This window comes from Chromobacterium fluminis (genome assembly GCF_011602385.1).
GTDB classification, from domain to species: Bacteria; Pseudomonadota; Gammaproteobacteria; order Burkholderiales; family Chromobacteriaceae; genus Chromobacterium; species Chromobacterium fluminis.
The window spans coordinates 1-56,652 of sequence record NZ_JAAOMA010000029.1; the positions used below are offsets into that span (position 1 = coordinate 1).

The 56,652-nt window shown below is 66.5% G+C and carries 49 protein-coding genes and 2 riboswitches (1 of these 51 only partly in view); of the genes, 32 read left to right on the plus strand and 17 right to left on the minus strand.

Annotated features, from left to right (window positions below; translation table 11 throughout):
• The coding region (locus HA052_RS18190; protein ID WP_166452978.1) for an APC family permease at positions 1–1,160 on the minus strand (1,160 nt) is incomplete at its 3' end.
• A 44-nt stretch (positions 1,161–1,204) separates the two neighbouring features.
• Positions 1,205–2,704, minus strand: a complete 1,500-nt coding sequence (locus HA052_RS18195) for an aldehyde dehydrogenase (RefSeq protein ID WP_346774574.1) — start codon at positions 2,702–2,704, stop codon at positions 1,205–1,207.
• 164 nt (positions 2,705–2,868) lie between these two features.
• On the opposite strand from HA052_RS18195, the gene HA052_RS18200 reads away from it, so the two are divergent.
• Complete coding sequence (locus HA052_RS18200; protein WP_166452979.1) at positions 2,869–3,654, plus strand: LuxR C-terminal-related transcriptional regulator; 786 nt, start codon at positions 2,869–2,871, stop codon at positions 3,652–3,654.
• 34 nt (positions 3,655–3,688) lie between these two features.
• On the opposite strand, the gene HA052_RS18205 is transcribed toward HA052_RS18200, so the two are convergent.
• The 3 genes from HA052_RS18205 to purU form a co-directional block, all read right to left on the minus strand.
• Positions 3,689–4,423: a trimeric intracellular cation channel family protein gene (locus HA052_RS18205; protein ID WP_254894567.1), complete on the minus strand. Its 735-nt coding sequence runs from the start codon at positions 4,421–4,423 to the stop codon at positions 3,689–3,691.
• Positions 4,424–4,622: 199 nt separating this feature from the next.
• Positions 4,623–4,805: riboswitch (glycine riboswitch) on the minus strand.
• A 1-nt stretch (position 4,806) separates the two neighbouring features.
• A riboswitch (glycine riboswitch) is annotated at positions 4,807–4,893 on the minus strand.
• A 136-nt stretch (positions 4,894–5,029) separates the two neighbouring features.
• The gene (locus HA052_RS18210; RefSeq protein ID WP_166452980.1) at positions 5,030–7,507 is read right to left on the minus strand and encodes a DUF3141 domain-containing protein; all 2,478 of its coding nucleotides are present in this window, start codon (positions 7,505–7,507) and stop codon (positions 5,030–5,032) included.
• Positions 7,508–7,747: 240 nt separating this feature from the next.
• Positions 7,748–8,614, minus strand: a complete 867-nt coding sequence (gene purU, locus HA052_RS18215) for a formyltetrahydrofolate deformylase (protein WP_166452981.1) — start codon at positions 8,612–8,614, stop codon at positions 7,748–7,750.
• Between the two features lie 234 nt (positions 8,615–8,848).
• Between purU and HA052_RS18220 the strand changes: the two genes are divergently transcribed.
• From HA052_RS18220 to HA052_RS18345, 26 genes are all read left to right on the plus strand, one after another.
• Positions 8,849–10,102: a sarcosine oxidase subunit beta family protein gene (locus HA052_RS18220; protein ID WP_166452982.1), complete on the plus strand. Its 1,254-nt coding sequence runs from the start codon at positions 8,849–8,851 to the stop codon at positions 10,100–10,102.
• A gap of 11 nt (positions 10,103–10,113) precedes the next feature.
• A complete protein-coding gene (locus HA052_RS18225) occupies positions 10,114–10,410 on the plus strand; it encodes a sarcosine oxidase subunit delta (RefSeq protein ID WP_081548018.1) in 297 nt (98 codons plus the stop codon).
• On the plus strand, positions 10,407–13,415 hold the full coding sequence (locus HA052_RS18230) for a sarcosine oxidase subunit alpha family protein (protein ID WP_166452983.1): 3,009 nt from the start codon (positions 10,407–10,409) through the stop codon (positions 13,413–13,415). Before HA052_RS18225 ends, HA052_RS18230 begins: the two co-directional genes overlap by 4 nt.
• Complete coding sequence (locus tag HA052_RS18235) at positions 13,408–14,100, plus strand: sarcosine oxidase subunit gamma (protein ID WP_166452984.1); 693 nt, start codon at positions 13,408–13,410, stop codon at positions 14,098–14,100. Before HA052_RS18230 ends, HA052_RS18235 begins: the two co-directional genes overlap by 8 nt.
• Positions 14,101–14,174: 74 nt before the next feature.
• The gene (locus HA052_RS18240) at positions 14,175–15,143 is read left to right on the plus strand and encodes a dipeptidase (RefSeq protein WP_166452985.1); all 969 of its coding nucleotides are present in this window, start codon (positions 14,175–14,177) and stop codon (positions 15,141–15,143) included.
• 445 nt (positions 15,144–15,588) lie between these two features.
• Positions 15,589–16,440: a glycine betaine ABC transporter substrate-binding protein gene (locus tag HA052_RS18245; protein ID WP_166452986.1), complete on the plus strand. Its 852-nt coding sequence runs from the start codon at positions 15,589–15,591 to the stop codon at positions 16,438–16,440.
• A gap of 326 nt (positions 16,441–16,766) precedes the next feature.
• Positions 16,767–17,300 (plus strand): DUF5943 domain-containing protein, encoded by a 534-nt coding sequence (locus HA052_RS18250; protein ID WP_081548008.1) that lies wholly within the window; start codon positions 16,767–16,769, stop codon positions 17,298–17,300.
• Between the two features lie 201 nt (positions 17,301–17,501).
• Positions 17,502–19,562: an NADH:flavin oxidoreductase gene (locus tag HA052_RS18255; RefSeq protein WP_166452987.1), complete on the plus strand. Its 2,061-nt coding sequence runs from the start codon at positions 17,502–17,504 to the stop codon at positions 19,560–19,562.
• A 1-nt stretch (position 19,563) separates the two neighbouring features.
• A complete protein-coding gene (locus tag HA052_RS18260) occupies positions 19,564–21,537 on the plus strand; it encodes a DUF3483 domain-containing protein (RefSeq protein WP_166452988.1) in 1,974 nt (657 codons plus the stop codon).
• On the plus strand, positions 21,528–22,625 hold the full coding sequence (locus HA052_RS18265; RefSeq protein WP_166452989.1) for an electron transfer flavoprotein subunit alpha/FixB family protein: 1,098 nt from the start codon (positions 21,528–21,530) through the stop codon (positions 22,623–22,625). Before HA052_RS18260 ends, HA052_RS18265 begins: the two co-directional genes overlap by 10 nt.
• Positions 22,622–23,395 carry an electron transfer flavoprotein subunit beta gene (locus HA052_RS18270; RefSeq protein ID WP_277345115.1) on the plus strand — a complete coding sequence of 258 codons (774 nt, stop codon included), beginning with the start codon at positions 22,622–22,624 and terminating at the stop codon, positions 23,393–23,395. Before HA052_RS18265 ends, HA052_RS18270 begins: the two co-directional genes overlap by 4 nt.
• Positions 23,396–23,421: 26 nt before the next feature.
• On the plus strand, positions 23,422–24,708 hold the full coding sequence (locus HA052_RS18275) for an aromatic ring-hydroxylating oxygenase subunit alpha (RefSeq protein ID WP_166452990.1): 1,287 nt from the start codon (positions 23,422–23,424) through the stop codon (positions 24,706–24,708).
• Complete coding sequence (locus HA052_RS18280) at positions 24,701–25,816, plus strand: FAD-binding oxidoreductase (protein ID WP_166452991.1); 1,116 nt, start codon at positions 24,701–24,703, stop codon at positions 25,814–25,816. Before HA052_RS18275 ends, HA052_RS18280 begins: the two co-directional genes overlap by 8 nt.
• A 443-nt stretch (positions 25,817–26,259) precedes the next feature.
• Entirely contained in the window at positions 26,260–27,306 is a 1,047-nt protein-coding gene (locus tag HA052_RS18285; protein ID WP_166452992.1) for a quaternary amine ABC transporter ATP-binding protein, read from the plus strand.
• An 80-nt stretch (positions 27,307–27,386) separates the two neighbouring features.
• On the plus strand, positions 27,387–28,250 hold the full coding sequence (locus tag HA052_RS18290; protein WP_166452993.1) for an ABC transporter permease: 864 nt from the start codon (positions 27,387–27,389) through the stop codon (positions 28,248–28,250).
• A gap of 118 nt (positions 28,251–28,368) precedes the next feature.
• Positions 28,369–29,355, plus strand: a complete 987-nt coding sequence (locus HA052_RS18295; protein WP_166452994.1) for a GlxA family transcriptional regulator — start codon at positions 28,369–28,371, stop codon at positions 29,353–29,355.
• 134 nt (positions 29,356–29,489) lie between these two features.
• The gene (locus HA052_RS18300; RefSeq protein ID WP_166452995.1) at positions 29,490–30,428 is read left to right on the plus strand and encodes a choline ABC transporter substrate-binding protein; all 939 of its coding nucleotides are present in this window, start codon (positions 29,490–29,492) and stop codon (positions 30,426–30,428) included.
• A 133-nt stretch (positions 30,429–30,561) separates the two neighbouring features.
• Positions 30,562–31,755 (plus strand): formaldehyde dehydrogenase, glutathione-independent, encoded by a 1,194-nt coding sequence (gene fdhA / locus HA052_RS18305; RefSeq protein ID WP_166452996.1) that lies wholly within the window; start codon positions 30,562–30,564, stop codon positions 31,753–31,755.
• Positions 31,756–32,000: 245 nt separating this feature from the next.
• A complete protein-coding gene (locus tag HA052_RS18310; protein ID WP_166452997.1) occupies positions 32,001–32,327 on the plus strand; it encodes a hypothetical protein in 327 nt (108 codons plus the stop codon).
• Positions 32,324–32,542, plus strand: coding sequence for a hypothetical protein (locus HA052_RS18315; protein ID WP_166452998.1), 219 nt, complete (start codon positions 32,324–32,326; stop codon positions 32,540–32,542). Before HA052_RS18310 ends, HA052_RS18315 begins: the two co-directional genes overlap by 4 nt.
• Before the next feature lie 39 nt (positions 32,543–32,581).
• Complete coding sequence (locus HA052_RS18320; RefSeq protein ID WP_166452999.1) at positions 32,582–33,067, plus strand: formate dehydrogenase subunit gamma; 486 nt, start codon at positions 32,582–32,584, stop codon at positions 33,065–33,067.
• Positions 33,061–34,629 carry an NADH-ubiquinone oxidoreductase-F iron-sulfur binding region domain-containing protein gene (locus HA052_RS18325; RefSeq protein WP_166453000.1) on the plus strand — a complete coding sequence of 523 codons (1,569 nt, stop codon included), beginning with the start codon at positions 33,061–33,063 and terminating at the stop codon, positions 34,627–34,629. Before HA052_RS18320 ends, HA052_RS18325 begins: the two co-directional genes overlap by 7 nt.
• Positions 34,626–37,499: a formate dehydrogenase subunit alpha gene (fdhF, locus tag HA052_RS18330; RefSeq protein ID WP_166453001.1), complete on the plus strand. Its 2,874-nt coding sequence runs from the start codon at positions 34,626–34,628 to the stop codon at positions 37,497–37,499. Before HA052_RS18325 ends, fdhF begins: the two co-directional genes overlap by 4 nt.
• Positions 37,496–37,729 (plus strand): formate dehydrogenase subunit delta, encoded by a 234-nt coding sequence (locus HA052_RS18335; protein ID WP_166453002.1) that lies wholly within the window; start codon positions 37,496–37,498, stop codon positions 37,727–37,729. Before fdhF ends, HA052_RS18335 begins: the two co-directional genes overlap by 4 nt.
• A 188-nt stretch (positions 37,730–37,917) precedes the next feature.
• Positions 37,918–39,141, plus strand: coding sequence for a formamidase (gene fmdA / locus HA052_RS18340; protein WP_166453003.1), 1,224 nt, complete (start codon positions 37,918–37,920; stop codon positions 39,139–39,141).
• A gap of 7 nt (positions 39,142–39,148) precedes the next feature.
• A complete protein-coding gene (locus HA052_RS18345; protein ID WP_166453004.1) occupies positions 39,149–39,424 on the plus strand; it encodes an FmdB family zinc ribbon protein in 276 nt (91 codons plus the stop codon).
• A gap of 47 nt (positions 39,425–39,471) precedes the next feature.
• Here HA052_RS18345 and HA052_RS18350 read toward each other — a convergent pair whose 3' ends face one another.
• A complete protein-coding gene (locus tag HA052_RS18350; protein WP_166453005.1) occupies positions 39,472–40,398 on the minus strand; it encodes a LysR substrate-binding domain-containing protein in 927 nt (308 codons plus the stop codon).
• Positions 40,399–40,507: 109 nt separating this feature from the next.
• Here HA052_RS18350 and HA052_RS18355 point away from each other — a divergent pair, with 109 nt between their 5' ends.
• Positions 40,508–41,116, plus strand: a complete 609-nt coding sequence (locus tag HA052_RS18355) for an FMN-dependent NADH-azoreductase (protein ID WP_166453006.1) — start codon at positions 40,508–40,510, stop codon at positions 41,114–41,116.
• 131 nt (positions 41,117–41,247) lie between these two features.
• Here HA052_RS18355 and HA052_RS18360 read toward each other — a convergent pair whose 3' ends face one another.
• The 5 genes from HA052_RS18360 to HA052_RS18380 form a co-directional block, all read right to left on the minus strand.
• Entirely contained in the window at positions 41,248–41,865 is a 618-nt protein-coding gene (locus HA052_RS18360) for a hypothetical protein (RefSeq protein WP_240937416.1), read from the minus strand.
• Between the two features lie 72 nt (positions 41,866–41,937).
• Positions 41,938–42,726: a substrate-binding periplasmic protein gene (locus HA052_RS18365; RefSeq protein ID WP_166453007.1), complete on the minus strand. Its 789-nt coding sequence runs from the start codon at positions 42,724–42,726 to the stop codon at positions 41,938–41,940.
• A 70-nt stretch (positions 42,727–42,796) separates the two neighbouring features.
• Positions 42,797–43,582 (minus strand): substrate-binding periplasmic protein, encoded by a 786-nt coding sequence (locus HA052_RS18370; protein WP_166453008.1) that lies wholly within the window; start codon positions 43,580–43,582, stop codon positions 42,797–42,799.
• A 79-nt stretch (positions 43,583–43,661) separates the two neighbouring features.
• Entirely contained in the window at positions 43,662–45,149 is a 1,488-nt protein-coding gene (locus HA052_RS18375) for an aldehyde dehydrogenase (protein WP_081547965.1), read from the minus strand.
• A gap of 326 nt (positions 45,150–45,475) precedes the next feature.
• Positions 45,476–46,021, minus strand: coding sequence for a cupin domain-containing protein (locus HA052_RS18380; protein ID WP_081547963.1), 546 nt, complete (start codon positions 46,019–46,021; stop codon positions 45,476–45,478).
• Positions 46,022–46,233: 212 nt separating this feature from the next.
• On the opposite strand from HA052_RS18380, the gene ald reads away from it, so the two are divergent.
• From ald to HA052_RS18400, 4 genes are all read left to right on the plus strand, one after another.
• Positions 46,234–47,358 carry an alanine dehydrogenase gene (gene ald, locus HA052_RS18385; RefSeq protein ID WP_081547962.1) on the plus strand — a complete coding sequence of 375 codons (1,125 nt, stop codon included), beginning with the start codon at positions 46,234–46,236 and terminating at the stop codon, positions 47,356–47,358.
• A gap of 19 nt (positions 47,359–47,377) precedes the next feature.
• Positions 47,378–48,172, plus strand: a complete 795-nt coding sequence (locus tag HA052_RS18390) for a gamma-glutamyl-gamma-aminobutyrate hydrolase family protein (RefSeq protein WP_166453009.1) — start codon at positions 47,378–47,380, stop codon at positions 48,170–48,172.
• A gap of 21 nt (positions 48,173–48,193) precedes the next feature.
• Complete coding sequence (locus HA052_RS18395) at positions 48,194–49,528, plus strand: glutamine synthetase family protein (protein WP_166453010.1); 1,335 nt, start codon at positions 48,194–48,196, stop codon at positions 49,526–49,528.
• A gap of 138 nt (positions 49,529–49,666) precedes the next feature.
• Positions 49,667–51,049: an aspartate aminotransferase family protein gene (locus tag HA052_RS18400; RefSeq protein WP_166453011.1), complete on the plus strand. Its 1,383-nt coding sequence runs from the start codon at positions 49,667–49,669 to the stop codon at positions 51,047–51,049.
• A gap of 94 nt (positions 51,050–51,143) precedes the next feature.
• Here the strand turns inward: HA052_RS18400 and tssE are convergent, their stop codons facing one another.
• The 6 genes in view from tssE to HA052_RS18430 are tightly spaced (at most 52 nt apart) and all read right to left on the minus strand, a layout consistent with a single transcriptional unit that may run on beyond the window.
• Positions 51,144–51,557 (minus strand): type VI secretion system baseplate subunit TssE, encoded by a 414-nt coding sequence (tssE, locus tag HA052_RS18405; RefSeq protein ID WP_206118954.1) that lies wholly within the window; start codon positions 51,555–51,557, stop codon positions 51,144–51,146.
• Between the two features lie 2 nt (positions 51,558–51,559).
• Positions 51,560–52,090 (minus strand): type VI secretion system lipoprotein TssJ, encoded by a 531-nt coding sequence (gene tssJ / locus HA052_RS18410; protein ID WP_166453013.1) that lies wholly within the window; start codon positions 52,088–52,090, stop codon positions 51,560–51,562.
• Positions 52,087–53,112, minus strand: a complete 1,026-nt coding sequence (tssG, locus tag HA052_RS18415; RefSeq protein ID WP_166453014.1) for a type VI secretion system baseplate subunit TssG — start codon at positions 53,110–53,112, stop codon at positions 52,087–52,089. The genes tssJ and tssG overlap by 4 nt, the downstream gene beginning before the upstream one ends.
• Entirely contained in the window at positions 53,109–54,884 is a 1,776-nt protein-coding gene (gene tssF / locus HA052_RS18420) for a type VI secretion system baseplate subunit TssF (protein ID WP_166453015.1), read from the minus strand. The genes tssG and tssF overlap by 4 nt, the downstream gene beginning before the upstream one ends.
• Before the next feature lie 52 nt (positions 54,885–54,936).
• A complete protein-coding gene (gene tssA, locus HA052_RS18425) occupies positions 54,937–56,499 on the minus strand; it encodes a type VI secretion system protein TssA (protein WP_166453016.1) in 1,563 nt (520 codons plus the stop codon).
• Positions 56,496–56,652, minus strand: partial view of a hypothetical protein gene (locus tag HA052_RS18430; protein ID WP_166453017.1) — the 3' end only. The gene runs 197 nt beyond the window's last position; only the last 157 of its 354 coding nucleotides appear in the window; the start codon falls outside the window, past its right edge; the stop codon is at positions 56,496–56,498. Before HA052_RS18430 ends, tssA begins: the two co-directional genes overlap by 4 nt.

Consider the following 56,652-nt stretch of genomic DNA (forward strand, 5'->3'; position numbering starts at 1 on the left):
GGGTAGCGGCGGCGCAGGGCGATCACGTCCAGGTGGCAGATGATGTAGGCCAGCAGCCAGGCGATGGCCGCCGCCAGCAACAGCAGGCCTATGGTGTCGGGGTCGTCTCCCATCAGCAGCACCGGCGCGCCGGTGATCAGGGCGACGAAGAGCACCGCCACCCATGGGGTGCGGTAGCGCCGGCTCAGCTGTTTGAATTGGGGAAAGACCTGGCCGTTGCGCGCCATGCCGTACAGCATGCGCGGCACCGCGGCCAGGGAGCTGTTGAGCGTGCTGCAGGTGGCGGTGAAGGCGATCACCACCACGGTCAGCTTGCCGGCCTGGCCCAGCAGCGCGGTGGCGTATTGCAGGTGCGGCAGCGGCGCGGCGGTCAGGGTGGCGCGCGGCAGGTGGTAGAGCGCGCCCATGCAGTAGAGGGCGATGGTGATGAAGATCACGCCGAGGCCAAGCATCATCGCCAGCGGGATATCGCGTTGCGGGCGGCGGGTTTCCTCCACCAGCGGGCAGGTGAATTCCGCGCCGACAAAACCCCAGATCGCCAGCGCTCCCAGCGTCAGCACGCCGGCGCCCAGCGGGTTCCAGTCGCTGTTGGCGGCCTGGACCAGCGCCGGGGGGGCTTCGCTGCTCAGCGCGGTTGTCCCCAGCGCCAGCAGCGCGACGATCATCACCAGCGCCAGCGCCGATTGCAGGCGGGCGAACACATCGATGCCCAGCAGGTTGAGCAGGGTGAAGATCAGCAGCACGCCGTAGGCGACGCCGTTGAGGGGAAAGACGCCGGGATAGACCTGGTTGACGATGCGGTCTAGCAGCAGGAGTTCGGCGGACAGGGCGAACATGGCCACCACCACATAGCCGGAAAAGGTGGCCAGGATGGCGGGGAACTGGCCCAGGGCCACCTCGGTGTAGCTGCTGAGGCTGCCGGCGCGGGGAATCATCAGCGCCAGTTCGGAGAAGGATACGGCGTAGCAGAGCGCCAGCAGGAACGCCAGGCTCAGCGGGATCAGAAAGCCGATGCCGGCCATGCCGACGCCTTGCAGCATCAGCACCATCACGCCTTGGGACACGACGAGGCCGATGGCGACGGCGAGCAGCGGGGCGAGGCCCAGGCTGGCGCGAAAGGGGGCCGGCGACGGGGCAAGGTGGGCTTGCGGTTTGCGCATGGTGTGTCTCCTACTATCTTGTTGTGCCGACTGCGGGACGGCGCTTATTCGTCTTGCCATTGCACCCAGGTGGTTTTGAGGTGGGTGTAGTGGTCGACGGCGTGTAGGGACAGGTCGCGGCCAAAGCCGGACTGCTTGCAGCCGCCAAACGGCAGGCCGGGGTCCAGGGCGTCCACGGCGTTGATCGACACCGTGCCGACGCGTAGCCGGCGCGCCACGCGGTGGGCGCGGGACAGGTCCCGGGTCCACACCGAGGCGGCCAGCCCGTAGCGGCTGTCGTTGGCGATGGCCACGGCCTCGGCTTCGGTGTCGAAGGGAATCACCGCCAATACCGGGCCGAAAACTTCCTCGCGCGCCAGCGCCATGTCCGTGCGGACATCGGTGAAGACGGTGGGGCGGATGTAGCAATCGCCGCCGTCTATGCTGAGGCGTTCGCCGCCGCACAGCAGGCGGGCGCCTTGGCGGCGGGCTTGGTCGATGTGCTCCATGATGCGATCCGCCTGGCGGGCGTCGACGATGCAGCCGCTGCGGGTGGCCGGGTCCAGCGGGTTGCCCGGCTGCAGCGCGGCCGCCTCGCGCAGCAGGCGTTCCAGGAAGGCGTCTTGAATGGAGCGTTGCAGCAAGAGCCGCGAGTTGGCCGAGCACACCTGGCCCTGGTTGAAGAAAATACCGAAGGCGGCGCGCCGGGCGGCGGCGTCCAGATCGCAGTCGTCGAACACCAGATTGGGGCTTTTGCCGCCGCACTCCAGCGCCACGCTTTTCATATTGGAGTCCGCCGCGTATCGCAGAAAGGCTTTGCCCACTTCGGTGGAGCCGGTGAAGCTCAGGCAATCCACGTCCGGGTGCAGGCCCAGCGGCCGCCCCACCTCGTCGCCGTAGCCCGGCAAGACGTTGAGCACGCCGTCCGGCAGGCCGGCTTCCTGGGCCAGTTGGGCCAGGCGCAAGGCCGACAGCGGCGATTGCTCGGCCGGTTTCAGGATCACGCTATTGCCGGCCATCAGCGCCGGCGCCAGCTTCCACGCCGCCATGTCCAGCGGGAAATTCCACGGGATCACCGCCGCCGCCACGCCCAGCGGTTCGCGGGTGATCAGGGCCAGCGCGTCGTCGGCGCCGGGGGCGACCTCGCCGTACAGCTTGTCGGCGGCTTCGGCGTACCAGTCGAACACGCCGGCGGCGCCCGGCACGTCGATATGGCGCGCGTCGGCAATGGGCTTGCCGATGTCCAGGCAGTCCAGCAGCGCCAGTTCGTCGCCGTGTTGGCGGATCAGCGCCGCCAGCTTTTGCAGCACGGCCTTGCGTTGGCGCGGGTGACGGCGCGACCAGACGCCGGATTCGAAGCTGGCGCGGGCGGCCCGCGCCGCCAGTTCGACATCGGCCTCGCCGCAGCGGGCGATCTCGCCCAAGGGCCGGCCGTGGATGGGGCTGGTGTCGGTGAAGGTGCGCCGGTCGGCGGCGGGAACGAAGCGGCCGTTGATGAAGGCGAGGCAAGGCGGGCGCAAATCGGCGGCGCGGCGTTGCCAGTAGGACAGATCCTGCATGGGCATGGCGATCACTCCTGGTTCAGGCGGCGCGACGGGGTGGGGGGGACTCACATCATGGCTAGTCTTGTCGCGCAGGCTGGAGTCATACTAGTCAGTCCCCTTGGCGGCGGACATCACGCGAAAGCGTTAGGGCGGAAGGCGGGACTAACCTGATCGGGGTAGCTGGCATGCAGCTGAATGTGGCGGATCTGGTGTTTCACCAGCAATTGGGGCGCTTGCTGGACGGCGTCGACAACGCGGCCTTTTGGCAACGGATGGCGGCGTTTCTACGGGAGCACCTGAGTTTCGATACCTGGGTGGCGGTGTTGTTTCGCCAGGAGGCGCCGCCGCGGGTGCTGGCGGATCACGCGGCCAATTACGCCGCAGACGATTTGTTCGCCGACTACCGGCGCGGCCTGTATCTGCTGGACCCGTTTTATGGTTTCGCGTTGAAGCGCCCGGCCGCCGGCGTGTACCGGCTGGACGAGGTGGCGCCGGACCGTTTCCGGGAGACGGAGTACTTTCGCCGTTACTTTTCGCGCAATGTGGTGGCGGATGAAATCCAGTTTCTGCAAGCGCTGCCGGAGGGCGTGCTGTCCCTGTCGCTGGGCAGCAAACGCCGCTTCAGCGAGCAAGAACTGGGCGTTTGCAATCTGTTCGCGCCCTGGCTGCTGCCCTTGTCGCGTCTGGCCGCGCGTCTGGACGAAGGGCTGCGTCAGCCGGGGGCCAAGGCGGGCAGGCAGAGCCGCCGGGAACTGGAAGAGGCGCTGCGCGCGCAGGGCTCCTCGCCGTTGACCAAGCGGGAGGTGGAGGTGGCGCTGTTGATACTCGGCGGCTACTCCACCAAGGGCGTGGCGCGCGAGCTGGGCATTTCGCTGGAAACCGCCAAGGTGCACCGCCGCCATCTGTACGCCAAGCTGGGCGTGTCCAGCCAGGCGGCCTTGTTTTTGCTGCTGGCGGGGATTCAATCCTGATGCCGCGGCGCAGCGGTGAAACAGCTAGGGTTAGTTAATGCAGGTCGTGCCGATACATGAACACCGGCAGCCGCCATTCGCGCCAGATGGCGGCCAGGCGGATGGCGAGGCCGACGGCGAAGCTGGCCAGCACGTTGAGATCGTGAGGCACGCCCAGTTTGATCAGGCCCAGATAGAGCAGGGCCACGGCGAAGGAGACGCTGGCGTACAGTTCCTGGCGGAAGACCACGGGCACGCGGTTGCACAGCACGTCGCGCAGGATGCCGCCGGCAATGCCGGTGATCATGCCGGCCATCACCACCACCACCGGGTGGTAGTCCATGGACTGGGCCACGCCGCAGCCTATGATGGTGAAGGCGATCAGGCCCAGCGCGTCCAGCACCAGGAAGACGCGGCTGAGGCGCTTCATGTAGCGGGCCACGAACACGGCGGCCAGGCCGCCGGCGACGACGAGGCCGACGTATTCCGGGTGTTGGGTCCAGCCTATCGGGTAGCGGCCCAGCACGATGTCGCGCACGGTACCGCCGCCCAGGGCGGTGAGGAAGGCGATGACGGTAACGCCGAAGATGTCCATATTGCGGCGGCCGGCCGCCAGCGCGCCAGTCATCGCTTCCGCGGTGATGGCGATCAGGTAGATCAGGGTAAGCATGTAGTTGCAGTGGTCAAACAGGCTGGCGCCGAGGTGAGCGGCGAAGCCGGGTGGGAAAATAGGTTGGCAATGGGCGGGCCATGCCAGGTGGCGCGCAGCCTGGGCAAGAGTTTCGAACACGGGTTTTCCTTGAGAGCTGGTGCACGATCTGCTGCGCTGCGACGATACGGCGTTGAAACCCGCTTCGAAATGCTCATGTACCACTCGTACATTCCGCTTTCTCAGCTGTTTTCGCCTTGTCTCGTTCTTGCTCGCGAGATCGTAAACACGTTCTGAGCATGGCCGGCGGGCTGCGCGTGGGCGCGGCGCTGCCGGCATTGCCTCTCCCCTTGTCCTTTTACCTGAGAGTTAGATGACGGGCGCGGCCTGTGTGCGGGCTTTGCCGGATGTCACTTGCCCCTTCGGTGGGCGGCTAAGGGCCGGTCGCATCATCTGACGCGCTGTTGCTGAAGCGTAGCAGAGGATGAACGGGCGCTTAGGGCCTCTCTCCAATCGGCTGGTATCCATGGGCTGCGGTACTGTTGCCTGAGCGATTATGGGAGTTTGCGTCTTCGGCGGGGGCGCATGCCCCTCTCTCCCGCAGCAGGCAAGGATATTAGCGTTTGCTGTATTGTTCAGTCAACGACTGTATACATGGGGCGAGGCAAAAATGTTGCAGCGCGGTATCGACAGAAAAACGCCCGGACGGCGGCTTGGCCGTCCGGGCGTTTTCGCGCTGGCTGTTTCTTAGTTGCTAGGCGTCTTGGGCTTGGCCGCGCCGTTGCCGGCGGCGGGTTTGCGCGTGGCCGGGGCTTTGGCGGTTTTGGCCGCCGCGGGCTTGCTTGAGGCCGGCTTGGCCGCAACCGGCGTGCTGCCGGCGGGTTTGGCGGCGGCGCTGGGCTTGTCGGCGGCCGCTGTTTTGACCGGAGCTTGGGCGGCCGGTTTGCGCGGTGCGGCCGCTTTCTTGGCCGGTGCGCTGGCCTTGACGGCGGGGGCCGGAGTGGGAGCGGCTGCGGCTGTCGCTACGGGCTCGGTGGGCGGCAGGATGGCCGGCGCCGCCGGCGCGTGGATGTCAAGTTGCAGGGCGTGGGCCACTTGGTCCAGCCGCTGTTGTTGTTCCGGGGCGATGTCGCCGCTGAGCGCCAGCAGTTCGTGCGCCAGTTGCCAGGCCTGGCGGCGGCGGTGCTCTTCCGGCAGCAGCTTGGGCAGGCCGGCCAGCGCGCGGGCTTCGTCCAGCCGCACCAGGAAGACTTGCTTGCGGGCGATTTCTTTCAGCTGCATCAGGGTCAGCGGGTATTCGTGGCGGATGTCGCGCATGATGCGGCGGATGGCGTTGAACGGGCGCTCGTCTATGATGCCGCGGCCAATCGCCACATAGGTGAGCAGGCGCACGAAGCCGTCTGCCAGGGTGCCGGTTTCGTAGGCGGGGTCCAGCGTTTGGCGCTTGAGTTGCAGCCGTTCCCGTTTCTCCCAGCTGTCGCCGCGGGCGGCGCGGGCTTCGCGGGCCGGCTGGACGCCCACGACGGAGGCCAGCCATGGGGATTCGTACACGGCTTTGAAGCCGTGTTCGGTGGCGGCGTCGCGCAGGTCGCGGTAGCGGTCCAGGCTTTGCGCCATCCAGCCGGACCATTGTTCTTGCAGCCGCCACAGCGGGTTGTCCACGCTCACCGGATGGCGGTGGGCGCGCACGTATTCGGCGGCGGGCTTGAGCCAGCTGAGCCAGGGGTTGAGCGGGGAGATCAGCGTGCGTTCCAGCCGCGCCGGGTTGAGTTGGCGCTGGCACTGGGCGCTGGCTTCGCTGCTGACGGCCTGGAGCACGGGGGAGATGAAGCGGTTGTAAACGCCTTGGTTGATCTCGGAAACGCGGCGCACCACTTCGAAGGCTTGCTCGTCTTCGCGGCCGTCGTCCAGGGCCAGGATGTCGGACACCTCGCGCGCTTCGAAACGGATGATGTAGCGGCCTTTGATGTATTCCTGACCGGGGGTGCCGGGGGCCACGTCCTCGATGATGGCTTCGTACAGGCCGGGGGCCAGCACGTCGATCAGGTCCAGCGCGCTGGCGAATTCGCTGTGTTCGCGGTTGGCGATGCCGGCGGAGACGAAGATGCCGAGGTGGCCCACTTTGTTATGCAGGCAGTAGATGATGGTTTGTTCGTTGTCGCGGATGTCTTCCGCGTTGTCGTACAGGTCCGGTATCCAGTTCAGCGCCTGTTGCGGCGGGGTAATGTTGTCGCCCCAGGAGGCGAACACGATGATGGGGGAGCGGATGTTGCGCATGTCCACGCGGTGTTGGTCGCTGCTGACGATCTTGCCTTCCACCAGATGGTTGCCCACAAACAGCTGCTGGGATATCCATTCCATTTCCTGCTTGTTCAGCAGGTAGTGGCCGCCCCACCAGCGTTCAAAGCTCAAGAAGCGTTCGCGCTCGGTGTCCACCTTGGCGTACAGGTTGTAGGGCTTCTTCCACAGGGTGTTGGCCGGGTCCAGCTTTTCAAAGTTGTTGACCAAGTGGGCGCCGTCGAACTTGCCGTTGCCCAGGTCGCCGGCCAGCGAGGCGGTCCAGGTGCCGCCCATCATGCCGCCGGAGTAGCGCATCGGGTATTTGCCGGTGACGCCGGCCCAGTAGGACAGCGGGGTGCCGGCCAGCAGAATGGGGCCGAACAGTTCCGGCGCCACGGAGGCGAGCATGGCCAGCGCCCAGCCGCCCTGGCAGTTGCCGATGACGAAGGGCTTGCCGTCGCTGTCCGGGTGTAGTTCGTTGACCTTGCTGAGGAAGACGTATTCGGCGCGGCTGACGCTTTCTATGGTCTGGCTGGGCACTGGCTGCGGGAAGAACATGATGAAGTAGCAGGGGTGGCCCTGCTGCAGCGCAATGCCGATCTCGCTGTCCATCTTGAAGCCGCCGATGCCGGGGCCGTGGCCGGCGCGCGGGTCTATCACCACGAAGGGGCGCAGCGCCGGATTGGTGGCCGGGCAGCCGGCCGGCGGCAGGATGGCGGTCAGCGCGTAGTTGGCCGGGTCCGGCAGGCTGCGGCCGTCCAGGATGATCTTGTAGTCGAACACCAACACCGGCGGTTTGCCGCTTTGCACGTGTTGCAGGTAGGCCGCGCCGCGGTCATGCAGCACGTCCCAGTAGAGGAGGCTGCGCTCGCAGGCGTCGCGCCAGTAGTCGGCGACCGGGTTGGAGGAGAAGAGCTTGGACCAGACGGCTGTTTGCGACCACATACGGCACCTCTTGGTTGGTATGACGGATAACTGGCTACTGTACCCTCCTTTTGTTGCGTTGCAATAGATAAAGTTCCTGTTTGAGCTTGTCCACGCTCTCGCGAGCGAGGGCGAAACAAGGCGAAAACGGCTGAGAAAGCGGAACGTACTCTTGGTGCATGGGCATTTCGAAAGGGTACTTACCATGTAGCGTCTCACGACGCGCAGCCGATCGTGGACAGGTTCTTCGCCGGTCAACTGTCAGCGTAATACCACAGTGCGCCGTTCGGTGATGAAGACGCGCCGCTCCAGATGGCAGCGCACCGCGCGCGCCAGCGCCTGGCACTCCATGTCGCGGCCGGCCGCCTGCAATTGCTCCGGGCTGTAGGCGTGGTCCACCCGTTCCACCACTTGTTCGATGATCGGGCCTTCGTCCAGATCGTCGGTGATGTAGTGGGCGGTGGCGCCTATCAGCTTGACGCCGCGCTCGTGCGCCTGCTGATACGGCCGCGCCCCCTTGAAGCCGGGCAGGAAGGAGTGATGGATATTGATGGCGCGGCCGGCCAGTTTTGCGGCGGTGGCGCTGGAGAGCACCTGCATATAGCGGGCCAGCACCAGCAGCTCCGCCTGACTGTCGTCCATCAGCGCCAGCAGTGCGGCCTCCTGGCGCGGCTTGTTGTCCGGGCTGAGCGGCAGATGGTGGAAGGGCAGGCCGTAGGCCTCGGCGATGGGGGCGAGGTCGCGGTGATTGGAGACGACGGCGGCCACCGTCATGTCCAGATCGCCCATCTTCTGCCGATAGAGCAAGTCGTTCAGGCAATGGTCCAGCTTGGACACCATGATCAGCACCCTTGCGCGTTGGCGCCGGTCGTGCAATTGCCATTGCAGGTCTTGATAGTGGCCGCCCATCCGCGCCATGCCGTCGGCCAGCCGTTCCGGGGCGAAGTCCGGCCGCTCTGGGTGGAAAACGCAGCGTACGAAGAAGCGTCGGCTGCGGGCGTCGTCGAATACCGCCAGTTCATCGATATAGCAGCCTTGCTGCTCCAGCAAGGCGGAGAAGCCGGCCACCTGGCCGGAGGCGCTGCGGCAGGCGAAGCTGAGCACGTAGGAAGGGGCGTCTGAGATCATCGGCGTGTCCTGATTGTGGGTGGGGCGGCATGGGCCAATCTAGGCCTTGTCCCGCGCGCGCGCTGTCCGCAAAGCGTCCGCTTTGCGTGGATTTTGGACATCGCCGTGTCGCGTGCGGGCAAGAGGCTGTCCTTTCCAGCCAAATGCGCCGTCGGCGTCGCCCTGAGAATGAGGCTTTCCTCAACCTCGACAGCAGCGGCGCGGGCCCATGGCGGCCCGGCGGCGGGAGCGCAGATGGCAAACCGATACTCGCTGTGGAGCCTGATCCGGCACGGGCTTGGGCATCATCAGGGCTGGCAGCCGGCCTGGCGCAGCCCACAGCCGGAAAGCCGCTACGACGTCATCATCGTCGGCGGCGGCGGCCATGGTCTGGCCACCGCCTATTACCTGGCCAGCGTGCACGGCGTCCGCAAGGTGGCGGTGCTGGAAAAAGGCTATCTGGGCGGCGGCAACACCGCGCGCAACACCACCATCATCCGCTCCAACTATCTGTGGGACGAGTCTTCGCAGCTGTACGAGCACGCGCTCAAGCTGTGGGAGGGCCTGTCCCAGGAGCTGAACTTCAACGTGATGTTCAGCCAGCGCGGAGTGATGAACCTGGGCCACAGCCTGCAGGACATGCGAGACATCGAGCGCCGGGTCAACGCCAATCTGCTCAACGGCGTGGACGCCGAGGTGCTGTCCCCGCGGGAGATCAAGGAGCGGGTGCCCTTGATCGCCATCGGCGGCGACGTCCGCTATCCGATCCTGGGGGCCAGCTATCAGCCGCGCGGCGGGGTGGCGCGCCATGACGCGGTGGCCTGGGGCTTCGCCCGCGCCGCCAGCGCGCTGGGCGTGGACATCATCGAGGAGTGCGAGGTCACCGGCCTGCTGATCGAGGACGGCCGGGTGCGCGGGGTGCAAACCGGACGCGGCGAGATCCGCGCCGACAAGGTGGGCTGCGTGGCCGCCGGCAACAGTTCCACGCTGGCGCGGATGGCTGGCTTGCGGCTGCCGCTGGAAAGCCATCCTTTGCAGGCCTTTGTGTCCGAATCCCTGAAACCCTGCCTGGACACGGTGGTGATGTCCGGCGCGGTGCACGGCTACATCAGCCAGTCGGACAAGGGCGAACTGGTGATAGGCGCCGGCATAGACAGCTATCTGGGTTACGGCCAGCGCGGCAGCCCGCATGTGATCGAGCACACGGCGGCGGCCATCGTCGAGCTGTTTCCGTCCTTCTCGCGGCTGCGGATGAACCGGCAGTGGGGCGGCATCGTGGACGTGTCGCCGGACGCCTGCCCCATCATCGGCAAGACCCGGATCCAGGGCCTGTATTTCAACTGCGGCTGGGGCACCGGCGGCTTCAAGGCCACGCCGGGCTCCGGCCACGTGTTCGCCCACACCATCGCTCATGACCAGCCGCATCCGCTGAACGCGGCTTTTTCGCTGGAGCGCTTCGCTTCCGGCCGCTTGATAGACGAACACGGCGCCGCCGCCGTGGCGCATTGAAGGAGACGCCGATGCTGCTGATTCATTGCCCGCATTGCGGGGAGGCGCGGGAGGAGGAGGAGTTCGACTACGCCGGGGAGGCCTTCATCGTCCGTCCGGCGGCGCCTGAGCAGGTGGACGACGAGGCCTGGGGCGATTACCTGTTCTGCCGCAAGAACCCGCGCGGCTGGCATTGGGAGCAATGGCAGCACGCCGCCGGCTGCCGCAAGGTGTTCGCCGTCCGGCGTCACACCGTCAGCTACGAGATCGCCGGCAGCTGGACGCTGGCCGAGGGCAAGGCCCTTTATTTGCAGGAGGATCCGGCGTGAGCGGCTATCGCATCCACCGTCCCGGCGAGCGCATCGACCGCAATCGGCCATTGGCCTTCACCCTGGACCGCGCGGCCTATCAGGGCTTTGCCGGCGACACTCTGGCCTCGGCGCTGCTGGCCAACGGCGTGCGGCTCTTGGGCCGCAGCTTCAAGTACGGCCGGCCGCGCGGCATCGTCGGTTTTGGCGTGGAAGAGCCCAACGCCTTGATCCAGCTGGAAAGCGGCGCCTTGAGCACGCCGGATCTCAAAGCCACCCAGGTGGAGCTGTATCAAGGCTTGCAGGCCTTTAGCGGCTTGGGGGACGCATCCTGGGGCATGCGGCTCAAGGGCGCGCTGGGCCGGCTGGAGCGCTTCCTACCGCCGGGTTTTTATTACAAGACCTTCATGCAGCCGGCGGGGGCTTGGCCGTTTTACGAGCGCCGCATCCGCGAAGCCGCCGGTTACGGCCAAGCGCCGCGGCTGCCGGACCCGGAGCATTACGATCATCTGCACCACCATGTGGACCTGCTGGTGGTGGGCGGCGGCGCGGCCGGCTTGTGGGCGGCCACGCTGGCGGGGCGCGCCGGCCTGAAAACGCTGCTGCTGGACGAACAGGCGGAGATGGGCGGCTGGCTGCTGAGCGAGCGCCGGTTGCGCATCGACGGCCTGGAGGCGATGGACTGGACGCGTCAGCGCTTGCAGGAGCTGGCGGCGCTGCCCAATGTCCAGCGCTTGCCGCGCGCCACCGTCTTCGCCTTGCATGAGGGCAATCTGGCCCTGGCTGTGGAGTTGTTGCAGGACCACTTGCCGCCGTCCGAGCGCGATCCGGCCCTGCCGCGCCAGCGCCTGCACAAGATACGCGCGGGCCAACTGGTCTTGGCCAGCGGCGCTATCGAACGGCCGCTGGTGTTCGGCAACAACGATCTGCCCGGGGTGATGACCGCCGCCGCCGGCCACAGTTATTTGAACCGCTACGGCGTGGCGGTGGGGCGCCGGCTGCTGCTGCAGACCCAGAACGACGCCGCCTACGATGCGGCGCTGGAGCTGGCCTTGTCCGGCGTGGCGGTGACGCTGGCCGACGCCCGGCCGGCCGGCGCGGTGGCCTGGCGCAGCCGCGCCGCGCAGAATGCCGGCGTGGAGTTGCTGGCTGGTTACGGCATTGCCCGGGTGAACGGCGGCGCCGGCGTCAGCGGCGCGGACTTGGTGAAGTTGGCCGCGGATGGCCGGAGCGTGGCCGGCAAGGGGCCGCGGCTGGAGCTGGACGGCGTGCTGTCTTCCGGCGGGCTCAGCGCCACCGTGCATCTGTTCTGCCACAACGGCGGCCGTCCGCTGTGGCGTCCGGACCGTCTGTCCTTCGTCTGCCCGGACGCGGGCCGGCCCGGCGTCGTCTGCGTGGGCGCGGTCACCGGGCGCTGGGAGCTGGGCGAGGCCCTGGACCAGTGCCATGCCGCCATGCTGGCCCAGCTTGGCCGGGGAAGCCTGGGCGCCGCGCCGCGGGTGGAGGCGGAGGAGGTGGCCGCGCCGCGTGAAATTTTCCGCTTGCCGGACGGGCGGCGCGAAGGCGTCGGCGCCAAGGCCTTCGTCGATTTCCAGAACGACGTGGCCGCCGCCGACATCCATCTGGCGGTGCGCGAAAACTACCGCTCCATCGAGCACGTCAAGCGCTACACCGCGCTGGGCTTCGGCACCGATCAGGGCAAGCTGTCCAACGTCAACGGCTTCGCCATCGCCGCCGAGGCGCTGGGCAAGCCCATCGCCGAGGTGGGCACCACCACTTACCGGCCGGCCTACACCCCGGTCAGCTTCGGCGCGCTGGCCGGCGCCCATGTCGGAGAGACCTTTGACCCGCGCCGCTACACCGCCATGCACGGCAGCCATACCGCGCGCGGCGCCGAATACGAGCTGGTGGGGCAGTGGCTGCGGCCCTGGTATTTCCCGCGGCCGGGCGAGGACCTGCACGCGGCGGTGCGCCGCGAATGCCGCGCTGCCCGCCAAGGGGTGGCGGTGATGGACGCTTCCACCCTGGGCAAGATCGATGTGCGCGGCCCGGACGCGCGCGAGTTTCTGGGCCGCGTCTACAGCAACGCCTGGAGCAAGCTGGAGCCGGGCAAATGCCGCTACGGGCTGATGCTGGACGAAAACGGCATGGTGATGGACGACGGCGTCACCGCCTGCCTGGCGGACGACCATTTCCACATGACCACCACCACCGGCGGCGCGGCCCGGGTTTACAGCTGGCTGGAGCGCTGGCACCAGACCGAATGGCCGGAACTCAAGGTGCGTTTCAGCTCCATCACCGATCACTGGGCCACCACGGCGCTGGTGGGCCCGCAAAGCCGGGCGGTGTTGCGCAAGCTGTGCACGGATATTGATCTCGACCCTCAGGCCTTCCGGTTCATGGAGGGCCGCGTCGGCACCGTGGCCGGCGTGCCGGCGCGGGTGTTCCGCATCAGCTTCTCCGGCGAACTGGCTTACGAGATCAATGTGGACGCCGGCTACGGCCGTTATCTGTGGGAGGAGGCGATGCGGGCCGGGGCTGAGTTCGGCATCACGCCCTACGGCACCGAGGCCATGCACGTCTTGCGCGCCGAGAAGGGCTTCATCATCGTCGGCCAGGACAGCGACGGCTCGATGAGCCCCAACGATCTGGCTATGGGCTGGGCGGTGGGCATGAAAAAGCCGTTCAGCTTCCTCGGTCGCCGCTCCTTGCTGCGCGCCGACACCGCCGGCGCGGGCCGCAAGCAGTTGGTGGGCCTGCTGACGGAGGACCCGCGGCTGGTGTTGCCAGAAGGCGCGCAAATTCTCAACGACGGCAAGGACGCGGCGCCGGCGGCGATGCAGGGCCATGTCACCTCCAGCTACCACAGCGAATGTCTGGGCCGCTCCATCGCCATGGCGGTGTTGAAGGACGGCGTCCGCCGCGAAGGCGACACCGTGCACGTGTGGTGGCAGGGCCATAGCGCGCCGGCGCGGGTGGCGTCCGCGGTCTTCGTCGACAAGGAAGGAGAGCGTCAGCATGTCTGAATCCGCGTTCAAGCCTGTGCTGGAATCGCCCTTGCGGCATCTGGATTTGCCGGAAGCGGCCGAAGCGCGCCGCGCCGACGGCCGCGTCTGGGGCAATGAAGCGCCCAATCTGGGCTACGCGCTGCTGCGCGGCGACGGCGCCGAGGCCGGTTTTTTCGAATTGACGGCGCGGATCATCGGACTGGAGCCGCCGCGCCGGCCCAAGGCCTTGAGCCAGGGGGAGGGCGGTGCGCTGCTGTGGCTGTCGCCGGACGAATGGCTGCTGATCAGCCGCCGCCAGCGGCTGGCCGCCTGGCTGCCGGCGCTGGAGAGGGGCTTCGCCGAGCAGCGCCTGTTCGCCCAGGCGCTGGATGTCAGCGGCGGCTTCACCGCCGTTTACCTGTGCGGTGAGCCGCATCTGGCCGTGTTGCGCCATCTGGGCGGCTACGATTTCGAGGCGCTGCGTCCCGGCCAGGGCGTCGGCACCCTGCTGGGCAAGGCGGCGGTCCAGGTGCTGCGCCTGGACGGTGACGGCGTGTTCGTGGTGTGCCGCCGCAGCTTTGCCGACTACGTCTGGCTGCTGCTGCGGCGCGCGGCCCGGCCTTACGGCTTCGCGGTGTGCGAGTTGCCGGAAGACGCCGGCCATCCGCTGTGGGCGCAACTGGCGCGGCCGGCGCCGGCGGCGGTCCTGAGTGAGAGCTCTTAAAAAATGATTCAAAGTCCGCGGCGCTGCGGCGGGATAGTTGGACCGAGGCGTGGACAAGCTAGAAGGAGATGGCAATGGATTTGCACGCAGACGCGCTGGTGATAGACGGACTGATCATCGCCAAATGGGCGCGGCCGGTGTTCGAGGACATGCGCCGCGGCGGTTTGAGCGCCGCCAATTGCACCGTGTCGGTGTGGGAGGGCTTTCAGGGCACCGTGAACAATATCGCCGAGATGAAAGGGCTGATCCGCGAGCACGGCGACCTTTTGACCCTGATACGCGGCGTAGAGGATATCCGCCGCGCCAAGGCGGAAGGCCGCACCGGCGTCATCCTGGGCTTTCAGAACGCCCACGCCTTCGAGGACAGGCTGGAATCCATCGAAGCCTTCGCCGACATGGGCGTGCGCGTGGTGCAGCTGTGCTACAACACGCAAAACCTGATCGGCACCGGCTGTTACGAACGCGACGGCGGCCTGTCCGGCTTCGGCCGCGAAGTCATTGCGGAAATGAACCGCGTCGGCATCATGGTGGACCTGTCCCATGTGGGCGGCCTGACTTCGCGCGAAGCCGTTCTGGAATCGAAAAAGCCGGTCTGCTATTCCCATTGCCTGCCTTCGGGCCTCAAGCCGCATCCGCGCAACAAGAGCGACGAGGAACTGCGCTTCATCGCCGATCACGGCGGCTTCATCGGCGTCACTATGTTTCCGCCCTTTCTGCGCCGCGGCATCGAAGCCACCGTGGACGACTACGTGGAAGCGATGGATTACGTGATCGCGCTGGTGGGCGAAGACTGCGTCGGCTACGGCACGGACTTCACCCAGGGCTACGATCAGGTCTTCTTCGACTGGATCACCCACGACAAAGGCCGGTATCGCCGGTTGACCGATTTCGGCGCCATCCTCAACCCGGAAGGCATTCGCACCATAGGCGAAACGCCCAATCTGACCACGGCGATGCAGCGGGCCGGCTGGCCTGAGAGCAAGATCCGCAAAGTGCTGGGGGAGAATTGGTTGCGGGTGTTTGGCGAGGTGTGGGGGGCTTAGAGCCTGTTTACGATCTTTCCGAGTGATGGCTCCAAGACATGGAATCCGCTGCGCGGATGATGATTTTGATTGCCGGGGCTGCCCGGCGAGCAGGGAGGAGATATTTGCTTGGCCAAATATCCCCTCCACCCCTAAAGGCCACCCTGCAAGCCAGGCCTACGGCTTCCCGCCGGTTCCCGTCAGGCCCGAGGCGCGGCTGAACTCGCAGCGCGCTATCGTCGCGCTACTCGAACAAGCAGCCGCTTAAGACCTCGGACCTGCCACCCGACGGCAGGCTTGAAGGGACCCGGGGCGCGTCGGATACGCGGTTTCCTGTGCACCAAACCGTGTTTCAACGCACAGAAAAAAGATCGTGAACAGGCTATTGGAACCTGTTCACGACCTCTTTGCCGCAGGGTAGCGGAAGCCCCGTGTCCACAGACCTTAGATAAGGGAAGGAAAGACGATGTCGAGACGATGGTTCTGCATCATGCTGCTGCTTGGGTGGCTGCCGGTCCAGGCGGCGGAGCCGGCCGGGGCCGCCAAGCCGGCGATCCGGCTGGGCTATGTCGAAGGCTGGGCGGACAGCGTGGTCACCACCCAGGTGGCGGCCCAGATCATTCGGGGCCGGCTGGGCCACCCGGTGGAACTGATGCCGGTGGCCGCCGGCATCATGTGGCAGGGCGTGGCGCGCGGCGATCTGGACGCCACGCTGTCGGCCTGGCTGCCGGTGACTCAGGGCGCGTATTACCGGCAGTTCAAGGACAAGGTGATGGACTTGGGGCCCAATTACGTCGACGCCCGCATCGGCCTGGTGGTGCCGGACTATGTGGCCGCCCGCGCCATAGGCGATCTCAACGCCGAGCGCGCGGCGTATCAGGGACGCATCGTCGGCATAGACGCCGGTGCCGGGGTGATGCAAAAGACCGAGACGGCGATCAAGGCTTACCGGCTGAATTTGACGCTGATGCCCAGTTCCGGACCGGGCATGACGGCGGAACTGGCGCGAGCGATCAGCGCCCGCAAGCCCATCGTGGTGACCGGCTGGGTGCCGCACTGGATGTTCGCCAAATGGAAGCTGCGTTTTCTCGACGATCCGCAAAAAGTGTTCGGCGAGGCCGAGCACGTCAACAATGTGGCCCATCCCGGCCTGAACGCCAAGGCGCCGGCGGTGCTGGCCTTCTTGCGGCGCTTCCGCTGGCGGCCGGAAGAGATAGGCCCGCTGATGCTGGCGGTGGAAACCGGCGCCAAGCCCGCGGCGGCGGCGGCCACCTGGATTCGGGCCCATCCAGAGCGAGTGGCGGAGTGGGCGCCCTGAGTCATCGTGTGTTCAATATTCTTTCTCCCCTTGGCGGACCGCGGTCCGCCTTTTTTGCGCCCGCGCCGCGTGGTGTCGGCAATGGGCAAAAACCGGTCGCGCCGACGGCTCCGGCCCGGAATGGCCTGCGGCAAGATGCCGGCAATGACGGGCTGCGCCCGACTTGCTCAGAGCCGGTTCAAAGTCTCGCGAGCAAGGGCGATACAAGGCGAAAACCACTGAGGAAGCGGAAGGGTCATGCGGCGCATGGGCATTCTAAAGCCGTACTCACCGCGCCACGTCTCACGAAGCGCAGCAGACCTTGAACAGGTTCTCAGGAGAACGGCATGCAACCGCAACTTCCCATCGACGTGGACCCCGATAGCGGCGTCTGGCGCACCAACGGCCTGCCCATGTTGTACGTGCCGCGTCATTTCTTCATCAACAACCACCTGGCCATGGAGGCGGCGTTGGGCCGTTACCCGTACGCGGACGCGCTCTATCAGGCCGGCCATCGCTCCGCCCACTTCTGGTGCGCTAGCGAGGCGGCCACCCACGGCCTGGCCGGCCTGGCGGTGTTTGAGCACTACCTGAGCCGGCTGTCCTTGCGCGGCTGGGGCCGTTTCCGCTTTTTGGAGGCCGACGTGGCCAGCGGCAACGCCCACATCCGGCTGGACCACTCCTGTTTCGTACTGGCCCAGGGCGAGGCCGGCGCGCCGCAAAGCGAGCACATGGCCTGCTATCTGTTCGCCGGCTGGTTCGCCGGCGCGATGGACTGGGTGGGGGAAAGCCTGGGGCGGGACTACCGCACCGTCTGCCGCGAAAGCCAGTGCGCCGGGCAGGGCGCGCCGTACTGCGCGTTCACAGTCCATCCCTTGTAGTTAGGGTCTGTCGACGTATGTTTTAGCGCTGCGTTCGTCCCCAGCCGGATGCGGCCGACAAAGCGAGGCGCCGGCTGGGGACGAACCCGGAGGGCTGACCGAGGAAAGCCCCCTCTACGGCGTTGTCAGGCTTGTAGAGCGCACTTTTCTCGGTCAGCGCGGCGGGGAAAACATACGTCAACAGACCCTTAGGAGCCGGCCATGTCCTACCCGCATTTGTTCGAACCCATCACCCTGAACCGGCTGACCTTGCGCAACCGCATCGTCAGCACCGCCCACGCCGAGGTCTACGCCGAAGCCGGCGGTCTGCCGGGCGAGCGCTACATCCGCTACTACGAAGAAAAAGCCAAGGGCGGCCTGGCGTTGGCGATTTGCGGCGGTTCCAGCCCGGTGTCCATCGACAGCCCGCAGGGCTGGTGGAAATCGGTGAATCTGGCCAGCGACGCGGTGATAGAGCCGCTGGCGCGGCTGGCGGAAGCCATGCACCGCCACGGCGCCAAGATCATGATCCAGGCCACCCATATGGGGCGGCGCTCCAGCTATCAAGGCGAGCACTGGCCGCATCTGCTCAGCCCCTCCGGCGTGCGCGAGCCGGTGCACCGCGGCAACGCCAAGATCATGGAAGCGGAGGACATCCGTCGCGTGATCGCGGATTTCGCGCTGGCGGCGCGGCGGGTCAAGGCCGCCGGCCTGGACGGCATCGAAATCGCCGCCGCCCACCAGCACCTGATCGACCAGTTCTGGAGCCCGCGCACCAATCAGCGCGAGGATGAATGGGGCGGCAGCCTGGACAACCGGCTGCGATTCGGCATGGAGGTGCTGCAGGCAGTGCGCGCCGAGGTGGGCGCGGACTTCTGCGTCGGCCTGAGAATGAGCGGCGACGAATTCCACGAAGACGGCCTCAGCCACGACATGCTCAAGGAGATTGCCGCCGCCATGTCCGAAACCGGGTTGATCGACTACCTGTCGGTGATAGGCTCCGGCGCGGACACCCACAACAGCCTGGCCAACTGCATGCCGCCGATGGCGCTGCCGCCCGAGCCTTTCGTGCATCTGGCCGCCGGCATCAAATCGGTGTCCAAGGTGCCGGTGATGCACGCGCAGAGCATACGCGATCCGGTGCAGGCGGAACGCATCCTGGCCGCCGGCATGGTGGACATGGTGGGCATGACCCGCGCCCACATGGCCGACCCGCATCTGGTGATCAAGATCCGGGACGGCAAGGAAGACCAGATCCGGCAGTGCGTGGGCGCCAATTACTGCATAGACCGTCAGTACTACGGCCAGGACGTGCTGTGCATCCAGAACGCCGCCACCAGCCGCGAGGCCACCATGCCCCATCTCCTCTCCCGAGCGGCGCGGCCGCGCAGGGTGGCGGTGGTGGGCGCCGGGCCGGCCGGGCTGGAGGCGGCGCGGGTGGCGCGCGAGCGCGGCCACGAGGTGGTGCTGTTCGAGCGGCAGCCGCAGGTGGGCGGTCAGATCCTGCTGGCGGCGCGCGCGCCGCAGCGCGAACAAATGGCCGGCATTGTGCGCTGGCTGGACATGGAAACCCAGCGCCTGGGCGTGGACCGCCGGCTGGGCGCGGCGGCGGACCGTTCCATGATCATGGACGAGCGGCCGGATATCGTGGTGCTGGCCACCGGCGGCCGGCCGCACACCGGCCAGGTGCCGGCCTGGGGCGTGGCGGAGGGGCTGGCCGTCAGCAGCTGGGACATCCTGTCCGGCCAGGTGGAGCCGGCCCGCAATGTGCTGGTCTACGACGCGCTGAGCACCCACGCCGGCTTCGGCGTCGCCGACTATCTGGCCAGCCGCGGCAGCACGGTGGAAATCGTCACGCCGGATGTGAAGGTGGGCGACGACACCGGCGGCACCACCTTTCCCATCTTCTACCGCCGCCTGTACGCCCAAGGCATCATCCCCACCCCCAATGTCTGGCTGGAGGCGGTTTACGCCGAAGGCGACAAGAAAATCGCCGTGCTGCGCAACGAATACACCGAAGCGCTGGAAGAGCGGGCGGTGGACCAGGTGGTGATAGAAAACGGCGTCCTGCCCGACGACGCCCTGTACGGGCAGTTGAAGCCCTTGTCGCGCAACCGCGGCCAGACCGATGTGCGGGCGTTGTTCGCCGCCGAGCCGCAGCCCTGTCTGGACTGGCCGCTGGCGGCCGGGGAGTTCCTGCTGTTCCGCGTCGGCGACTGCGTCTCCATGCACAACATCCACGGCGCGCTCTACGACGCGCTGCGGTTGGCCAAGGATTTCTGACATGAGTTTTCCCTACCTCCTCAGCGGCCTGTTCTGGTTGGGCGCGCTGCTGCTGAGCGCCGGGCTGCTCCGGCGCGCGCGGCTGTGGCGGCGGGGGCGCGCGGCGCCGGCGTCCTGGCGCGGCCTTCTGGCAGCGCCCAAGCGTTACTTCGTGGACCTGCACCGCGTGGTGGCCCGCGATCCGGCCGCGGCGCGCGCCCATGTGGCGGCGGCCGGCGGCGGGACGGCGGCGCTGCTGCTGATCGCGCTCAATTACGGCCTGCTGCTGCATCAGCGCTGGCTGGACCTGCTGCTGGCGGCGTCGGCCGTTTTGATGCTGATCGGCGCGGCCTTGATGCGCGCGCGCCGCCGCGCGCCGCCGGCCCGGCTGTCGCGGGGAGAATGGCAGCGGCTGCCGGCGCGGCTGGCCTGTTTCGCGCTGGGCGCGCTGCTGGCGGCGGCCCTGGCCGGCGGCGAGGTCTGGCTGAGCGCCGCCGGGCAAGGGTTGGCCGCCGTCGCGCTGTCGCTGCTGGTCTTGGGCGGCGCGGAGCTGGCCCTGGGCATAGGCCAGGGCCGGCCGATGAAGCACGCGGTGGCCGGTTTGCTGCACCTGGCCTTCCATCCGCGCGCCGAGCGTTTCGCCGGCAAGTCCGCCGATCTGAAGCCCTTGAACCTGGCCGCCGGCGAGCTGGGCGCGGCGCGGGCGGCCGATTTCGCCTGGAACCGGCTGCTGTCCTTCGACGCCTGCGTGCAATGCGGCAAATGCGAAGCCGCCTGTCCGGCCTTCGCCGCCGGCCAGCCGCTCAATCCCAAGCGCCTGATCCAGGATCTGGTGGCGTCCATGGGCGGCGGCGGTCCGGCCTACGCCGGCAGCCCGCATCCGGGCCGGCCGGCGGCCGTGAGCGTGAGCGCGGACCGGGACATCGTCGGCGGCGCGTTGGCGGCGGACACCTTGTGGTCCTGCACCACCTGCCGCGCTTGCGTGGAAAACTGTCCGATGCTGATCGAGCATGTCGACGCGGTGATCGATCTGCGCCGGCACTTGACCCTGACGCGGGGCGAACTGCCGGGCAAGGGCGCGGCGGCGCTGGCCAATCTGCGCCATACCGACACCGTCGGCGGCCACCCGCTGCGCGCGCGCTACCACTGGGCGGCGGACCTGGACCTGCCGCTGCTGCAGGAGGGCGAGTCCGTCGATTGGTTGTTGCTGGCGGGCGAGGGCGCTTTCGACATGCGCTATCAGCGCGCCCTGCGCGCCTTGCTGACCGTGCTCAAGGCCGCCGGCCTGCGCGTGGCGGCGCTGGGCGAAGCCGAGCGCGACTGCGGCGATCTGGCGCGCCGCCTGGGCGACGAGGCGGGTTTTCAGCGGCTGGCGCTGGCCAATATCGCCACGTTGGGCCGCTATCGCTTCACCCGCATCGTCACGCCGGACCCGCATGTTTTTCATTGCCTGGCCAATGAATACCCGGCGCTGGGCGGAAATTACGAAGTCTGGCATCACAGCCGGCTGCTGGACCAACTGCTGGAGACGCGGGCGATCCGCGTGCGCTCCCGCGACTCGGCCGAGCCGTTGAGCTATCACGACCCCTGTTATCTGGGCCGCTACAACGAGGGCTACGCCGCGCCGCGCCGCGTGCTGGCCGGCATCGGCATCCAGGTGGTGGAGATGAGCCGCTCCGGCCGCGACGCTCGCTGCTGCGGCTGGGGCGGCGGGGCGGCCTTTACCGACGTGCCCGGGCCGCGCCGGATTCCGGACATGCGCATGGACGACGTCCGCGCCGCCGGCGCCGGCCGCGTCGCGGTGGCTTGCCCCAACTGCACCGCGATGCTGGAAGGCGTCAGCGGCGCGCGGGCGGAGGTGGTGGAATTGGCGGAACTGGTGGCGGAGCGTCTGGAGACCGGCCCGGAGACCGGCCCGGAGGCCGGGCAAGAGCGGGGCGGTGCGCGGTGCGCGGCGGCGCAAGGCCGGCTGGCGAAGGAGGAGGCATGGAGATGAAGCAAACCGCGCCGCGGGTGGACCCGCGCCGGCCCTGGATACGCTCGCCGGGCGGGCTCAAGCGCATTGTGCTGGGCGAGGACGGCGGCCGGCGCGACGCGCCGCCGGCGAGCGCGGCCAAGCTCAAGCCGCTGCGCAGCGCCGGGCCGTTTGATGGACGGTTGTTGGTGGTGGCGCACGCCGAGCGCGGTCAGCTGGACGAGGCGGCGCGCGAGGCCATCGCCGCCGCCGTCCTGCTGGCCGGCCCGCGCGAGGAGGTGCTGGCGGTCTTGTTCGGCATGGAAGGCTGCGCCGACGCCGAACTGGCGGAACTGGCCTTGGACCGCGCCTTGACGCCGGTCGATCCAGGCTTTGCGCCGGAAGCCAAGCTGGCCTTGTTGCGGCGGCTGTGGCGGCGGGAGCAACCGCGCCATGTGCTGTTCGCCGACCGCGGCGAGGACGCCGATCTGGGCCGGCGCTTTGCCTGCCGCGAGCGTCTGTCGGTGCTGACCGACGTGGTGGAAATCGCCGCCGACGGCGTGCGCCGCCGCCGGCCGGGCGCGGGCTTCAGCGTGCATCCGCGCGCCCAGGCGCTCTTGCTCGCGCGCGGCGTGGCCGACGTTCGCCTGCCCTTCGTCGGGCGGGGGCTGCGGCAGGCTTGCGCGCCGGAGGCGGCGGAGGAGCGGGTGCGGGACCTGGGTGGCGTCGCCAGCCCGGCCTCGCAACTGGCGCTGGAAGAGGCGGACCTGATCCTGGCCGCCGGCAACGGGGTCAGCGATGTGCCGGCCTTCCTGCGGCTGGCGGAATCCATGGGCGCGGCGGTGGGCGCCTCGCGGGTGGCGGTGGACGACGGGCGTTTCCGCCGCGACCAGCAAGTGGGCGCCACCGGCCGCAGCGTGCAGGCCAGCGCCTATCTGGCGCTGGGCATTTCCGGCGCGGTGCAGCACCTGCAAGGCATCAAGGCCTGCCGCCATGTGATTGCGGTCAATCTGGACGCGGCCGCGCCCATGGTCAAGCGCGCGGACCTGAGCGTGATCGACGACTGCCAGTCCTTCATTCACGCCTTGCAGGCCTTGCTGGAGCTTGAGAGCAAGGAGATCGGATCATGAGCGAGATGGCGCTTTCCGCCGGAACGGCGGCGAAAACGGCGGTGCTGGTGGCCCCGGCGCCGCATCCGGTCAGCGGGCGGCCCTGCGCCGGCCCGGGCGATCTGGCGGCGCTGGCGCTGGCGCGCCGGCTGGGCCGCGCCTTTGTCGTCTTGCACGCCGGAGACGCGGACAAGGAGGCGTTGGCCGACTACCTGGCCCAGGGCGCGGCGGCCATCGCCGTGTTGCAGCCGCCGGCGGACAGCGACCCGACGCCGGCGCTGATCGCCGCGCTGGGCGATTTCGAACTGATTCTGTGCGGCGAACGCTCCGGTGGCGGCGAGGCGTCGGCGCTGCTGCCCTATCTATTGGCCGAAGGCCTGGGCCGTCCGCTTTTGCCCGGCGTGCTGTCCTTGACGGAAGAGGGCGGAGAATGGCGGGCGCTGCAAGGCCTGGCCAGGGGACGGCGGCGACGGCTGGCGGCCCAGGCGCCGCTGCTGGCCAGCGTCAAGCCGGACGGCGCAGAGCCGCGCTGGTCCTGGGCCGGCTTGCAACGCGGCGTGGTGACGCGCCGCGCGGCGGCAGGGGAGCCCATGCCCGCGCCCAGGCTGGAGCCGGCGCGGCGCGCCCGGGCGCTGGCGGCGCAGCGCGGCAGCGGCCTGGAGCGTCTGCTGGGGGCGATTGCCGGCGATCACGCGGCCGCCGGGGGGCGCGTCGTAAAACAGGGGGATTCCGTCGAGAAAGCGCAAGTGGTGCTGGATTACCTGCGTCAACATCGGCTCGTCGATTTTTGAGCCGCCCGCCATCAAAGGAGCGAGACATGTCCCACAGCGTCATTCCCTTCCCGGCTGCGACGACGGCCCCGCTGCGCGAACTGCTGGCCCGCCGCCGTCCCGGCTACAGTCTGGAAGCGCCGTTCTACCGCTCGCCGCAGGTGTTCGAGGCCGATCTCGAATACATCTTCCGTCGTCACTGGATCTATGTCGGCGTCAGCGCGGAAATACCCGAACCGGGCGACTACCTGACCGTGGAGCTGGGACGCGACCCCATCCTGATCCTGCGCGACGACGACATGGCCATACGCGCCTTTCACAATGTCTGCCGCCACCGCGGCTCGAGGCTGTGCGCCGAGCGTCAGGGCTCGGTGGGCAATCTGGTCTGCCCCTACCATCAATGGACTTACGATCTGTCCGGCCGGCTGATCTTCGCCGATCACATGGCGGACGGCTTCGATCCCTCGCATCACAGCCTCAAGCCGGTGGCGCTGAAAAATCTGGAAGGGCTGCTGTTCATCTGCCTGGCCGAGCAGCCGCCGGAGGACATCGACGAGATGATGGCGCGGATGACGCCCTATATCGCGCCGCACCGCATCGACGATTGCAAGGTGGCGGCCCAGGTGGACATCGTCGAGGCGGGCAACTGGAAGCTAACCATGGAGAACAACCGCGAGTGCTATCACTGCACCGCCAACCATCCGGAACTGACCGTCTCGCTGTACGCCTACAGCTACGGTTTCTCGCCTCGGGCCGAACAGGCCTCCGGGCTGGCCGACTATCAACGCGTCGTCGCCGAGCACCACGCGCGCTGGGAGGCCGGCGGTTTGCCCTCGGCCGAGATCGAGCGCCTGTCCGAGGTGTCCGGCTTCCGCGCGATGCGCATGCCGCTGGACCGCCAGGGCCAGTCCCAGACCGTGGACACCGGCGCGGCCTGTCGCAAGCTATTGGGCGATCTGCGCGACCCGGCGTCCGGCGGCCTGTCGTTCTGGACCCAGCCCAACTCCTGGCACCATTTCATGGCCGACCACATCGTCACCTTCACCGCCTTGCCGCTGTCGGCGGAAAGCACGCTGGTGCGCACCACCTGGCTGGTGCGCAAGGACGCGGTGGAAGGCGTGGACTACGAGGTGGACAACCTCACCCGGGTATGGAAAGCCACCAATCAGCAGGACCGCCGGCTGGTGGAAGAGTCGCAGCGCGGCATCAACGGCGCCGCCTATCGGCCCGGTCCTTATTCCCCGTACACCGAGGCCTTGGTGGAGAAATTCACCCAGTGGTACGCGCAGCGGCTGGGCGACGGCCTGGAGCGGGAACGGCGCGACCATGAATAGCGCGCCGCCGGCCAGCCCATTGGATTATCTCCCGCCAGCCGCCGACCTGCCGCTGTGGCGGGCCGGCGAGGACAGCCTGCTCGTCTGCGTTCAGGCACGGGAGGAAACCCACGATGTCAAAACCTTTGTGTTCCGCGCCGAGCCGCCGCGCCGCTTCCCTTATCTGCCCGGCCAGTTCATCACGCTGGAACTGGATATCGACGGGGTCGCGGTCAACCGCTGCTACACGCTGTCGTCCACGCCCACCCGGCCGGACCGGGTGTCCATCACCGTCAAGCGCATTCCCGGCGGCGTCGTTTCCTCTTGGCTGCACGAGCATCTGCGCCCAGAAATGGCGCTGCGGGTCCTGGGGCCGGCCGGCGAGTTCAGCTATGCGCGCCACGCCGCTTCGCCCTATCTCTTTCTGTCCGCCGGCAGCGGCATCACTCCGCTGATGTCGATGACCCGGGCGCTGACCGATCTGGCCTCCGGCGCTGACATCCTGTTCGTGCACAGCGCGCGCTCGCCGCGCGACATCGTGTTTCGCAAGGAATTGAGCCTGCTGGCCAGCATCCACTCCACTTTCAGCCAGGCGGTGATTTGCGAACACCGGGCGGGAGAGCCGGATTGGGCCGGCTTGATCGGCCGGCTGGACCGGACGCTGATCGAGCGCATGGCGCCGGATCTGCACGCGCGCCAGGTGTTCTGCTGCGGCCCCGCGCCTTATATGGCCGCGGTGCGCGAGCTGCTGCGCCAGTGCGGTTTCGACATGAGCCGTTATCACGAGGAAAGCTTCAATTTCGCCGAACTCAGCGCGGCGCCGCCGGACGAGGCGGTGCGGACGCCGCAGCCCGGCGTCGAGGGCCGCGGCTTCAATGTGCGTTTCGCCAAAACGGGGGACGATTTGTCGGTGGCGCCGGGGCAGACGGTGCTGGCGGCGGCGCTGGCCAAGGGCATGCGCCTGCCGGCCTCCTGCACCCGCGGCATGTGCGGCAGTTGCAAGAGCCGTCTGCTGGAAGGCCGGGTGGACATGCGGCACCAGGGCGGCATCCGGCCGCGCGAAGTGGAGCAGGGTTATTTCCTGCCTTGCTGCAGCCTGCCCTTGAGCGATCTGGTGGTGGATCGCTGAGCGCCAGTCCAAAGTCTCGCGAGCCAGGGCGAAACAAGGCGAAAACGAGCGAAAAAGCGGCATGTACAAGCGGCATTGCGCGTTTTGAGCGGGTACTCACCATACAACGCTTCACGAAGCGCAGCCGTCTTTGACAGCTTCCGCGCGCGCGTCCGTCGCCTCCCCGTCCTTCACGCCTGCCCGGCCGCGGCCGGCGTTTTTGTTTTTGCCGCCGGCGGCGGATTGCGGTTTTTTTACGACACCGGCCGGCCGGGCCGGAGACGAAAGCCGGCGCTAGATTCGGCGGCCAGGCCTATGCCGGCCGGTTTTGCGCGCGGATGTCGGATTTGGGCGGCTTGGTGTCGGAATACCGTTACTTGGCGCGGCCCTTCCTTTCTATCTTGAACCTTGATTTACATTAAACATTCTTCGAATTGCCAGCGGCCGCGCCGAAGGGAGCCGGGATGCAAACGATCAAGATTGAGGTCAGAAACCTCTACAAGGCGTTCGGCGGCAAGCCGGCGGAAGTGATGTCCCTGCTGCGGGCCGGCGAGAGCAAGGACGACGTGTTTCGGCGCACCGGGGCGGTGGTGGGCGTCAACGACGTGTCGTTCTCGGTGCGCGCCGGCGAAATCTTCGTGCTGATGGGCCTGTCCGGCTCCGGCAAATCCACGCTGATCCGCCTGATCAACCGCTTGCTAGAGCCCAGCGCCGGCCAGATCCTGCTGGACGGCCAGGACTTGACCCGGCTGTCGCCCAGGCAATTGGTGGCCTTGCGCCGCCGCGACATGAGCATGGTGTTCCAGAGCTTCGCGCTGATGCCGCACCGGACAGTGCTGGACAACGCCGCCTTCGGCCTGGAAGTGGCCGGCCTCGGGCGCAAGGCCCGCGAGGCGCGGGCGCGGGAAATGCTGGAGCAAGTGGGGCTGGCCGCCTTCGCCGGCAAATACCCGCATCAACTCTCCGGCGGCATGCAGCAGCGGGTGGGCCTGGTGCGCGCGCTGGCGGTCAATCCCTCGCTGATGCTGATGGACGAGGCCTTCTCGGCGCTGGACCCGCTCAAGCGCGCCGAGTTGCAGGAGCTGCTGCTGCAATTGCAGCGCGAGCAACGCCGCACCATCGTCTTCGTCTCTCATGATCTGGAAGAGGCGCTGCGCATCGGCAGCCGCATCGCCATCATGGAGGGCGGCCGGCTGGTGCAGGTGGGCAGCCCGCGCGAAATCATCGAATGCCCGGCCGACGACTATGTGCGCAACTTCTTCAAGAGCGTGGACACCTCGCGTTATCTGCAGGCAAAGGATCTGATCGAGACCGCGCCGCCGCCGCGCGCGGCGGCCGCTCCTCACGTTGAGCCGTCCTGTAGCCTGTCCGATGTGCTGTTGCGGCTTCAGGGGCTGGCCGAGCCGTTGCAGGTACGCGACGACGACGGCCGCTGCCTGGGCGTGATCACCCCCAGCAGCGTGCTCAACAAGTTGTCCCAGCACCGCCCGAGCGCGGCCGCCCACCACTGAACCCCAACGGGCGTCGCCGGCGCGGGGGCGTGTGGCTCTCGCCGTCCTGAGCGCGCCCGGCGAGACGAGGAGCACGCCGCATGGCCGACACCAGTCCCCAGTCCCCGCTGCCGATAGGCAGTTGGGTCAATCAGATCATCCATTTTCTGCTGGAAAACAACGCCGGCGCCTTCGACGCCGTCGGCGGCGGCATCGACTGGTTCGCCACCCAGGTGGAGGCCTTGTTGCAGGGCGTGCCGCCATGGGCGCTGGCCGGCTTGTTCGCCGGCGTCGGCCTGTGGCGGCTGGGCTGGAAGTTCGCCGTCTTCGTCTGCGCGGCGCTGGGCCTGATCTGGGCCACCGGCTTCTGGAGCCAGACCGTCGCCACGCTGGCGCTGACCTTGTCCGCCACCTGCGTCAGCCTGTTGTTGGGCGTGCCGCTGGGCATCTGCTGCGCGCGCTGGCGGCTGGTCAACGCTCTGGTGCGACCGGCGCTGGATTTCATGCAGACCATGCCGGCTTTCGTTTATCTGATTCCCGCGGCAATGTTCTTCGGACTGGGACGGGTGCCGGGCATCCTGGCCACGGTGGTGTTCGCGGTGCCGCCCGCGGTGCGCCTGACTAGTCTGGGCATCCGTCAGGTGAACCGGGAGCAGGTGGAGGCCGGCAACGCTTTTGGCTGCACCTCGTGGCAATTGCTGTTCAAGGTGCAGCTGCCCATCGCGTTGCCGTCCATCATGGCCGGGGTCAATCAGACCATCATGATGGCGCTGTCCATGGTGATCATCGCCTCCATGGTGGGGGCCGGGGGCCTGGGCAACGATGTCCTGGCCAGCATCCAGCGGCTGGACGTCGGCCTCGGTTTCGAGAGCGGGCTGGCGGTGGTGCTGCTGGCCATCATCCTGGACCGGATCACCGAAAGCTTTGGCCGTGGGCCGGAGGCGGGCGCCGCGGCCGACGGCTGAGAGCGGACCCGGCGGAAACAACGGACAAAACAACGCATACGCAACGGTTTTCAAAGCGGGCTGCGAACCGCTTCGGAGTAGAGCAACCATCCTCGCAACGCACACATTGGAGGTCGTGATGGGACCGCAACAGATCGCCTCGTTGTCGCATATCGCCTTTTTGCTGCTGGATCAGTTCTCCATGATCGCGTTTTCCAATGCGGTGGAGCCGTTGCGCATGGCCAACTACCTGTCGCGCAAGAAGCTGTACCGCTGGAGCCTGCTGTCGGCGGACGGCGAGCCGGTTAGCGCCAGCAACGGCCTGAGCTTGTCGCCGATCTCCGCGCCGGGCCCTCCGCAGCAGTACGATATGCTGATCGTTTGTGGCGGCTGCCAGGTGCGCGAGGCGGCCACCGACAAGGTGCAGGCGCTGATCCGCCGCTTCGCCGCCCAGAGCGTGCCGCTGGGGTCGATTTGCACCGGCACTTTCGCGCTGGCCAGGGCCGGGGTGCTGAACGGCTACCGCTGTGCCATCCATTGGGAAAACTTGTTGTCCATCAGCGAGGAATTCCCCCGCACCCAGTTCACCTCGGACCTGTTTGCCTTGGACCGGGACCGCTTCACCTGTAGCGGCGGCACCGCGCCGCTGGATTTCATGTGTCATCTGATCCGCCACAAAGGCGGCAAGAGCCTGGCGGCCGATGTCTCGGTGCAATTCATCGTGGACCGGCTGCGCGACGACGGCGACCGTCAGCACATCCCGCTGCTGGCGCGCATCGGCACCGGGCACGAGGCCTTGCTGGACGCCGCCTTGTCGATGGAGAGCAATATCGAGAATCCGCGCTCGCTGGAGCATCTGGCGGCGGAGCTGGGCGTGTCGCTGCGCCATCTGGAGCGCTTGTTCAAGCGTTATCTGAGCACCACGCCGGCGCAATACTATCTGGACCTCCGCCTGCGCCGGGCGCGCGAACTGCTGCTGCAAACCAATATGAGCGTGATGGAGGTCACCGTGGCCTGCGGCTTCCTGTCTTCCTCGCATTTTTCCAAGTCCTACCGCGGGCTGTTCGGCTATCCGCCCAGCCGCGAGCGGCAGCAATACCTGGTGGCGGCCGGGGCCATCGCCTGAAAGCCTGTTCAAGGTCTGCCGCGCCTTGTCTCGTTCCAGCTCGCGAGACTTTGAACCGGTGCTGGAAATCTATTGGCGGCGCGGCAGCGGCCGCCGGGCGGACTCTCGCCATCATCGCTGCCCGGGAGGAAGGGATGAATCGATTCAAAGCCATATCCGCGGCGCTGCTGCTGGCCATCGCCGGCAGCGCGGCGGCAGGGGAGCCGGCCGCCTGCCGAAATGTGCGTTTCGCCGATGTCGGCTGGACGGACATCGCGGCCACCACCGGCATGGCCAGCGTAGTGTTGGAGGCCCTGGGCTACCGCCCCAGCGTGACCATGGCCTCGGTGCCCATCGCCTTCTCTGGGCTCAAGAGCCGGCAGATCGACGTGTTCCTCGGATATTGGAGCCCGTCGATGACGCCGCTGATAGCGCCCTATTTGAAAGCGGGCCAGATCAAGGTGTTGGCCGAGCCCAATCTGAGCGGCGCCAAATACACGCTGGCGGTGCCGGACTACGTGGCCGCCGCCGGCCTGCGCGATTTCAAGGACATCGCCCGTTTCAAGGCGCAGCTGGACGGCAAGATCTACGGCATCGAAGCCGGCAACGACGGCAACCGGCTGATCGACGGCATGATCCGCAAGCAACAGTACGGGCTGGGCGGCTTCAAACTGGTGGAGTCCAGCGAGGCCGGCATGCTGGCCGAACTGGAACGCGCGGAGCGGCGGAAGAAATGGATGGTGTTCCTGGCCTGGGAGCCGCACCCGATGAATGTCAGGCACAAGCTGCGTTATCTGTCCGGCGGCGACGCGGTGTTCGGCCCCAATTTCGGCGCGGCCAGGGTATTCACCGCGCTGCCGCCGGATTATGAGGCTCGCTGTCCCAATGTTGGCCGGCTGCTGCGCAATCTGCGCTTCAGCACCGATATGGAAAACCGGGTGATGGGGCCGATCATGGACAAGGTCAGGCCGGAGACCGCGGCGCGGGAATATCTGAAACAGAACCCGGCGGTGCTGACGAGCTGGCTGGAGGGGGTGAATACCTTCGACGGCCGGCCGGGGCTGAGCGTCGTCGGCCAGGCGCTGGCGCGCTGAGAACCTGTTTACGATCGTGGCGCATTTGATCGCAAAGGGGTCGCTTTGACTCAAGGCCGGCGCCGGTTTCTTTCCTAGCATCGGGAGCAGATGCCGCCGGATAACCCGCCGGCGTGGCTGCGAGGAGACGATGATGACAGGCAATCGCGGAGTGGTGTACTTGGCGCCGGGCCAGGTGGAAGTGCGGCCCATACCTTTTCCGGAACTGGCGTCCCCGGCCGGGCGCAAGCTCGGCCATGGCGTCATTCTCAAGGTGCTGAGCACCAATATCTGCGGCTCGGACCAGCATATGGTGCGCGGCCGCACCACGGCGCCGGCAGGCTTGGTGCTGGGGCATGAAATCACCGGCGAGGTGATAGAGACGGGCGGCGATGTGGAAACGCTGCGCATCGGCGATCTGGTGTCGGTGCCGTTCAACGTGGCTTGCGGTCGCTGCCGCTGCTGCAAGGAGCAGGATACCGGGGTATGCCTGTCGGTGAACCCGGCGCGGGCCGGCGGTGCTTACGGCTATGTCGACATGGGCGGCTGGGTGGGCGGCCAGGCGGAATACGTGATGGTGCCTTACGCCGATTTCAACCTGCTGAAGTTTCCGGACCGGGATCAGGCGCTGGCCAAGATGCGAGACCTCACCTGCTTGTCCGACATCCTGCCCACCGGCTATCACGGCGCGGTGTCGGCCGGCGTGGGGCCGGGCAGCACGGTCTACGTGGCCGGCGCGGGCCCGGTGGGCTTGGCGGCGGCGGCTTCCGCGCGCCTGCTGGGCGCGGCGGTGGTCATCGTCGGCGACGTCAATCCGGCGCGGCTGGCCCATGCCCGCGCCGTCGGCTTTGAAACCGCGGATCTGTCGCGGGACGCGACGTTGGGCGAGCAGATCGCCGCCATCCTGGGGGTGCCGGAGGTGGATTGCGCGATCGACGCCGTTGGTTTCGAGGCGCGCGGCCACGGCCACGCCGCCTCGCGGCAGGAGGCTCCGGCCACCGTGCTCAACGCCTTGATGGAAGTGACGCGGGAGGCCGGGCGCATCGGCATTCCCGGGCTCTACGTGACCGATGACCCCGGCGCCGTGGACGAGGCGGCCAAGCAGGGCAGCTTGTCAGTGCGCTTTGGCCTGGGCTGGGCCAAGTCGCACAGCTTCTTCACCGGCCAGACTCCGGTGATGAAATACAACCGCGCGCTGATGCAGGCGATTCTGTGGGACCGCATCCCCATTGCCGAAGTGGTGGGCGTGGAGATCATCAGCCTGGACAACGCGCCCAGGGGCTACGCCGAGTTCGACGGCGGCGCGCCGAAGAAATTCGTCATCGATCCGCATGGGCAGTTGCGCTAGCCTGCTTTGTTGGATGGGCATGGGCGGCCTGGTCCTGGACGCGCAGGCTTGGGATCTGTCCGCGACCAGCCCGCTGCCCGGCGGCATCGCGCCGGGGCAGCGCATTGCGGCGCCCAGGGCGAGCCTGGGTCCCGGGCTGCCGTCAACGTCCTTGACGAGCGACGTCTCTCCGCCGGAGGACGAAGCCACGCTGCTCTCTGGCGCCTGCCGGAACCGCCACTTGAACCTTGAAGCGATTCGGGCGCATGCTAAATCGCCGGCTCAGCGACATCAGCGCCAGCGAGTTGGGCGCTTACCGCCTCGAAGGCATCGTGCCGCAGGGACCGAACCGGCGCGGGCCCTGGAGCAGCTTCGACTGGGTGTTCACCCGGCCCGACGGCGTGTTGCTGGTGTTGAGCGAATGGGATTTCGTCGCCGACGGCGGCGGCGTGCTGGCGCTGCGGGAGGACATGAATATGAGCGTGCGGGGCCATCCGGCCCGCTTTCAGCTTAGAACGTGTTTACGATCTCGCGAGCTAAGGCGAGACAAGGCGAAAACAGCTGAGAAAGCGGAATGTACAGAGGGTACATGAGCATTTCGAAGCGGTTTTCAACGCCGTATCGCCGACGCGCAGCAGATCGTAAACAGGTTCTTAGGAGCACGCCCTCCGGCAAGCGGGTGTCCGAGCTGAGTTGGGCCAGCCGGCAAAAGCTTTACAGCCTCAAAGTATGGGACGAGGTCGGCCCCGATGCGCGGCAAACCTATAATTCAGCTTGGCTGCTGCGTTTGGCCGAGCAGATCAGGTAAGCGACGCAGAAGGCCTGTTCGCACTCACTTGGAGTCGCTATGTCTTTGACCGCGGAACAACAGTCGCGCATCGCCGCGCTGGTGTCGGATTACCAAGCGCAGCCGGGCGGTTTGCTGCCCTTGCTGCACGCCTTGCAGGATGAGCTGGGCTATGTGCCGGACGCGGCGACGCCGGACATCGCCCGCGCTTTTCGTCTGAGCCAGGCCGAGGTGCGCGGCGTGCTCAGCTTCTATCACGATTTCCGCAGCGCGCCGCCTGCGCGCCACCAACTGCGGCTATGCCGGGCGGAGGCCTGTCAGAGCATGGGGTCGGAGGCGCTGGCGCAAAGGCTGCGCGCGCGCACCGGCCTGGACGACGCCGGCCGCAGCGCCGACGGCGGCTTGGAATTGCGGCCGGTGTACTGTCTGGGCGCTTGCGCCTGCGCGCCGGCTCTGCTGCTGGACGGCGAATTGCACGCGCGCGTCGACGCCGCCGCGTTGGACGCCTTGCTGGCCGGCTGTCTGGAGGAGGGCGGCGCATGCTGACCTTCCATCTATCCTGTGATTCCGCGGCGCGGGCGCTGGGAACTGACCAGACCGCACGGGCGTTGGCCGAGGCGGCGGCGCGACGCGGCCTGGAAGTGGAAATCCGGCGCAATAGTTCGCGCGGCCTGTATTGGCTGGAGCCCTTGCTGGAAATGGACACGCCGCAAGGCCGCTTCGGTTTCGGTCCGTTGCCGGCGGCGCAGGCGGACAGCGTGCTGGGCGCCGTGCTGGAGGCGGACGGCCAGCATCCGCTGGCGCTGGGCCCGCTGGAGCGCCTGCCTTATCTGGCCGGCCAGCAGCGGCTGTTGTTCGCGCGCGCCGGGCTGACCCGGCCCTTGTCGCTGGACGATTACTTGGCCCACGGCGGCTATCGCGGCCTGACCCACGCGCTGGAACTGGGCGGCCAGGGCACGCTGGATTGCGTGCTGGAGTCCGGCCTGCGCGGCCGAGGCGGCGCGGCCTTTCCCGCCGGCGTCAAATGGCGCACGGTCCGCGAGACGGTGGCGGATGGCAAATACGTGGTGTGCAACGCAGACGAGGGCGATTCCGGTAGCTTCGCCGACCGCATGCTGATGGAGGGCGATCCCTTTTTGTTGATTGAGGGCATGAGCATCGCGGCGCTGGCGGTGGGGGCGAATCGCGGTTACCTCTATGTCCGCTCCGAATACGCGGCGGCGGCGGAGACGCTGCGGCGGGCGTTGGAGATCGCCCGTCAGCGGGGTTATCTGGGCCCCAATTTGCAAGGCAGCGGCCTTGAACTGGAGTTGGAGCTCCGCCTGGGCGCGGGCGCGTATATCTGCGGTGAGGAAACGTCCATGCTGGAATCGCTGGAGGGGCGGCGCGGCGAGGTTAGGGCCAAGCCGCCCTTGCCCGCGATCAGCGGCTTGTTTGGGCGTCCCACCTTGGTGCACAACGTGCTGACGCTGGCGTCGGTGCCCACCATCCTGGCCCGCGGCGCGCCGTATTACCGCGATTTCGGGGTTGGCCGCTCGCGCGGCACCATGGCGTTTCAGCTAGCCGGCAATGTGCGGCGCGGCGGCCTGGTGGAGCGCGGCTTCGGCTTGAGCCTGCGCGAGTTGATCGAGGACTACGGCGGCGGCTGTGCTAGCGGCCGGCCGGTGAAGGCCGCGCAGGTGGGCGGGCCGCTGGGCGCTTGGCTGACGCCCGAGCAGTTCGATACTGCCTTGGACTACGAAGCTTTCGCCGCCGTCGGCGCCATGTTGGGCCACGGCGGGGTGGTGGTGTGCGACGACAGTACCGATATGGCGCGCATGGCGCGTTTCGCCATGCAGTTCTGCGCCGCCGAATCCTGTGGGAAGTGCACGCCCTGTCGCATCGGCTCCACCCGCGGCGTTGAGGTGATAGACCGGCTGCTGGCAGCCGGCGACGCGGCGGAGCGGCGCCGGCATTGGACCCTGTTGCGGGATTTGTGCGAGACCATGCGGCACGGTTCGCTGTGCGCGCTGGGCGGTTTGACGCCCTCGCCGGTGCTGAGCGCGGCGCGGGGCTTTCCCGCGGATTTCGGCCTGGACCCGGCCATCGTCGAGGAGGATGCGCCATGAGCTGCCAGTTTGACCCCAAGCAGGTCCCGACGGCGGACCTGGGCACGCCGGCGCGCGAGGGCGCGCCGGTGAGCCTGAGCATAGACGGCGTCGAGATCACCGTACCGGCCGGCACCTCGGTGTTGCGCGCCGCCGCGCTGCAGGGCGCGCGCCTGCCCAGGCTGTGCGCCACCGACAGCCTGGAGCCCTTCGGCTCCTGTCGCATGTGCTTGGTGGAGATCGATGGCCTACGTGGCTACCTGGCCGCTTGCACCACGCCGGTGAGTGAGGGCATGGCGGTGCGAACCCAGAGCGAGACGCTGGCCAGGCTGCGGCGCGGGGTGATGGAACTCTATGTGTCCGACCACCCGCTGGATTGCCTGGCTTGCGCCGCCAACGGCGCTTGCGAACTGCAGACCGTGGCCGGCCAGGTGGGGCTGCGCGAGGTGCGTTACGGCTTGGCCGGTGCTAATCACCTGGCTGAGGCCAAGGATGAGTCCAACCCTTATTTCGATTACGACCCGGCCAAGTGCATTGTTTGCAACCGCTGTGTGCGCGCTTGCGAGGAAACCCAGGGGACGTTCGCGCTGAGCATCGTCGGCCGGGGGTTCGATTCCCGCGTCCGCGCCGCAGGCGGCGAGGACTTCCTCGGTTCGGAATGCGTGTCCTGCGGCGCTTGCGTGCAAGCCTGTCCCACCGCCACGCTGGTGGAGAAAAGCGTGGTTGAACTGGGGCAGCCGGAGCGCAGCGTGACGACCACCTGCGCCTATTGCGGCGTGGGTTGCGGCTTCCGCGCCGAACTCAAGGGCGAGCGCGTGGTGAGGATGACGCCGGACCGGGACGGCCGCGCCAATCACGGCCATTCCTGCGTCAAGGGCCGCTTCGCTTGGGGCTACGCCACCCATCCGGACCGCATCGTCAAACCCATGCTGCGCGCCGGCATCCACGAAGCTTGGCGGGAGGTGAGTTGGGAGCAGGCGCTGGAGCATGTGGCCGGCGAGTTCCGCCGCCTGCAATTGCGCTACGGACGCGACGCCATCGGCGGCATCAGCTCCAGCCGCTGCACCAATGAGGAAACCTATCTGGTGCAGAAGCTGGTGCGCGCGGCTTTCGGCAACAACAATATCGACACCTGCGCCCGCGTCTGCCACTCGCCCACCGGCTACGGTCTCAAACAGACGCTGGGCGAGTCCGCCGGCACTCAGGATTTCGATTCGGTGCTGAGCGCCGACGTGATTCTGGTGATTGGCGCCAATCCCAGCGATGCTCATCCGGTTTTCGGCTCCTTGTTGCGGAGGAGGCTGCGCGAGGGCTCGCGGCTGATCGTCATCGACCCGCGCCGCATCGATCTGGCCGATACGCCTCATGCGCGGCCGGCACTGCACTTGGCGCTGCGGCCCGGCAGCAATGTGGCCGTGCTCAACGCGCTGGCTCACGTGCTGGTGAGCGAGGGGCTGCTGGACCAGGACTTCATCGACCGGCGCTGCGAGGCCGATGCCTTCCGGCGTTGGCGCGACTTCGCCGCCGAGCCGGACAATGCGCCGGAGCGCGTCGTCGAGGCCAGCGGGGTGCCGGCGGCGCTGATCCGAGAGGCGGCGCGGCTGTACGCGAGCGGCGGCAACGCCGCCATCTACTACGGCCTGGGCGTCACTGAACACAGCCAGGGCAGCACCGCGGTGATGGCCATCGCCAACCTGGCCATGGCTACCGGCAATCTTGGCCGCGCCGGCGTCGGCGTCAACCCCTTGCGCGGTCAGAACAATGTGCAGGGCTCTTGCGACATGGGCTCTTTCCCGCACGAGCTGCCCGGCTACCGCCATGTGTCCGACGACGCGGTGCGCGCGAGCTTCGAGGTGGACTGGGGCGTCATTCTGCAGCCGGAACCGGGGTTGCGGATTCCCAATATGCTGGACGCGGCGCTGGATGGCGGTTTCAAGGGCCTGTACTGCCAGGGCGAGGATATTGTGCAGAGCGACCCCAATACCCAGCACGTGGCCGCCGCGCTGCTGGCGATGGAGTGCGTGGTGGTGCAGGACCTGTTCCTGAATGAAACCGCCAAATACGCCCATGTCTTCCTGCCCGGCAGCTCCTTCCTGGAAAAGGACGGCACCTTCACCAATGCCGAGCGGCGCATCTCGAGGGTGCGCCGGGCGATGCGCCCGCTGGCCGGCATGGCGGACTGGGAGGTGACCGCGGCGCTGGCGGCGGCCCTGGGCTACCCGATGGTTTACAAGCACCCGTCGGAGATCATGGACGAGATCGCGCGGCTGACGCCCAGCTTCGCCGGGGTCAACTACGCCAAGCTGGACCGGCTGGGCGGCCTGCAATGGCCGTGCAACGAGGCGGCGCCCGAGGGTACGCCGGTGATGCATGTCGACGCCTTCTCCCGCGGCTTGGGACGCTTCGTCGTCACTCGTTACGTAGCCACTTCGGAACGGGCGGGCAAGCGCTTCCCGCTGCTGCTGACCACTGGGCGTATTCTCAGCCAGTACAATGTCGGCGCGCAGACGCGACGCACCGAGAATCGGGTTTGGCACGCCGAGGACAGGCTGGAAATCCATCCGACCGACGCCGAGGCGCGCGGCATCGTTGACGGCGACTGGGTGGCGGTGCGCAGCCGCGCCGGCGACACCGCCTTGCGCGCCAAGGTGACGGAGCGGGTTGCGCCGGGCGTGGTGTACACCACCTTCCACCACCCGGAGTCCGGCGCTAATGTGGTGACCACCGACAATTCGGATTGGGCCACCAACTGTCCGGAGTACAAGGTGACTGCGGTGGAGGTGAGGAAGACCGCTAGGCCATCGGACTGGCAGCGCCGTTTCCAGGGCTTCGGCGACGAGCAGCAAAGACTGTTGGCCGCCGGGCGGCGGACGGGGAGTCCGACGGAATGAGGCCGGAACCGCTGGTGAAGATGGTTAATGAGATTGCGCGTTTTTTCGAGGACGCCCAGGGCGGCGACGCAGAGTTCGAGATTGCTCAACATCTGCGGCGTTTCTGGACGCCGGTCATGAGGGAAGGCTTGCTCGGGCATTGGCGGGCCGCCGGCGAGGCGAGCGGACTGACCCCGCTGGCGGCGCGGGCCTTGGCGTGTCTGGAGAACATGCCCGGCAAGGCGCGCTAAGAACCTGTTCACGATGGTTTGCACGGCCTACTGGGCTGCGCAACGACAAAGAAAACAACGCGGCGCAGGCCGCGCATCGCCGCGGCGTCAGCGCCGCCGGCGCGGGGATGGGCCACAGCCGGCGGCAGCCGGTTGCGGACTTTCGCAAGCGGGACCCGCGTGGTCCCGATCGTGCTGGAGCACAAGCCATGGCGACCACCCTGATCAAGATCGACCTCGATCAATCCCCGTATGACAATCCGCAGATCCACAACCGCTGGCATCCGGACATTCCAATGGCCTGCTGGGTGCGGCCCGGCGACGACTTCGTGCTGGAATGTTACGACTGGACTGGCGGATGTGTGCGCAACGACGATTGCGCCGACGACATCCGCGATCTGGACTTGAGTATCGTGCACTTCTTGTCCGGTCCGGTGGGGGTGGCCGGCGCACGGCCCGGCGATCTACTTGTGGTGGATCTGCTGGACATTGGCGCTTTGCCGGAGCGCCAATGGGGTTTTAACGGCATTTTCTCGCGCAGCAATGGCGGCGGCTTTCTCAGCGAGCATTTTCAGCATGCGCAAAAGACGGTGTGGGATTTCCAGGGGCTTTACGCCCGCAGCCGTCACATTCCCGGTGTACGTTTCGCCGGGCTGATCCATCCCGGCCTGATAGGTTGTCTGCCCAGTCGGCCGTTGCTGGAGGAGTGGAACCGGCGCGAGGCCGAGTTGTTGCGGGACAATCCGCGCGCGGTGGCGCACTTGCCTTTCGCTCCCAGCGCCCATATGGGGCAGTTGGGCGGGGAGACGGCGAGGCGCGCGGCGGAAGAGGCGGCGCGCACGGTGCCGCCGCGTGAGCATGGCGGCAATTGCGACATCAAGGACCTGTCGCGGGGCGCCCGCGTGTTCCTGCCGGTTTATATCGACGGCGCCGGGCTGTCGGTTGGCGATTTGCATTTCAGCCAGGGGGATGGGGAAATCACCTTCTGCGGCGCTATTGAAATGGCGGGCTGGGCCCATCTGAAGGTGGGCCTGATCAAGGGCGGCATGGCGGCCTACGGTATCCGCAATCCGGTGTTCCAGCCCAGCCCATTGGCGCCGAGGCACGGCGACTACCTGATTTTCGAGGGCGTCTCGGTGGACGAGCACGGCGGCCAACACTATCTGGATGTGCAAGTGGCTTATCGCCAGGCCTGCCTGAACGCTATCGAGTACCTGGGCAAGTTCGGCTATTCGCGCGCCCAGGCCTATAGCATTCTTGGCTGCGCGCCGGTGCAGGGGCATATCAGCGGGGTGGTGGACGTGCCCAATGCCTGCGCCACGCTGTGGCTGCCGACGGACATCTTCGATTTCGATATCCGGCCACAGGCCGGCGGGCCGATGCGGCAGCCGCTGGATGGCGTGCCCTTGCCGCTATCCTACGATCTGGAATGAGGATGCCATGATGCCAGTTTATGAGTATCGCTGTTCCTCTTGCGGTCCGTTCTCCCTGCTGCGCGCGCTGGCGGCGCGCGCCGAGCCGGCCGCCTGTCCCCGTTGCGGCCAGCTCAGCCGGGAGCGTTTGCTGTCGGCTCCGGCGCTGTGCCTGCCGGGCGTGGCCAGCCAAGCCGCGGCGCGCAATGAGAGCGCTTGTCACCAACCCGTGTGCGCTAGATCCGCCGCGGCACCCGCGCCGGAGAGGCCGGTCGCGGGGCGGCGGCCGTGGATGTTGGGCTAAGAGCCTGTTCACGATCTCGCTCTAGCTCGCGAGACTTTGAGCAGACCTTAAGGCGCCAGCTGATAAACCGGGTGATCCGGCGGAATCAGTTCGGTGGCGAGGAAGTCGATGAAGGCGCGCACCGCCGGCAGCAGGCCGCGGCGGGTGGGGAAGGCGGCGTGCAGGATGCCCCAGGGGATGTCGTAGTCCGGCAGCAGCCGTACCAGTTGGCCTGTCTGCAGCGCCTCGTGACAGACCAGCTCCGGCAGCGCGGCCACGCCCAGGCCGGCGATGGCGGCGTCGCGCAGGACGATCAGGTCGTCGGTCATCAGCCTCGGGCTGTCTATCTGTACGGTGTAGGCGTGGCCGGCCTGGTCCAGCAAGGCCCATTGGCCGCGGCCGTCGGGGCGGCTCATGGTCAGCGCCGGCCAGCCGGCCATGTCGGCCGGATGCTTGGGGGCGGGGCGTTCGGCCAGCAAGGCCGGGCTGGCCACCAGGGATGTCAGGGCGGTGGCCAGCCGGCGCACCACCAGGTTGGCGCTGTCTTCTATCACGTTGCGCACGCGGATGGCGACGTCCACGCCTTCTTCTATCAGATCCACGCGCCGGTTGCTGGAATCCAGTTGCACCCGCAGCAGCGGGTGACGGGCCATGAAGCGGGGCAGCGCCGGGGCCAGCAGGGTCTTGGACAGCAGTTCCGGGCAGCTGACCTTGATCAGGCCGCGCGGCTCGGCGCTGCTGCGGGCGATGGCCTCGTCGGCGGCTTCGGCTTCTTCCAGCATCGCCTGGCAGTGTTGGTAGTACTGTTGGCCGATTTCGGTCAAGGACAGGCGGCGGGTGGTTCTTTGCAGCAGACGCACTCCCAGCCGCTGCTCCAGTTCCGCCACGCGGCGGGACAGCCGGGACTTGGGGATGCCCAGCACGCGGCCGGCGGCCATGAAGCCGCCGTGCTCAACCACTTTGGCGAAGTAGAGCAGATCGTTCAGGTCCTGCATGATTGTCTCGCTGATGGAACAATGTTTCCGATTTTTGCAGTCTAGCGCGGATTGGTGCGGAAAACTATCATGCAATCACTTTCTCTACCAAGACACGAAGGACCCGACCATGAAACTGTTGCATCTCGACTCCAGCATCCTCGCCGCCAACTCGGTTTCCCGCCAACTGACCGCCGTTGTCGCCGACACCCTGCGCCAGCGCCACGCCAATGTGGAAACCTCCTACCGCGATCTGGCCGGCCAGCCCATCGCCCACCTGTCCGGCGAAATCATCGGCGCCAATTTCACTGCCGAGGCGGACTGGACCGCCACCCAGCGCAGCGAAGCCGCGCTGAGCAATGAGCTGATCGAAGAGTTCCTGGCCGCGGACGTGGTGGTGATCGGCGCGCCGATGTACAACTTCTCGATTCCGTCGCAGCTGAAAGCCTGGGTAGACCGCGTGGCCGCGTCCGGCCGCACTTTCAAATACACCGAAAACGGCCCGGTGGGCCTGGCCGGCGGCAAGAAGGTGATCGTGGTGTCCTCGCGCGGCGGCGTCTACAGCACCGAGCAAGGCCAGTTGATGGATTTCCAGGAAGACTACCTGAAGACGGTGATGGGTTTCCTGGGCGTGAACGACGTGGCCTTTGTCCGCGCCGAAGCGGTGAATATGGGCGAAGACAAGCGCGCCACCGCCATCCACGCGGCCAAGGACGCCATCGCCAAGCTGGCGCTGTAATTCTCCTGCCGCAAACGAAGACAGCCGGTCCTTGATGGGCCGGCTGTTTTGCGTCCGGCGCGAGCGGAGAATCTGCTCAATGCCTTTGTCGGGTTAGCCCGCGGACGCGTAGTAGACGGTAAACCGGGTCTTTAGGGGAGTTTGCAGCTGTCCGACAGCTTGTCCAGCCCCTGCTGCTCGTGGCGGAAACTGGCTTTGGGCGGCGTGTGGCCGTAGTCGAGGGTGACGACGTAGAGGCTGTCGAAGTCGTTCTTGTCCCATTTGGGCACCTTGTCCGCCACGCCCTTGTCGCCGTAGTCCTGCAGCAGGTTGACGGCGAGCTCGCGCAGCAGCTTGTGCTCCCAGGCGATGTAGACGGTTTTGCCGTGCTGCAGCGGATTGACCAACTGCTGTTGCAGCGCGTCGATGGCCTCCATGTCGAAGTTGCTGTTCACCGGCAAGCCCAGCGCGATGGCGGTGGGTTCGATGGTGGCCAGCGGCCGGATGTAGTTGAAGGTGCCGGCGGGGTCCCGGGTCTGGCTGGCGGTGGAGGGCGCGAAGATCTGGTCGGCCCGTCCATATTTTTTGGGCAGCAGCTTGGCCAGTTCCAAAGAGCGGTTGAAGCCCTTGCAATTGAGCTGGCCGTAGCCGCCCTCGGGTTTTTCGCCGTGGCGCAGCATGACCAGCGTCTGGGTCTGCGGAGCCGGGGCGGCGTGCAGCAGGGGGCTGGCCAGCATAGCCAGCAGCAGGCTGAGGCGGGAGAGTTTCATCGCGGGGTCCGTTGAGTCGAAACCCGCTCAGTGTCCCGCAGCGGACGGCGGCGGCGCAAGCTGGGACAAGGATCAGGGTTGCAGCTGCAACTGGGCCACGCTGTCCGCGCTCAGGTATTTGCCGAAGATCTTGCGCAGGGCGCCGTCCTTGAGCATTTGCTGCAGCTGGGCCTGCCATTGTTCCGCCTGCTGCTGGCTGAAGGCGCTGTGCGCCAGCATCAGGCCGCCGGCGATGCGTTCCGAGTTGGGGAACAGGTCCAGTACCGTCACCTGGCCGGACAGGGCGGGGGAGTTGAGCCAGCTGTCGTAGCTGAAAGGGTGGGCGAAGGCGGCGGTGACGATGCGTTGGGACAGCATGATGTAGAGGTCGCGTTCATCATTGGCCATCACCACCTTGCCGCGCTTGGCTAGTTGTTCGATGAAGGCGTCCTGTTCCGGGCTGTGGCGGTAGCCGCGGATCACGCCCCATTTGACGGCGGGATCGGCCAGCAATTGGTCCAGCGTGCGTGCGGCGACACGGCTGGACAGCAGAATCATGTTCTTGCTGTAAAAGTAGGGGTAGATCCAGGCGTATTTCTGGCGGTCGGCGGTGGGGATGGTGGAAGTGCCCAGGTTCAATTGTCCGTGTTCCAGCATTTTCAGCACGCGGATGCGGGGATAGACGTCTTCCTGGCTGATATTGCAGCCCAGCCGGCGCGCCAGCTCGTGCACCAGGTCCACGTCGTAGCCGTGGCCGTTTTCATAGGCGCTGCCAATCAGGTAGTAACCCACTTTCAGGCCGTCGGCCGGGCAGGGCGAATCGCCCAACGCCGCCGCGGATGCCAGCGCGCCGCCAAGCAGCGCCGCCCAGTGTGCCTTCATGCCGTTCTCCCGTACGCGTTCCGTTTAGCTATAGCCGGATTCGATGGGTCTTGCCGCATGCGAGCGATTGTTACTCCAGCATGCCGCGTACGCTGTCTTCGCTCAGGTATTTGCGCAGAATGCGCTGCAGGCTGCCGTCCGCGCGCATTTTGTCCAGTTCCGCCCGCCAGAGGCGCATCTGGGGCTCGCTGAAGCTGCGGTGGGACAGCACCAGGCCGTTTTCCAGACTGCTGTCGCGGAAGGGGTCCATGACTTTGACTTGCAGCCGTCCGCGCGGCTGGCCGTTGATCCAGTGATCGTAAATCTGGGGTTGGGAGAAGGCGGCGGAGATGGCGCCGCTGCGCAGCATATCCAGCAGGTCTTCTTCGTTGGCGGCGCAGATCAGCTTGTCTCGCTTGGCCATCTGCTGCAGGAAATAGTCCTGCAGCGGGCTGTTGCGGTAGCCGGTGACGGCGCCCCATTTCAGCTTGGGGTCGTTCAGCCATTGTTCCGGCGTCTTGCCTTGCACCGCCGGGTTAAGCAGGGTCATGTTGCGGTCGCGGGTATAGGGAAGCACCCAGGCGTAGCGCAGCCGCTTTTGCAAGGGGATGGTGGAGGTGGCCAGGTTGAGCTTGCCGTGCTGCACCAGCAGCAGCACGCGCAAGCGCGGGTATTCGCGCTCTTCGCGGATATTGCAGCCCAGCCGGCGCGCCAGTTCGTGGACCAGGTCCACGTCGTAGCCCTTGCCGCCTTCATAGGCGGCGGCCGTTGGGTAGTACCCAATCTTCAGCCCTTCCGCCGGGCAGGCGGGCGCTGCGGAACCGGCCTCCGCCATGGCGGCGTAAAGGCAGAGGAGGGCGGTCAGGCACTTGATCATGGCGCATCCTTTGCCGAGGGTGGATGAAAACAAGACAGGCTGCCGGAGGGCAGCCTGTCGGTGGCGCTGTAAACGCGGTTTACAGCTTGATCAGCGTGCTCTTCAGCTCAGTGTATTTTTCCAGCGCGTGCAGCGACTTGTCGCGGCCGTTGCCGGATTGCTTGAAGCCGCCGAAGGGGAAGTTCATGTCCCCGCCTTCATCATAGCAATTCACCCACACCGTGCCGGCGCGCAGGCGGCGCGCCACCTGGTGCGCGGTGCTGACGTTGGAGGTCCACACCGCGGCCGCCAGGCCGTATTCGGTGTCGTTGGCGATGCGAATGGCGTCTTCCACGTCGTCGAAGGTAATGACGGACAGCACCGGGCCGAAGATTTCCTCGCGGCAGATGGTCAGGTCGGCGCTGGGGCAGTCAAACGCCGTCGGTTCGATGAACAGGCCGGTATCCGCGTGGGCCGGTTTGCCGCCGAACAGCTTCTTGGCGCCTTCGCTGTCGCCCTTGCCGATATAGGACAGCACCTTGTCGTACTGGATGCGGTCCACGATGGCGCCCATATTGGTGGCCGGGTCCAGCGGATCTTGCGGGTAGTAGCGGGCCGCGGCCGCTTCCAGCTCCTGCAGGAAGCGCGCCTTGATGTCGCGGTGAACCAGCACGCGGGAACCGGCGGTGCAGACTTCGCCCATATTGTAGAAGATGCCGCCGGCGGCGGCGCGCGCCGCCTGGGCGACGTCCGGGCAGTCCGGCAGAATGATGTTGGGCGATTTGCCGCCCAGTTCCAGCCAGACGCGCTTGAGGTTGGATTGCGCGGCGTAGCCGGCGATCAGCTTGCCCACGCCGGTGGAGCCGGTGAAGGCGACGCAGTCCACGTCCATGTGCAGCGCCAGCAGCTTGCCCACGTCGCCTGCGCCGGGCAGGACTTGGAACACGCCGTTGGGGATGCCGGCTTCTTTAGCCAGCGCCGCCAGGCGGATGGCGGTGAGCGGGGATTTTTCCGAGGGCTTGATGATCACCGGGTTGCCGGCGGCCAGCGCCGGGCCAAACTTCCAGCTGGCCATCATGATGGGGTAGTTCCACGGCACGATGGCGGCCACCACGCCGATGGCTTCGCGGGTGACCAGGCCCACTACCTTGGGATCCACCGGCGCCACTTCGCCGCCTATCTTGTCGATGGCTTCGGCGAACCATTCCACGCAGTAGGCGCTGCCGGGCAGGTCCACGCTGAGGGTGTCGCTGATGGGTTTGCCCACGTCCAGGGTTTCCAGCAGCGCCAACTCATCGCCGTGCTCGTAGATCAGCGCGGCGAAGCGCTTGAGGATGCGGCCGCGCTCGCGCGGCGGCAGGCCGGACCAGGCGCCGGAGTCGAAGGCTTGACGCGCGGCGCGCACCGCGCGCTCCACGTCGGCCTCGCCGCACCAGGCCACGTCGGCCAGCTTCTCGCCGTTGGCGGGGTTGTTGCAGGCAAAGCTTTTGCCGTCTTGCGCCGCGCAGTACTCGCCGGCGATGAAGGCGCGCCCTTCGATCTTCAGTTGAGCGGCGAATTGCTTCCATTCGGCATGCGTTCTAGCCATTTACTCTCTCCTTTGATTGATCCTGCGCCGTTCGTTGGCGGCGCCGGTATCGCTTGACGCGGGTTTGACTGCGTTGTCGTCTGTCGTGGGCTTGGAGCCGGCGCGGCGGGCAAAGCTCCCCGGCCTGGCCTTATGGCCTGCTGGTCGCCGGATACGGTCTTGCCGGCGCTTCTTGTTCTCAATGGTTCTCAGAACTGCGATCTCTCTAGCTAAGGTGAGACAAGGCGAAAACAGCTGAGAAAGCGGAGTGTACATACGGTACACGAGCATTTCGAAGTTGGTTTCAACGCCGTATCGCCGACGCGCAGTAGATCGTAAACAGATTCTCAGAATGTGGGCGGCGAACTGGCGCTCACCACTTCGCAGGTTTCAGTCCCGGCATTGCGAAAGCGATGCGGCAGCCGGCTGTCGAAGTAATACGCGTCGCCCGGCCCCAGGACGCGGCTCTCGTTGTTCACGGTCACTTCTATACTGCCTTTAATGATGACGCCGCCCTCTTGGCCGTCGTGCGTCAACATGTCCGGCCCGGTGTCTGCGCCGGTTTCGTAGACTTCGCGCAGGATGGCGATGTCGCGTTTGTCGTGGGCGGTGCCCACCAGCAGCAGTTGGATCTGCTCATTGCCCAGATTGGGTAATTCGTGGGCCTGGTAGAACACTCTGGCTTGTTCCGGGTCGGAATCGAAGGTGAAAAAGTCCGCCAGCGTCATCGGCAGGCCTTCCAGCACTTTTTTCAGCGAGCTGATCGAAGGGCTGACCCGATTCTGCTCTATCAGCGAAATGGTGCCGTTGGTGACTCCGGCTCGCTTGGCCAGCTCCCGCTGAGACAGCCCGAAACGATCCCTGACCATGCGTAATCTCGCGCCAACGTCCATGGATTCCTGCTCCGTCAGTATGTTAATAATTTTAGACGCTTTATGATAATTATTTTGTACGGACTCTGCACTACTTGCTGCGACGCAAAATCGAATATCTTTGCATCGTTGGGGGTTTATAGTCAGAATCAGAAACAAGGGGCAAGCGTGTTGTGAATTTTCTTAAACGCTTGCGCGGCACTTCCGCAACAAATCTAAGTGAGGAGAGCGACATGCTGATCGGTGTTCCCAAGGAGATCAAGAACCACGAGTATCGTGTTGGCCTAACCCCGTCTGGAGTCCGGGAGTTAGTCGCCAACGGTCACAAGGTTTTGGTCCAGACCCAGGCCGGCCTCGCCATCGGATTTACCGATGAACAGTATATCCAGGCCGGCGCTTCCATTGCTTCCAGCGCCGAAGAAACCTTCGAACGCAGCGACATGATCGTCAAGGTGAAAGAGCCGCAGCCGGTGGAGTGCCGGATGCTGCGCCGGGATCAGATCCTGTTCACCTATCTGCATTTGGCGCCGGATCCGGAACAGACCAAATTATTGCTGGAATCGGATGCGATTGCCATTGCTTACGAAACCGTCACCGACGAGCGAGGCGGCTTGCCGCTGCTGGCGCCGATGTCGGAAGTGGCCGGCCGCATGGCGATACAGGCCGGCGCGCACGCGCTGGAAAAAGCCCAGGGCGGCCGCGGCGTGCTGCTGGGCGGCGTGCCGGGCGTGGCCCCGGCGCGAGTGGTGGTGATAGGCGGCGGCGTGGTGGGGCTGAACGCCGCGCGCATGGCCATGGGCGCCGGCGCCGAGGTCACCATCCTGGATAAGTCGCTGCCGCGCTTGAAAGAAATCGACATGGTGTTCGGCGGCCGCATCAAGACGCTGGTGTCCAACTCCGCCAATATCGAAGACTGTCTGCGCGAGGCCGACCTGGTGATCGGCGCGGTGCTGATTCCGGGAGCAGCGGCACCCAAGCTGGTGACGCGGCCGATGCTGAAAATCATGAAGCCCGGCGCGGTGCTGGTGGACGTGGCGATAGATCAGGGCGGTTGCTTCGAGACCAGCCGGCCCACCACGCACCAAGACCCTATTTACGTGGTGGACGGCATCGTCCATTACTGCGTGGCCAATATGCCCGGCGGCGTGGCGCGCACCTCCACCCAGGCGCTGACCAACGCCACGCTGCCGTACACGCTGGAGCTGGCCAATAAGGGCTGGCGCCAAGCTTTACTGGATAACGCTCATTTGCGCAACGGCCTCAACGTCTGCCGCGGCCGGCTCACTTATCAGGCGGTGGCTCAGGCGCTGAGCCACCCGTTCATCGACCCGATAGAAGCCATCAAGGCGGCTTCCTAACCCGTATCAAGGATTCGAAATGTTGCAAGCTATCATCGGCATACCCTGTGACATCAAGATGGTAGGCCCGTTGCCGTTCCACGCCGCAGGCGAAAAATACATCGCCGCGGCGGCCGGCGGCGCCGGCGGCGTGCCGGTGCTGCTGCCGGCGCTGGGCGACAAGACCGCGCTGAAGGACGTGCTGGAACTGGTGGACGGCGTGCTGCTGCCAGGCTCGCTGTCCAATGTCGAACCGCACCGCTACGGCGGCGCGCCCAGCCGGCCCGGCACCATGCACGACCCGATGCGCGACGCCACCACCTTGCCGTTGATCCAGCAAGTGCTGGAGCAGGGCATCCCCCTGTTGGGCATCTGCCGCGGCTTTCAGGAAATCAACGTGGCGATGGGCGGGGAACTGTACCAGCACGTGCAGGAAGAAGAGGGCAAGCGGGACCACCGCGAGCCGGACACGCCGGACGTGGACGCGATGTACGCCTTGTCCCACTCGGTGCGTTTCGCCGAAGGCAGCCTGCTGCGGCAATGGACCGGCCAAGACTCCGCCATGGTCAATTCCCTGCACCAGCAGGGCATCAAGCGGCTGTCCGATCGCCTGATCTGCGAGGCCGTCGCCGACGACGGCCTGGTGGAGGCCTACCGCGTGCGCGACGCCAAGGGCTTCGCCTTCGCCGCGCAATGGCATCCGGAATGGAAGTATTGGGAGAACCCGCTGTCCATGGCCATCTTCAAAGCATTTGGCGACGCCTGCCGCCAACGCCGCAACCAGCGGCAACGCGGGCCGCAATTAACCGAGACCTTGTGTCACCACTCGGAATAACACACACAGAGGAAGAACATCATGACCCATCAGATCAATGAATGGCTGCGAGAGCACCGGATCACTGAAGTCGAGTGTATCGTCCCCGACATGACCGGCGTGGCGCGCGGCAAGATCGTGCCCAAGGACAAGTTCGTGTCCGACCCGGAAATGCGCCTGCCCGAAGTCGTGCTGATCCAGACCGTGACCGGGGACTACCCCGACGACAGCATGCTGGACCTGACCGACCCGGACATGGTGCTGGCCCCGGACCCGAACACCCTGCGCTTTGTGCCCTGGGCCGTCGATCCCACCGCGCAATTGATCTATGACTGTCTGCGCGCCGACGGCAGCCCGGTGGACGTGGCGCCGCGCAATGTGCTCAAACGCGTGATCGGCCTGTTTGACGAGATGGGGCTGGAGCCGGTGCTGGCTCCGGAAATGGAATTCTACCTGCTGTCCCCCAACCCGGACCCGGACATTCCGCTGTCCGCGCCGGTGGGGAGAACCGGCCGCGCCGAGTTCGGCCGCCGCTCTTATTCCATCGACGCGGTCAACGAGTTCGATCCGTTGTTCGAGGACATCTACGATTATTGCCACGCACAGAACCTGGAAGTGGACACCCTGATTCACGAAGTGGGCACCGCGCAGATGGAAATCAACTTCCTGCACGGCAACCCGCTGGAACTGGCGGACCAGGTGTTCCTGTTCAAGCGCACCGTGCGCGAGGCGGCGTTCCGCCACAATATGTACGCCACCTTCATGGCCAAGCCGATGGAAAACGAGCCGGGCTCCGCCATGCACATGCACCAGAGCTTGGTGGACAAGAACACCGGCCGCAATGTGTTCACCAATGAAGACGGCAGCCCGTCCGATTTGTTCTTCCACTACATCGCCGGCCTGCAGAAATACGTGCCCCAGTCCATGCCGTTGTTTGCGCCGTATGTGAACTCATTCCGCCGTTTGTCTCGCTATACCGCGGCGCCGACCAACGTCGAATGGGGTTACGACAACCGTACCGTGGGGCTGCGCGTGCCGCACTCCTCGCCGGCGGCGCGCCGCATCGAAAACCGGGTGCCGGGCGTGGACGTCAACCCCTATATCGCCATGGCCGCGACGCTGGCTTGCGGCTACCTGGGCATCATCAACAAGCTGCAACCCAGCGAGCCGCGTCAGACCGACGCCTACGAACTGCCGTACCAGTTCCCCAACTCCTCGGAGGAGTCCTTGCAGCAACTGGCTTCCTGCAAGGAAATGGCCGAGGTGCTGGGCGAGCGCTTCGTCAGCATGTACGTGGGGATGAAGGAGAAGGAGTTCTCCGAATACTTCCGCGTGATCAGCCCGTGGGAGCGCAAGTTCCTGCTGCTGCACGTGTGATTTAGCTATGACATTGGGCTGATTTGTCCGTTAGAATCAGCCCGGACAGCCAGGATAAGCACTGAAAATACGCCAATGGCGAAGGAGGGGCGGCAGAGAACATCTACGCCCCGTTGGAGAATACTGGAAGGAAGTCCTATGCAGAATCAACAACGCACGACCGAACAATGGCGCCAACTGGATGCAGCGCATCATCTGCATCCGTTTACCGATACCCAATCGTTGAACCAGCAGGGCGCGCGGGTGATGACTCGCAGCGAGGGGATTTACCTGTGGGATTCCGAGGGCAATAAGATCATCGACGGCATGGCCGGCCTGTGGTGCGTCAATATCGGCTACGGCCGCAAGGAACTGTCCGACGTGGCCAAGAGCCAGATGGACGAACTGCCCTTCTACAACACCTTCTTCAAGACCACCCACCCGGCCGTGGTGGAGCTGTCCCACCTGCTGGCGCAAGTGACGCCGGCCGGCTACGAGCATGTGTTCTACACCAACTCCGGCTCCGAGGCGGTGGATACCATGATACGCATGGTGCGCCATTACTGGGACGTGCAAGGCAAGAAGGACAAGAAGACCCTGATCGGCCGCTGGAACGGCTATCACGGCTCCACCATCGGCGGCTCCAGCCTGGGCGGCATGAAGTATATGCACGAGCAGGGCGACTTGCCGATTCCGGGCATGGCCCACGTTGAGCAGCCGTGGTGGTACAAGTACGGCAAGGATCTGAGCCCGGACGAGTTCGGCGTGGAGGCCGCGCGTTGGGTGGAAGAGAAGATTTTGGAAATCGGCCCGGAAAAAGTGGCGGCCTTCGTTGGCGAACCCATCCAGGGCGCCGGCGGCGTGATCATTCCGCCGGCCACTTACTGGCCGGAAGTGGAGCGCATCTGCCGCAAATACGATGTGCTGCTGGTGGCCGACGAAGTGATCTGCGGCTTTGGCCGCACCGGCGAGTGGTTTGGTTTTGAGCACTTCGGCTTCCGTCCGGACATCTTCACCACCGCCAAGGGTTTGTCTTCCGGCTATCTGCCCATTGGCGCGGTTTTCGTGGGCGAACGCGTGGCCCAGGGTTTGATCGCCGGCGGCGATTTCAACCACGGCTTCACCTACTCCGGCCATCCCGTGGCCAGCGCGGTGGCGCGTGTCAATATCGAGCTCTTGCGCGACGAAGGCATCATCGACCGCGTCAAGAACGAAACCGGTCCCTATATGCAGAAGCGCTGGCGCGAGACCTTCAGCCAGTTCGAGCACGTGGACGATGTGCGTGGCGTCGGCCTGATCCAGGCGTTCACCCTGGTCAAGGACAAGAGCAAGCGCGAGCTGTTCCCGGAGTTCGGCGACGTCGGCCTGATGTGCCGCGACATCTTCTTCAGCAACAACCTGATCATGCGCGCCTGCGGCGACCACATCGTGTCCGCGCCGCCGCTGGTGATCAGCAAGGCTGAAATCGATGAAATGCTGGGCGTGGCCGCGCGTTGCATGGAGACGTTCGAGCGCAAATTGAAGGACAGCGGTCTGGTCTGAGCCAGGTTCGCGCATTGGCCGGCATAAAGCCGGGGCGGCCAGCCCCGGCTTTTTTCTTACGCGGCGCTTGGCGGCCCGCCGGCTTGGCGTCTGTTTACGACCGTGAACCATGGCTTAACCTGACGCCGCCCTCGGGCGTGAAGCTTGCGTCCAGCATCAGTTCGCCGTGCTGTTTCAAGCGGCAACGCAGCCGGTAGCGCAACACCATTTGCTCGTGGTCGCCTTGGAAAGCGACTTCTACCGCGTCCAGCCTGGGTTCGTAGCGCAGCAAGGTCTGCTCGATGCAGCGCATCAGCTGGTGAGCGCTGGCGGGCAAATGGCGATAAACGTGGCCCAGATCCGGCAGCCCGTAGTCCGGCAAATGCTTGAGCGATCCCGCGCGTGCGTTCAGGATGCGCCGGATGCTGTCGATCACGCTGTGAGAGAACTGCTGTTCCGGCGCCAAAGTGTCCAGCTCTTGTCCGTCGGCAAACTGCCCTGTCAGCATTTCATATAGTGCGGGCCCCATATTCATCCCTCCGTCTGACGGCGTTCCAGCGCATAGCCGCGCAGCTCCAATTGCAGAGGCTTGTCGTTGTCCAGTTCCTTCTTGTCCAAGAGCAGCCGCCATTGCCGTTCCGCATCCACTTGACGGAACAGCGCAACCACGCCGACGTAGGCCGCGTCCCGATGGTAAGGCTCGCGCAGACTGACCGCCGCGCCGGGCCGCAACAGCGTTTGGTGGCTGACCAGCAGGTCGTCGGCCAACACGGATTGATCCTGCTCCAGCAGCGTTGAGTAGGGGGCGGCGAGAAAGGCGGCCTTGTCCTTCAACTGGTACACCCGCACCACTACCGTCAACGGTCGTTGTCCTGCGTCGGCGTTCAGTTCCTCGCTAGCGATCAAGTCCAGATTCAGGCGTTCTATACGGGTCAGGAAAATCTTTTGAGCGGCGCTGACGGTAAGGTTCTTGGTGCTTTGCCACAGGCCGCAGCCGCTCAGCGGCAGGGTCAGGCCGAGCAAGAGCAGTCCGGCGCGCAGGGAGGGAAAGAGGGGTTTCATCCTGGTTCTCCTGGCTGCCGGCCGCAGGCGTCCGGCAGCGGTTGATAATGACCGATGCGCAAGCGGCGCCAGCGTTCGCCCGCCGTCCCGGCGGTTGCGCCCAAGCCCAGCCTGGGCCGGACGCTGGAGTCGAGGCGGCTGGCAGGCAACCAGCTGGCGGGCAATTCAAGCCAGATTTCGGCTTCCAGCCGCCATCCCAGGTAAACCCGGGTCAATGCCAGCATGTCCTGATGCAAGAGCCCGCCGGGCAGCAAGGAGGGCACGCAGTCTGCATGCCTTGGGCGCACGGTGACGGCGATCGCGTGATTGGCGGCGCGCAACCGGCGGCCCAGAACGAATTCGCCGGCGCGCAGCGGCGGCCGCCCGGAGAGGGGAACGGGCTCGTCCAGCATCGCCCAGCGGGGCAGGAACTCCCGCACCCGGACGCCGGCTCCGGGCAGCGCATGGCGGATGACGCTGGCCAGGCCGGAGGCGGGGCGGGTGCGCTGGCCCAACAGGGCCAGCAATCCCAGCAGGCGGCCGGCGGGCAGTTGCCGTCGCTCCGCCGCCTCGCCCAAGCCCATGCCGATCAGGCCCAGCAAGGCTTTGGATAAGGCGTCGCGCCCGCCGGCCTGGAAGGCCAGCGGATAACGGTATTTGCCCCAGGCGCGATAGAGCAGGGCGGTGAGGCGATGGCTGAACAAGTCCAGCATCGCCGCTAGCGGTTCGTGCCCCTCGCGGCGGACGGCGATATCGTCCAGAAAGTAATAGGGCAGCACGGCGTCGACTCCGTAAAGCCCCATAAAGGTGGTGCGCAGCACCGGGGGACGGCCCGTGTCGGGGTCGGCCGGCTCCGCGCGGACGATTTCCCCGGCGGGAAAGCCCAGCGACGGAGAGGGCAGCAGCCGCACAGGATCGCTGGCCGGACTGTCGACCGCGCCCAAGCGCATGTTGCCGGGCAGCCGCTCCAGAACACGGCAGAATTGGAAAAAGTTATAGGCGGGAGCGGATTGCAGCCAGGTGTAAAAGTCGGTTTCCGTCATAGCGGAGGCGCCTCCGTTTTACTGTCCGGCCAACGGACTCGCTCGTTTTCGGGCAGGATGCGTAGTTCGAAACGGGTGAACAGGTTCATGTCGGCGTAGGCGGCGAAGAAGCGATGCATCAAATCCCCAAACAGATGGATATCGCCCGGGCCGGCGAAGCCGCTTCGGTCCACCGTCAGCTCAATGCGTACCCCGCGCTCCATGCAACCTTGCTTGACCCGGCTAACCAGCTGATGTCTCACCTCCAGCAATCCGTTCAGCCGCTGGCGGTTCAATTCGTCTTCGGTCCAATCGTACAGCGCCAGCGTCCCGCGCAGCACCTCGGCGTCCAGCAGCGATAGAAAGTTGGGCGCAAGGTGAGACAGCACCCGCCATTGATAGCGGTCTTCCGCCGGGGGGTAGCAAGGAAGGGTGGGCGCGGTCAGGTTGGCGATCTGGGTGAGCGGCGGAGCCGCGGAGCGCTCCAGGATCTGCGCTTCGCGCAGCGCTTTGCGCGGCAGCATGCCGTTGGTGCCGGTGACGCGCAGCGACAGGATTTCCTCCCGCATCGCCGCCGACGGCGAATCCCAAAGATGGCCGCCCAGCGCCAGCCAGGTTTCCGGCCTGCCGGCCGCGCCAAGCCGGGTTCGCGCATGGTAAAAGCGTTCCGGCGCCTCATCACGCAGCATGCCTCCCCGGTGTTGGAAGCTGGTGAATGGCAGGTAAGCGTGACGGCCGCCGCTCTCGGTGTCCATGGAAACGACTTCGTCCACGGACCAGGCCTCGATCTCGGGCCCCTGACTCGCCAATGGCACTACCCGGTACTCATGATTCAGATGGTTTACATGTAGCGGCTCGGCTTCCATTGGGAATAGATTGATCGCTGGCACGCAGTGCAAGCGTAGATTGTCCGCGTTGAATGGCATGTCCGCCGGATAGCGTTGCGTCAAGGTCAGCTCCAGCGTAAAGCCGGCGGCGTCTCCGGGAAGCAGCGCCGCGTCCAGGCCGGCCAGATCTAGGAACTGGAACTTTTCGCGGAAGCAAAAGTACTCCAGCAGCAACTGATAGCCGCCAAAGGCGTTGTCGGCCTTGGGCCATAGCCGGTCCGCCTCGTCAAAGCCCACTGGCTCGAAGCGCAGCGTCGGCGTCTCATGGACCGGGTAGTCTTCCCGGCCCAGAGGCCGCAGGCGCGCGCGGCCCAACTGTCGGGTCAGCGCATGACGCAGCGCGAAGGCGATGGGCGGATCGGCGGCCAGGAACAGGCGCAGACGGGACAGGTCCAGGGCCTCGCGCTTGGCCGCCGCTCCCAGATCAAAGCGCAGCTCCAGCACGGATCTTCCTTCGCCGTCCAGGCGCGCGCCGGCCTGGCACAGCAGCAAGGGCTGAATCATCGCCGCTTGGGTGGTGCGATAGGCGCAGCGCACCGCGTTCGCGCCCACCGGAGAGGTCAGCACGCTCAGGCCGGCTTTCACCGGCTTGGCCTGTTGCAGCGCATGGGCGTCGGCGCGCAACTCCAACACGGTCAGCGAAGGCACCATGCGCAGATAGTGCGGCCACAGCATATTGACCAGGCCTTCGGTCAACTCCGGGAAATCGTCGTCCAGTTTCTGGCGGATGCGGCCGGTCAGGAAGGCGAAGCCTTCGAACAGACGCTCCACGTAAGGGTCGCGCTTGCCCACCCGGTCGATATTCAGCAGGGCGGCGCGGTCGGGGTGGGCGCGGGCGAACTCCTTGCCGGCCTCGCGCAGGTAGCGCATTTCCGCTTCGTAATAGCGCAGAGTCAGATCATCCATGGGCGGCTTTCATCGGCAGATGGAAAAAGCGCCGCGTGCGGCGCGGGCGAATTCACGAGGAGGCGCCGGCCAGCGCCCGGGCCGGGTCCAGCGCGGCCAGGCGCGCGTTGAGCCGCTCCAGTTGTTGGGCCAGGCCGGAACGGTCTACGTCCTTGCGCTGCATGCGCTGGCGCAACAGCCGCGCCAATTGCGCCAGAAGCTCGAAGGCCAACTGCGGCTCCCAGACGTCCAACTGATGGCCATCGGCTTGGCGCAGCAAGGCCTCCAGCAAGTGGATGGCCATTTCGGCGCGGCCGTGACGTTCCGCCAGCCGCGCCAGCAACAGTTGCCGCAGACAGCGCTCGCGGCCGCCAGCGATGGCGGGCAGGGCCTGCACCCAGGCAAAGGCCGCCGGCAAACCCTGCTGCGCAGCGATGGCGTGGGCCTGAGTTTCCGTTTCCGGCCAGTCCGCGCGCTCGTCGGCCGCCGGCGCTGCGAGAACGGAGGTTTCCGGCCGCCGCCATTGAGCCAGCCATTCCAGCGTGGCGTCTTCCGCAAACGGACTACCGTCGCTAAAGCTCAGTTTTTCCACTCCGGGCAGCCGCTGGCATAGCCGTTGAACGTCGTCGCGGATCAACTCCGCCAACGGGGAACCCATTTCCCCGTCATATTGCCTCGCCAGCCAGGCGTAACGCTGCAGGTCCAGCCACCAATGGTTGGCGCCTTCCGCGAACGCGCTTTCCACCCGCTCGCTCAAGTCCCGCCATTGTTGCTGCAACAGCAGGCGCTTTAGCTGTTGGCGCAGCTCTGCGCGCGGCGGCGGCAAGCGGCTGCGGCCATCGGCGTCGCCGGGCGGCGGGCTGCTCAGCGCCTCCCAGCGCACGGCGCGCAGCAGACGAAGAGCGGCGGCCTGGCCTTCCGGCTGTTGGCGCAGAAACACCGCCATCCGCCGCGCCTGTTCCAGCAGTTCGCGCCAGGAACCTACCTCATCGGCGCCCGCCGGCGGCGCAGCCGCGCTGGCCGCCGCGGGCGCGGGCGCGTCCATGGCCGCCTGACCGGCGCCGGCGGTTTGCAGTCGGGGCTGCAGACAGCGGCCCAGCGTTTCCAGCCGCAGCGGCGGCGCCTCGCTGTGCTCGGAGAGCCGTTGCACCAGCAGCAAGGCGGCGGCGGCCCGCCGCCAAGCTGCGCCGTCGTCATCGGCCAGCGCGGCCAGTTGGTCGGTAAAGCGTTCGCTGGCCAGCCATTCCAACGCATTGCGTCGCCGCGCCGGCTGTCGCGGCCAGACCGCGTCCGGGTAGCGCTCCAGCAAGGCGGCGTTCAGCTCCAGGCCGTCCGCCAGGCCGGCCACGCCGTCCTGGCGTAGCCGGGCGAAGGCGTAATAGGCCGCCACGCGCAAATCCTTGCCGCGGGTTTTCAGCAAGGTTTCCGCATGCGCCAAGGCCAGCTGCGCGTTCATGCCGGAAAGACGGGTCGCTTCTTCTTTCAAGGCCACAAACTCATCGTCGTGGGACAGATCTTCGCCGCAGGGCGAGGCATCGGAAATCGGCTTCAGCCAAGCCGACCAACGCGGCAGCCGCTGGCGAGCTTCTTCTTCCGGCGCCGTGTCCCGGCCCAGCAAGGCGCGCAGCCAGCTCATGAGCGTTTGCCGGGAGAGGCCGGGCTTGCGGCCGGCATTGGCGGCAGCAAGCCCATTTTGTGCGCCTGGAGATTGATGGCGAGGGAGCCGCGCCCCGGCAGCATGGACCGGCAAGCCTCCCCCCGTTGTGGATATTCTCGTTGGAGAATGCCT

Excerpts from the sequence above, each read along its gene's own strand:
- HA052_RS18195 (WP_346774574.1), bottom strand. The coding sequence starts at position 2,704 with ATGCCCATGCAGGATCTGTCCTACTGGCAACGCCGCGCCGCCGATTTG.
- HA052_RS18200 (WP_166452979.1), top strand. The coding sequence starts at position 2,869 with ATGCAGCTGAATGTGGCGGATCTGGTGTTTCACCAGCAATTGGGGCGC.
- HA052_RS18210 (WP_166452980.1), bottom strand. The coding sequence starts at position 7,507 with ATGTGGTCGCAAACAGCCGTCTGGTCCAAGCTCTTCTCCTCCAACCCG.
- purU (WP_166452981.1), bottom strand. The coding sequence starts at position 8,614 with ATGATCTCAGACGCCCCTTCCTACGTGCTCAGCTTCGCCTGCCGCAGC.
- HA052_RS18220 (WP_166452982.1), top strand. The coding sequence starts at position 8,849 with ATGGCAAACCGATACTCGCTGTGGAGCCTGATCCGGCACGGGCTTGGG.
- HA052_RS18225 (WP_081548018.1), top strand. The coding sequence starts at position 10,114 with ATGCTGCTGATTCATTGCCCGCATTGCGGGGAGGCGCGGGAGGAGGAG.
- HA052_RS18235 (WP_166452984.1), top strand. The coding sequence starts at position 13,408 with ATGTCTGAATCCGCGTTCAAGCCTGTGCTGGAATCGCCCTTGCGGCAT.
- HA052_RS18240 (WP_166452985.1), top strand. The coding sequence starts at position 14,175 with ATGGATTTGCACGCAGACGCGCTGGTGATAGACGGACTGATCATCGCC.
- HA052_RS18245 (WP_166452986.1), top strand. The coding sequence starts at position 15,589 with ATGTCGAGACGATGGTTCTGCATCATGCTGCTGCTTGGGTGGCTGCCG.
- HA052_RS18250 (WP_081548008.1), top strand. The coding sequence starts at position 16,767 with ATGCAACCGCAACTTCCCATCGACGTGGACCCCGATAGCGGCGTCTGG.
- HA052_RS18255 (WP_166452987.1), top strand. The coding sequence starts at position 17,502 with ATGTCCTACCCGCATTTGTTCGAACCCATCACCCTGAACCGGCTGACC.
- HA052_RS18260 (WP_166452988.1), top strand. The coding sequence starts at position 19,564 with ATGAGTTTTCCCTACCTCCTCAGCGGCCTGTTCTGGTTGGGCGCGCTG.
- HA052_RS18265 (WP_166452989.1), top strand. The coding sequence starts at position 21,528 with ATGGAGATGAAGCAAACCGCGCCGCGGGTGGACCCGCGCCGGCCCTGG.
- HA052_RS18270 (WP_277345115.1), top strand. The coding sequence starts at position 22,622 with ATGAGCGAGATGGCGCTTTCCGCCGGAACGGCGGCGAAAACGGCGGTG.
- HA052_RS18275 (WP_166452990.1), top strand. The coding sequence starts at position 23,422 with ATGTCCCACAGCGTCATTCCCTTCCCGGCTGCGACGACGGCCCCGCTG.
- HA052_RS18280 (WP_166452991.1), top strand. The coding sequence starts at position 24,701 with ATGAATAGCGCGCCGCCGGCCAGCCCATTGGATTATCTCCCGCCAGCC.
- HA052_RS18285 (WP_166452992.1), top strand. The coding sequence starts at position 26,260 with ATGCAAACGATCAAGATTGAGGTCAGAAACCTCTACAAGGCGTTCGGC.
- HA052_RS18290 (WP_166452993.1), top strand. The coding sequence starts at position 27,387 with ATGGCCGACACCAGTCCCCAGTCCCCGCTGCCGATAGGCAGTTGGGTC.
- HA052_RS18295 (WP_166452994.1), top strand. The coding sequence starts at position 28,369 with ATGGGACCGCAACAGATCGCCTCGTTGTCGCATATCGCCTTTTTGCTG.
- HA052_RS18300 (WP_166452995.1), top strand. The coding sequence starts at position 29,490 with ATGAATCGATTCAAAGCCATATCCGCGGCGCTGCTGCTGGCCATCGCC.
- fdhA (WP_166452996.1), top strand. The coding sequence starts at position 30,562 with ATGACAGGCAATCGCGGAGTGGTGTACTTGGCGCCGGGCCAGGTGGAA.
- HA052_RS18310 (WP_166452997.1), top strand. The coding sequence starts at position 32,001 with ATGCTAAATCGCCGGCTCAGCGACATCAGCGCCAGCGAGTTGGGCGCT.
- HA052_RS18315 (WP_166452998.1), top strand. The coding sequence starts at position 32,324 with ATGAGCATTTCGAAGCGGTTTTCAACGCCGTATCGCCGACGCGCAGCA.
- HA052_RS18320 (WP_166452999.1), top strand. The coding sequence starts at position 32,582 with ATGTCTTTGACCGCGGAACAACAGTCGCGCATCGCCGCGCTGGTGTCG.
- HA052_RS18325 (WP_166453000.1), top strand. The coding sequence starts at position 33,061 with ATGCTGACCTTCCATCTATCCTGTGATTCCGCGGCGCGGGCGCTGGGA.
- fdhF (WP_166453001.1), top strand. The coding sequence starts at position 34,626 with ATGAGCTGCCAGTTTGACCCCAAGCAGGTCCCGACGGCGGACCTGGGC.
- HA052_RS18335 (WP_166453002.1), top strand. The coding sequence starts at position 37,496 with ATGAGGCCGGAACCGCTGGTGAAGATGGTTAATGAGATTGCGCGTTTT.
- fmdA (WP_166453003.1), top strand. The coding sequence starts at position 37,918 with ATGGCGACCACCCTGATCAAGATCGACCTCGATCAATCCCCGTATGAC.
- HA052_RS18345 (WP_166453004.1), top strand. The coding sequence starts at position 39,149 with ATGATGCCAGTTTATGAGTATCGCTGTTCCTCTTGCGGTCCGTTCTCC.
- HA052_RS18350 (WP_166453005.1), bottom strand. The coding sequence starts at position 40,398 with ATGCAGGACCTGAACGATCTGCTCTACTTCGCCAAAGTGGTTGAGCAC.
- HA052_RS18355 (WP_166453006.1), top strand. The coding sequence starts at position 40,508 with ATGAAACTGTTGCATCTCGACTCCAGCATCCTCGCCGCCAACTCGGTT.
- HA052_RS18360 (WP_240937416.1), bottom strand. The coding sequence starts at position 41,865 with ATGAAACTCTCCCGCCTCAGCCTGCTGCTGGCTATGCTGGCCAGCCCC.
- HA052_RS18365 (WP_166453007.1), bottom strand. The coding sequence starts at position 42,726 with ATGAAGGCACACTGGGCGGCGCTGCTTGGCGGCGCGCTGGCATCCGCG.
- HA052_RS18370 (WP_166453008.1), bottom strand. The coding sequence starts at position 43,582 with ATGATCAAGTGCCTGACCGCCCTCCTCTGCCTTTACGCCGCCATGGCG.
- HA052_RS18375 (WP_081547965.1), bottom strand. The coding sequence starts at position 45,149 with ATGGCTAGAACGCATGCCGAATGGAAGCAATTCGCCGCTCAACTGAAG.
- HA052_RS18380 (WP_081547963.1), bottom strand. The coding sequence starts at position 46,021 with ATGGACGTTGGCGCGAGATTACGCATGGTCAGGGATCGTTTCGGGCTG.
- ald (WP_081547962.1), top strand. The coding sequence starts at position 46,234 with ATGCTGATCGGTGTTCCCAAGGAGATCAAGAACCACGAGTATCGTGTT.
- HA052_RS18390 (WP_166453009.1), top strand. The coding sequence starts at position 47,378 with ATGTTGCAAGCTATCATCGGCATACCCTGTGACATCAAGATGGTAGGC.
- HA052_RS18395 (WP_166453010.1), top strand. The coding sequence starts at position 48,194 with ATGACCCATCAGATCAATGAATGGCTGCGAGAGCACCGGATCACTGAA.
- HA052_RS18400 (WP_166453011.1), top strand. The coding sequence starts at position 49,667 with ATGCAGAATCAACAACGCACGACCGAACAATGGCGCCAACTGGATGCA.
- tssE (WP_206118954.1), bottom strand. The coding sequence starts at position 51,557 with ATGGGGCCCGCACTATATGAAATGCTGACAGGGCAGTTTGCCGACGGA.
- tssJ (WP_166453013.1), bottom strand. The coding sequence starts at position 52,090 with ATGAAACCCCTCTTTCCCTCCCTGCGCGCCGGACTGCTCTTGCTCGGC.
- tssG (WP_166453014.1), bottom strand. The coding sequence starts at position 53,112 with ATGACGGAAACCGACTTTTACACCTGGCTGCAATCCGCTCCCGCCTAT.
- tssF (WP_166453015.1), bottom strand. The coding sequence starts at position 54,884 with ATGGATGATCTGACTCTGCGCTATTACGAAGCGGAAATGCGCTACCTG.
- tssA (WP_166453016.1), bottom strand. The coding sequence starts at position 56,499 with ATGAGCTGGCTGCGCGCCTTGCTGGGCCGGGACACGGCGCCGGAAGAA.